Genomic DNA, 55860 nt, shown 5'->3' on the forward strand with positions numbered 1-55860 from the left:
GCGCATCAGCGGCAGTTTTCGATCACGACAGTTGGGCGAGCAGTTTGATGAAGTTGCGCTTCGAGCGATACGTAGACCGTATCTCCTCCAGTTCACTGGCGAACTCTGCACGTTCGTCCAGCCGCGCCCGCAGTATGCCGATAGCGCGCACGATTTCGAACGCTTCGTTATATCGGGCGTTGCGCGTACCGCGCTCGGCAGCAACTGGCAGCAGACGGTGATACAGGGCGATGGCGTCGTGCGGATGAGTCTTGCCACGGATAGACGCCATTTCAGGCCATAGTTGCGTGGTAACCGGCCCACCGGTAAACGTTTCCCATGCAACTTCGTTTTCCTTGCTGGCGATAAAAATCCTGACCAGCTCGGTGCGTGTGCCCCTTTGCCAGACGGCACGCTTGGTCTTCGAGGCTCTTTCCTCTTCACTGACCCGTGCCCAGAGATGTTTGAGTGCACGCTCCCGGGTTTCTGTGTTTGTGCCGGTGACAGTGGCGATCCCCAACAAAGCAAGAAATGCTTCAGCCGTCGGACGCATCTCGAAACGTCGCCACGCGTATGCGTCAGCCTTGTCGAATTCTCTGCGGCGTAGATACGCATCGATGCAGAAATCGAGCAGACGCTGGTCGTAGCTGTGGCCTGACTGTTTGATGCCGCGCTCGGCCCATTCGAGTCCGTCGTCCAGACGATTGTGTGACAGACACAGCTCCGCGACCAGCAGAAATCGGTACGGGCTGGACAGGTCCTTAGAGCGGATGCGGATGAGCGCGTCAACGTCTACATCGAGTTCGGCTAGTGCCACCATCGCATGTTCGAGCCGCATCCGCGGCGAGTCGTATGAGCGCTGGTTATCCTTGCCCGGGGCGAGTATGGGCATCGACTCCCATGCTTCGTTGACGAGTTCTCGATAGCGACGCAATCCGCTCTTGCCCAGTGGCTCCGCGTACGCTGGCAGGACATTGTAGAAGGTGTCCCACCTTCCTTCGGTCTGAAAGTGGAAGAGCCGCTCCGCAAGTCGCACCGAGTCGGGGCCAGTTATCCTGCAGGCATCGAGATGTACGGAGGCCAGCTCGAGGATCGCCGGCATCACATCGCCACTGGAGTCGTCAATCTGCTCAAGGCTCTTTTCAGCACCGGCAATCGCCAGCTCGGACAGCTCGACCACCTGCGGGGCGTTAGGTCCGGAAAGCCTTTGGCGCAGCATGTCGGCCAGAGACATCAAGCCGTCGCCGTATGCGGCTGACTCGCGCCAGTCCAGCGGGCGCAAAATGCGTGTCGCCTGCTTGACCGCGGCCTTCATGCCGGGCAGGTCGGAGGCCCCTGCCGCTCGCGCAGCAAATAGCAGCGTGTCGCGCAGCGTGCGGTCACGTTCGACTGCGTCCATCAACAACTCCTGAAGCGCGTCCTTGCCCAACGTCGCCACATATTCCCGAATGATTTCCTCGTAGGTCTTCCGTTTCTTGCGCGGCTTACCTGACACCGGTTCATCGGCATGAAACACCTCCTCGCCGGAGTTTTCTAGCCAGCTGAGTGCAACGGCAACTGCATGCTTGCAGAATGAGCCTTCGTCGCCTACGGGGCAGTTGCAGTTGTAGTCGAGTTCGCCATTGTTGCAGGTGAGTTCGACCCGGTAACGGTGCGTTCCGCGTACGTTCGCACGAACTGCTTCGCCACGTTCCTCCAAGCGAGATACGACGCCATCGTGGAAATAGGCCTTGCCGCGCGCAAACGTCTTCGTGCCAGCTAGCGATTGGACTTGCGAAAGTGTGAGAACCTCTGAAAGCTTTGCAGACTTTGACATCGGGGGATGATGAATGATAGGAAATGCCATGACGGGCGGCGCACAGGCACGATGATACGTCGTCGTTGGACAGGCGGACACTGGTTCTTAGCCGAACAACAACTTTCTGCGCTCGATCACCGCAACTTGGCGTCATCGGCATATCCGTGGCGCGATCCCTCATAAGATGCCCCGCCCACAAAATACCGGATGGGCTCAGGGCTAACCGGCGGAAGCGGCCAAAAGAGTAAGTTCCCTATATCGAGCCAGATATCGAACAGGAGCATCACCGAGAAGAAGCTTAAACGTGGCAGAGAAAGCGCTCGTACTGCTGTATCCGAGGTCGGCGGATACGTCTTTGACGCTCGCTCCCTGGCTAAGCCGCGATAAGGCCTCCAGAACACAGACCTGCTGCCTCCAAACCACAAAGCTAACGCCAGTTGCTTCGCGGAATTGTCGCGTGAAGGTTCTACGGCTCATATTTGCCATATCCGCCATTTCGTCGATCGCCATCGCCTGCGTCGGCGCATCGAGCATATGTCTGCACGCTTTTGCAAGACGCGGGTCTTGCGGAAGCGGCACACTCAATGGTAGCCGCGGCATACCGCTCAGTTCATCGAGCAACGTGGACGCAAGGCGTGAGCGTCGCGGACCAGCGCCGCCAGGCAATGCCAGCATTGCTTCAAACAAATGTCGAAGTAAGGCGGAAACGCCGTAAACCTGGCAGTAGGGCGGGAGCGCTGCACGTGCGGCCGATCTGGGCTCAATAAAAGTATTCAACATAGTAACAGCGCCGTGCATGTGCATTTCGTGACCGATGTTGGCGGGTACCCAGATAGCTCGCTGAGCTGGAACGATCCAATTTCCCTTGTCCGTGAACATTGAGATGCCACCGCTTACGGCATAGGCAAACTGTCCTTCTTCGTGCGTATGCCTGGCAAAGACTTCACCTGGCTTGAAGGTACTTGCTCTTACGACGACACCAATCGAATCCACATTCATGTCTTCTTTCCATCATTCGTCTGCTATTTGGCATAACTCTGAGTCAAATCGGGAGTTGCGCAAACCGTATCTAGGCCTCGATCATGCTCAATGAATAAGGTTGCTGGAAGCCAGTTAGGACTGGCACAGCGGTCCAATTGCAGGCCTCACGAGATGATCACGATCTTTTGTTACAAGTGGCCCAATATTGACATAAGAGTGCCCGATTTTGCAACTTAGCCAAGGCGAATGCAGGCTAGTATCGTGCCTCGATAAACAAACGGGGGAAGTAATAAATGGTTAGCTCTTTCATTAAGTTATCTCGACAAAAAAACGTTTTGTTGATCGGCCTGGATCGGCCGGAAAAACGCAACGCGATGCCCAGAGAAATGATGCGGGATTTGCGAGAAATATTTTCAAATATTCCGGAAGATGTCGGTGCTGCTGTGCTTTACAGCACTAGTCAACACTTTTGCTCTGGGCTTGATCTTACGGAAGTCAAAGGCCAATCCGTCATAGATTGTTTTAATTTTTTTAGACAATGGCATGAGGTCTTTAATCTTATTCAATTCGGCAAAGTTCCGGTCGTTGCTGCAATCTCCGGTGCGGCTATTGGCGCCGGTCTCGAGATGGCAAGCGCATGTCATATTCGCGTGATAGACGAAACGGCATACTTCTCACTGCCGGAGGCCGCACGTGGATTATATGTCGGACTCGGCGCATCGGTTCGGTTTCCTCGGCTTGCAGGTACTGCATTGATGATGGACATGATGCTTACCGGGCGTCCGCTAGCAGCCGAGGAAAGTATGACGCGGGGTGTCGCGCAATACGTCGTGCCAAAGGGTGCAGCCTTGGACAAGGCCGTCGAGCTGGCTGCAATCGCTGCTTCGAACCTTCCCATGACGAACCATGCGATTATTCACGCGCTGCCTCGCATCGTCGAACAGAACCCAGATGAAGGTTTATACACTGAAGCGTTGATCGCGTCGGTCGTTCAGTCCACACCTGAAACCGCTGCCCGAATGGATGCATTCCTTCATCGCAGGAAGCCTGCCTCTGAGTGAAGGTTAGTGGGTATATCGTTAACCAGGTCGGCTGGCTGCAACGCATGCTAGCTAAGGCTGTGTACATAGAAAGTCTCGTCGAGGCTGAGAGATTCAAGCGGAAGAGTAGCTACCGAACGTAGAAAATGTACTCGCCGACCACTGTGTTTGACTTTGATTTAAGCAGTACTTTTGTTTTTTTAATTAAATATATTATTTCGGATTACTAATATGTGTGGCTATGTCGCAATTTTTTCTAAACAACCGCGAGATTTCCAGTCGGACCAACTGGACGCGGCTATGGCTGCAATCCATCATCGTGGCCCCGACAGTCAGTCCACATGGTTCGATCCTGAGGGGCGAGTCGCTTTTGGCTACGTGCGCCTTGGACTTGTTGGCCTGAGCAATGGCACTCAGCCGATCGTGGCCGACGAAGGCGATCTCGTCATGATGGTCAATGGAGAGTTTTACGACTACGCACGCATTCGGAGCGAGCTCGAGGCGCAAGGGTGCCGGTTTAAGACCTCATCGGACAGTGAGATCGCAATGCACCTGTATCGGCGCCATGGCGTCCGGGGCCTCAAGCAACTGCGGGGCGAATTTGCGATTCTGATCTACGATCGCCAACGCGAAACGTTGTTCGCTGTTCGGGATCGAATTGGCGTAAAGCCACTTTACTACGCTGAACATGACGGAGCGTTTTATTTCGGTTCGGAAGTGAAGGCGATGGTGGCGGCAGGCCTTCCTGCACAATGGGACTTGGAATCGTACGCAAACCGCGCCTTCATTCTGCGGGATGGAACGTTATTCAACAACATTCGGAGCGTCAAGCCGGGCACATTCTTGCTCGCCGATGGTGGCGGCTTGCAGGAAAAAACGTACTGGGATTGGCAGTTTGTGGCCCGTAATCACGTCGATCACGAGCAAACCGAAGCATCGATGATTGAGCGCGTGCGCGATGCTGTCAAAGGCTCTGTTCAACTACGGTTGCACGCTGACGTGCCCGTCGGTGTTTCGCTCAGCGGTGGTCTCGATTCGTCAGCTATGCTCGGTTTGGCAACTGAACTCGTGGGCAAACCGTTGCAGGCGTTCCACCTGTCGTTTGAGGGCGCTGACGGTTACGACGAGCGACGCTATGCTGAAATCGCCGCGAAGCACAACAACGCTGAGCTTCACGTGCTGTCGGTCAAACATGACGATCTTGCAGACCACTTCGAGGACGCGCTATGGCATACGGAAGTGCCGTTTTCGAACGCACATAGCATCGCGAAGTACATGCTTTGCAAGTTCATTCAGAAAAAGGGCATGCGGGCTGTTTTGACGGGAGAAGGGGCAGACGAGGTGTTTGCCGGCTACCCTCATTATCGGCGCGATATGGTCCAGTTTAACAACGATCACCAGGATAGCGAGGAGATTCGCCGTCTCGCTGAACGAATCAACTCGCAGGGAGATCGTTTCCTCGAAGAGCCCACGGAGGACGTACAGTGGGTTACCAGCAACCTTGGGCACGGCATCTCCTGGATGGAGACACAGTCGGCGCTGTTTCGGCCTTTGGCAGGATTGTTCAGGGACGGATATCGCGATCGCTTCGCAGGTGCCGCCCCTTATCGGCAATTCTATGAGCGCCTCGGAGGTCCGGGCTTCGATGAATGGGATCCCGTTAACAAATCACTTTACGCTGTGGCCAAGTCCAGCTTGCCGAACCTCGTGTTGACCACGTTGGGCGATCGGCTGGAGATGGCAGGAAGCCTTGAAGGACGCCCTCCGCTTCTGGACCACCACGTGGTAGAGGTGGCCGCATCGCTGCCGGTGTGGATGAAGATCCGAGGTAGTGTTGAGAAATATGCGTTGCGTGAGGCTATGCGTCCGTACCTTCCCGCAGAGATCTACGATCGTAAGAAACAATACTTCCGCGCCCCGCCATCCCTCTTGGATCCGCAATCCAAGATGTTCCAACTGATCGCGGACACTCTGTCCAGTCCGTTGTTGACGTCGCTGCCATTCTTCGAACCTTCTCGCGTGCGCGACTTTCTGGGTATCGCGCGCAAGCTGCCGGAAGGACAACGAGCGGCGGCTGACCATGTCCTGATGGAAATCACTGGGCTCTGTTTGCTTCAAAAGCGGTTCTCGCTGCGCTAGTAGAACCTGACTCGTGCCGTCGTGTTGTATCGCGGGGCGAGTCTTAAAAAATCGGCTCTCCGGCGGACAAAGCGTGCCGCCGCCGAACATCTTTCATAGGAGAAACCATGGATAAGAAGCATCTCGCCCTTGCATTATTTGTCACATTCGTTTGGGGCATCAACTTCCCGATCACGAAGCTCGGACTGGACTCAATCGATCCGTTTGTACTGACTGGAATCCGCTTCACGTTGGCAGCTCTCCCGCTTGTGTTTTTCATCCGCAGGCCCTCCGTCCATTTTGGATATGTCGCTGCATATGGCCTGATTTTCGGCGTTGGCATGTGGGGTGCGATCAATTACGGGATCGCAGCTGGCGTCGCTCCGGGAATTGCCTCGTTGATCATCCAGCTCAGCGCATTCTTCACCATGTTCTGGGGCGCATTGCTGTTCCGAGAAACATTGCGCCCGGCACAATGGATTGGCGCGGTTGTGGTTCTCGTCGGCTTGTGCGGGATCTTCTTCGCCCAAAATGGCGCACATCAAGTGCTCGGAATCGCGCTAATCGTTCTGAGCGCGATTGCATGGAGCGTCGGAAACGTGATCATCAAGAAGTCACGAGTAAAAGAAATTTTCTCGTTTATGGTTTGGGCCAGCTTGTTTCCACCTATTCCTTTGCTGCTCGGAACGTGGTTTATGGAAGGATCGCATCCGTTCCTGATGAGCTGGCGGAACATGGATAGCATCGCAATCTTCTCATTGTTATTCCAGGTCTATCTCGCTACGCACTTCTCTTACTGGGGCTGGAACTCACTCATGAAGCTGTACCCGGTTTCGACCGTTGCCCCGCTTTCGCTCATGATCCCGGTGTTTGGGATCGGCACCTCCATTCTTCTGGTTGGGGAGCAGGTACATCCCATTGAGCTGGTGTCGATCGTCGTGATTATCGTTGGCCTCGCAATCGGGATCTACAGGCGAACGAATGCGCCCCTTTCTCGATCAACGACGACTACTGCCTCTAAGGCATGACGCGGAGATAAATCTATTCGCGCTCCGGGAACAATAGGAGCCAGACCTTCTGGCTTAGTCGGAGCGCGTCCCGATGCGTACACCGCCTTGTCATTTGCAAGTTCATAACACTAGCTGGCGCTATGGCGTACAGCAGGAAAACACCTTTCGCAGAGTAGCCACATGCATACGGATGACATCGTCGAATCTAGTCATGTAAAAGAGACCCTAAGGAAACTCTCCTCGCTCTGGCAGGACCGAGCCATGGTCAATAAGGGGCTAATAGATCACACTTCCATCGCTTTCAATCCAGAAAAGCCAGATTACGCGGAATCTCTACTCCCATTCAGTTCCCATCCGCGGTGGCTCGACGCCGATACCGAGCTGAAGAACATCGCTTTGTCGTATGCCTGGGCGATTTACAACCTCAAGACAGTCTACATCGAGTGTGACGTCGTGACACCGGCATGCGAGGATTTGATCAAATCTCCAGTCGGAAACGCAAGCGCGCGGTATGAGTTGCAGCAGGTGATGACCGAGGCGTTGCTGGACGAAGCCTTGCACACGAAAATGTCGGTGAGCGCGTGCAATTACATTTATTTACATCGAGGTCTCCGGCCGATCGACTACGCGAATTTTAATCTCGTCACATGGCGCTCTCGGTTGCTCGCAAAGTGCACCTCTGAATCTGAGCGCCGTCTGACAAGGTTTGCGATCGCATGTGCGAGCGAGACTCTCATCACAGATTATCTGAAGACGCTCTCTGATGATGCGTTCGTGCAGCCACTGTGCCGAGAGGTAACGCGCGCTCACGCAATGGATGAGTGGGGGCATTCTAGCGTGTTCAGTGTTGCGGCGGACCATATTGTCGGCTCGCTGTCGCCATCTGAGCGCTTGTACTTCGCCAGTGTTATTCCGCAAACGGTCGAAATGTTTGCCGATAACGAGATGGGTGCTTGGGCGGCCGTATTCGCGAAGATTGGCTTTCCTCACCGTGAGGAAATCGTCCGAGATGTGCAGAAAATTGGTCAGGTAAAGGTATACCAAGAATCGGTCATGACGCTGCTTGACAAGCTCGGCTTGCCGGTGCAATCGGACTGGTCTGCCTAAGCGTTTGCCGACCGAACTCGGTACGGAAAAATACAATTCATTACAAAAACAGATGAGCGGACCTCTTCATTTCAGATGTGAAAACGTCGTTCGTATGTCGAAAACAGTGAATGCCTATTGGCTGCGCTTACTGGATTCAGACCGCTACGACGAATGCGACTACGGGAAACATCTCCTGCTTAAATATCCAGATGCTGAGAATAGGCTGCAGCGCCGAAGTTACTCAATTGCAGGCAGACCGGATAGAGGTCTGATTGAAATTGCAGTCAAGCGTCAGCCCGGCCACGGCGTATCGGCTTCAATTCACCAATCCTTGACGGCCAACTCTATGTTGATCGTTGATGAAGTGTCAGGCGCGCTGACCGGGAAGTCATTGTTGTGTTATCGCAGCGTGTTGATGGTGTGCGGCGGGGTGGGTATAACATTGCCCCTCGGGCTCGCCCGAGGCTTGGCAGCGTTAGCAGAGCAGGGGACAGAGGTGCCAAATGTGCACCTGATTGTTTGTGTCCCGCAGCTGAGCGACCTGATTTACTTTACCGAGTTACTGGCGCTACAGGCTCGATTTCAATGGTTGACTGTTGCGACGTTCGTCACACAAGAGCGAGTGCGTACAGGCATATCGTATCTGGCGTCGGGTCGTCCGGATCCTGACGGCCTCGCCAACAGCATTGCCCCACCGGAGGCCATTGTGATCTGCGGAAGCGGTTCTTTCGTCGTCGATTGGGAACGAAAACTCCTGCGATCGTTCCCCTACGCGGTAATTCTAGATCAGCATCGTGCGGCGCCCGAAGACGCTGGAGTCGGCAAGGCGAGTCCAAGCCCCAAGGACCGACTTTGCACGTTCAACCTTGCGCATAGCAATCGCTTGGTAACTGGATCCCAGGACGATACGCTGCTTGAAACGCTCGAGGCGAATGGCGTCTTAGTTCCAAATCAATGCCGGATGGGCGTTTGTGGGCGTTGCAGCGTTCGATTGATTGATGGCGATGTCGAATCCTCGTCGGACATTGGACTGACGAACCGCGAACGTGAAAGAGGTGGCCGTCTCGCGTGCTGCAGCCGCCCCGTTGGCAAGACTATCACGTTGGCCCTCTAGGTTATTTATCGAAATCCTAGGGTGGGCGATTGCCGTTTCTCCAGCTTCGGTGAGGAGACTCATTGGATGACTGGAAGCGCGACAAGCCGCGTTGTTCGCAGCGGGGAGCATAACGTGGACCGCCTGACCGTCCTTGACAAAGTGTCAGCCTGGTTGATGCGCTTAGTGTTTTAGCGGCAGGGCATGTCGCGATTGCCTGTGGAAGGATGGCGCAGGCAGGTCGCTCGTCGAGGCGGAACCCACTGAGGCGATTCGTTACGCCTGAAAACATGTCAGACGCGGCAGGAATCGCCGTCCTTCGCGCCTTCTGACGGGGGCTGAAGGTTGAGGGCAGAGAGGATGCAATTACGACCATTTGATGGGATTGGCCGACCGCGTGTCGGTCAATTATTCGTTTAGTCCCCGACGATTCACCACCAGGAAGATGCTAGAGCGACGCACGTGGTCTGGCTAGGGCAAATACCGCCGTTATCGTTTCTTTGAACGGTCAAATACTCTCATGGACGTAAAATCTGCGGCCCGCGTGCTCGACGTCATCAATCTCTTCTCCGAAACGCGACGACCAATGTTTTATAGCGAAATCGCTCGTAGAACCGGGATTCCATTCTCAAGTTGCTACGCCCTATTGAAGACGATGGTCAACAAAGGATATTTGTATGCGCCCGATTGTAACGGTACATATTATCCAACACGCCGACTGTTGCATGTCTCTCTCGATATCTGCAGGGAGGATCCACTGGCGCTTTTTATGCGCCCACTGTTAGTTACGTTACGTGATAAAACTAACGAAACTGCCGCGCTTGCAACACTGGCTGGAAATCGTGTTGTTTATCTCGACGTGGTCGAATCGCGGCACAAGTACCGCTACAGCGATGAGCCTGGAGGTTTTTCGTCTCTGCATGCTAGCGCAGCGGGTAGGGCAATACTTGGCACTTTTAGCGCAGCCGCGCGTCGAAGATTTCTGGAGTCATACAATCCAATCGAGGTTTCCCACGGAGGTGCGATATTCAATCGTGCAACGTTAGAGTTGGAAATTGACGAGGGGGTTGCACGCGGGTGGCATCGCTCGACCGATGAGAGCATTGATGGCGCTGCGGGGCTTTCATGTGGCTTTGCAATTCGAGGTCTGCCATTCTCGTTCGGCATAATCGCGCCACGAGAAAGGATATTTGGTGAAGATAGAATGATTGTTGATTCGCTAATAAAAGTGCTTTCGCAAATTTCTCAATCATTCAAAATTTAACAGAGCGTGGATGATGTGGCCTGGCGAAGAATGGCTCTGTCAAGTCGAGAAGTATCGAGTATTTGTGTAGCATAGGAAGTATTGAAAAGCGAGCGATCGGGCAATAATTTTAATTGCTAAATTTCGATCTTTATCAACCTATTCGATTCGATAGGTATAGATATTGTAGTTGATGTTGTATATTGCGTTTTGATTGTGGGTTGTATTATTCGCATTAAATTCTTCGAGCATTTTTGTTTAATTTTTCCTAAATTAAATGTTGTTCAATCTTGCATCATCTAATAAGGAATAAAAAATGGAAGGCACTGTTGTCTATACGCGGGCAATCGTATCGGAATCCCCATCCTCCTTTGACGCGAGGTTCCAATACGATTCTGGCTGGAAGGATGCGACATTGGCAAACATCAACTTGGTGTTTGATCATGGGCTTGGCGTGACGCCTACGCACCTGTCAGTTTTCTTTTCACCCGATCATAAAACGTCGTACCCACTGCTTTGGCCGTGGGTCGCAGGCCAGTCCGGCAATCCCGTTTCCATTTGGGCCGACGCAGATTCGATCACGTTGTCCATCTATGCTGGAGCGCCGTTGCACGGTGCCTACAATGGGCAAACTGCCAGCTGGACATATTGGAATTCGGGATTCTTCCGCGTATTGGCTTCGCAGTAAGTAGTTGGTCTATGAACTCGCCCGCAATTAAGCGCCTTGCGACGCTGTGGTGGGGGCGGGTCACAGACTTTGGCGCGCTTGCGCGCCAGCGGTTTCGGTCTCGCCGCCACGCCCGTTCCAGGCGTGAGCGCATCGATCAGGACGAGCGACGCTGCGTTCTGTTCGCGTTGTGCCGTGTGTCCGCAGTGCGGGCACACGTGCACGCGTTACGCCAACGTCTTGGAAACAATCTCCCGGCACGCGGCGCCGCGCTGCGACGGCTTTAATTGGCGCGTGTTCGAAACGTGCAGTCGCGTACCAGCATCTACCGCTTTGCATGTGATGCGCTATGCTCAAGCCGGCTGACAGAATCCCGCGGTTCAGTCCGGCCTTTTGTTTGGCGCGACGACTGGGTTGCTCCAGCGTGCCCCTGGCAGAGCGGCTCATGGTCTGTGTGCTCAGTTATTCTGTTGCGATGACGGCGCACGACGCGACCAGCTGTGACGTTACCTTGTGCAGACGCTCACGCCGAAGATTGCCGATGCGCTCGTGTACCCTCGCGACCTGCTTTCCCAGCCGTTTGTGGCGAAAAGAGCCGCGCTTCTTGCGCGCCTGCTGACGCTGCAAGTGCACCATGCGCGGCAGCGCGTTGCGCGCGAATCGGGAATTGGCGATCGTCTTGCCATTGTCAAACGTGGCCCAGTCGCTGAGGCCGAAATCGACGCCCCGATGAGCATCGCCGGGGACGTGCGCGCGCATGCTTTTTCCGCTATCCGCAGCGTGATCGACGCCAACCACTCGCTGTCTTTGCGCGTGATCGGCAGATCGTTTGCCTTTGCACTTTCGCCGAAACGATGCCGGCCTCGGGCGCGGATCGACATGGCTTCCTTGCCGCTGTCGACGCCGATTTCTGACGCGGCGCTCGACCTTACGAGCTGTCATCGCAACACTGTTGACCCAACGCAATTTTCTTCGTCAACGTATCGATTGCCGTATGCCGAATCCGCGTGGTGGGCGCGTAAATGATGACGGCGTCCCCATTCTTGGCGTGAGCCAATTGGCCACCCAGTTGTTTGGCGACGTCGCGAATGGGACTGAGCACCATGACGTGAATTTCACCCATGGACTCTATGCCATCCAGATCGCTCAGTCTGTTTATGCCTTCACCGCTTCGAACTTCAACTGTAATTCCTGGGTTTTCCAGGATGCATGAAAAAACTTCCCCCGTCCTTCTGAGTCGTGCGCTGTCGAGGTTCATTACCTTCTCTCAGGTTTTGTTTTGCTCTAGCTCGGCTGCCAACTGTTTTGCTTCAATCACGGTAGCGCGAACTTTAGTGCCTTGCAACATCAGAAAATTGTTTTGCTCGCGACAAACGTTTGCATAGAAGTTTCGATCAACGAAAACCCAAATCGCATGGCACAACCACAAATGGAAGCAACGTCACGACACCTTTGTTTCGCCAATATGCTCATTCGAGAAGAGCCACAAAGCGCGTCTACAGTGGCTCCTCTGGTTACTCTGTGCGGCAGTTTTTCAGTCGAGGCGCTCCAGCAAAGAGGCATCGCTGCTTTTATGCGCATAAGCCGAAATACAGCCGTTCGATAGTGATATGTAGTCGCGTAAGTCCTGTGGACCGTCGATGCGTCATTACGCGAGGTTTTCGCGAAAGTTGCGCTTGTCAGCAGGGGTAAAGCCCGAATCACAAGTCTGGGCCTGTAAAGAACTCGGGGCAGGAACTGCCCCTCCGCGAGGTGGGCCAGCGTGCACTCTTATGCACGTTCAGGTGGGCACGCACTGGATGTCAGTGAGTTTGCGTCACAGTATTTCGTCCCCAGACGGGCAGCGCAAATGCTTGTCAGCATGCGCCATCCGTCGAACTTGTCAGGAGTGGAGGGGATCAGATCGACGAACTGCCCAGCCATTCGGTGAAATGATTCGCGCGCAGTGCGCGATTCGCCGGGCTTTCCTTCGACTTTGGCGTGCCGACGAACAGGAATCCGAGCAGTTTGTCTTCCGGTTCAAAGTTGAGAGCGAGCTTGAGGTTGTCGTCGTAGGCGTCGGGGCCAGTCGCCCAGAAGCCGCCGTAACCGAGCGCGTAGATGGCGTTCAGCATATTCATGGTGGCCGCGCCCGCGCTCAGAACCTGTTCGAGTTCTGGAACCTTGCTGTCGCGATTGATCGCGGCGCCTAGCGCAATAATCAGTGGGGCGGCGAAGGCCTTGTCGCGGCGATGTTCATGGGCGCTGCGCGGCGTGCCGGGTTCGCGCGCCGCTGCGACATCGACTAACGTCTCCCCGAGTTCCGCACGTGCTTCACCGCGAATGAAGGCGAATCGCCACGGGCGCAGGCGGCCGTGATCGGGCGCGCGCAACGCAGCATCGAAGATCAGTTCGAGCTCGGCGTCACCGGGACCGGGTTCGACCAGCGGCCACGCCGATTGGCGCGCGAGCAACGTGTCGAAAAACGCTTCGCGATCAGGCCTGTCTAGGTTCGTCGTGTGAGTTTCCGGTGTCGATGTAACAGGCATGTCCATGGCTCTATCCATTTGAATATTCGGTTTCTATGAGCCCCTATGATGATCGCAAATCATTCCATTTGCAAATGATTCTCATTCATTGATTTTACAATTAGCTTCTCTGATGCGTGGTATGCGCTACGAGCGCCGCTTGCGACATGGGGCGGGCCGTGACAGGTGATCTGCATGGCGCGATCGATGACGCGTGCGTCGAGGCGTCAACCGCTGCCGAGCGTACGCGGGCGCGATTGCAGCTCCCATTTGGCTTGCCCCATATAACCCAGATCATATGATTCTGGCACTCGTGCAGCCCGAGCGATACGGTTGCCGGCGCGGACGTGTACGTGTTGCCTCCCAGAAGTGTGCTAGCCACGACCTGAAAGGTGTCGTCCGACGGAATCTGCGGAACACAAAAATGGCCTACTGCGGCCGCCAGAAAGGCCTGTATCAATGTTCAAGTGGCTTTCCTGTCGTGGCTGAAAGCGCTGGCGATACGGTTTCGCACTTAATTAAGATCGTTTGATTTAACGGAAGCTACCGAGCTGTCTGGTGCATTGCGATCGACAGACAGACAATCGCTTGCCTTCTGGGTTATGACAAAATGTCCCGCCGGCTCGCTGTGATGCGAGACATTTTGCGCAACACATGAGGTTTGCTGAGTTTGCGTACGCTCTGGCTAGCCTTGGCTTAACCCAGATTACCTTCGCAGAGTACGCAGAATACGACCTGCGGACAGTCGGGCGTTGGATCAACGGCGAGTTGCCCATCCCATACTGCTAGAGAGAACTTCCGGAACCTGACATTACCATGCGGGCCGCTCCCGATCGTGGCGCCTTTACGGTGATCATTGACTGGCTCCATTACGCCGATCCTGAGGTGGCGCCAATATGCCGATCCCGGTTTGGCTCCATAGCGGCGATCATTGACAAATGTTCCGACTGAGCGGGAATGCCATGCTTTCGTTGCTTCGTTTGGGCAAGTGGGAGCGGCTCGCGCCAGAAGGGAACAGAGCGTATTGTGGATACATGTTCGATTGCTTGACGACCGATACTCTCAACCCTTTCGGCTGATGACTTGAGCATGACGTCATGTGAGTCCGTTTGAGCACTGCATTTGCCAATGGCAGCGAGCAGACTACCGCAAACAATGGTGTTTTTTGTGCATTTTTGCTGCAATCGTTTGCGAATCTATTTAGGTACTTTTTACGCCTTGCTTTATGTTTGATGAGAGATTAATTCAATTAGAATGTTTTTGGAATACTAAATATTTACAATTTCGTTAACGCCGGCCTATGCATTCCGCACGGTCCTCCCTGCTCGTTCTGATAGCTTGCTAATGATCTGTTGCGACATTATTTTTGATGGCAAATGAGAGGAAGGTCGCCCTTGATCGACGGCTGCGGCAATTGATGTGCTGGGACAAAGAAGAGCAGTCGTCGGCGCATTCGCGAGGCGAAACAAGCGCGTTGTGCCGATACACCGAAGCAAAAATCAACGAGCGAAATCTTCATCTGTGGTGATGCAGTCCATACAAAGAGGAGCGACATGAGCCGGCAGCAAGACGACCAGACTATCGTCTACGCAAAAATTCATCCGTCCGTGGGGATTGCACGGGTTGGCAATTCCACGGCCAGGGACGGGTTCTACATCGGCCCGCAGGTGGCCGATCCCGCGCCGAAGCCGCACGGGTTCTATCGCGATGAAACCGGGGCCTTGAAGCGCGAAGTGGCGGAGTTTCGCGTCTACGGCTATAACGCGCAGGGCAAGGCGGTGCGCGAACTGCACATGGGTGACGGCGTGGAAATCGCCTGGACCGTGGAACTCGCGAATCACAAGGCCAGCTGGTACAACTTCGAGATCGCTCTGGATATTCCCGAGGCTGCCACCGCGGCTGATTCGACGCGTCGCAACGCCAAAGTAGACGATCGTCGCACGCTGTCGATCCAGCCGGGGCCGCGCACCATCAAGACACCCGACGCGCAGGGCGCGAGCTACCGTTTCGACGGCGGAACGTGCTTCGGTATCGAGGTGCCGCTGGGCGAGCTGCGCACCGATGCCAGTGGTCGTCTGCGGGTCTTCGGCGGACAAGGCAAGTCGGCATCCGCTGATGGTTCGGCTCCGACCACTTTCGCCAACAACGATGGCTGGTATGACGACACTAGCGATGGCCCGGTAACCGCACAGGTGCGCCTTGACGGCCGCGAGCTGGACGTGGCGCCGGCCTGGGTGGTGGTCGCGCCTCCCAACTACGGCCCGCAGCAGAAGTCGGTGCGCACCATGTACGCGCTGATGACTGACCTGGCGGTCCAGGCCGGGCAGTTTCCCGCGCCCCAGATGCCGTCGTTTCGCGCAGACATCCTGCCGATTTTCAAGGCCATGTGCGACCTGCAATGGATGAACGCTGGTTTTGCCGCAGGATTTGGCTACGGCATGCCGCAGCATTTCCTCGCACCGGATTATTTGAGCAAGCTGTCGCATCCGGGCCCGACCTACGCCGAGCTGCGCAGAACCGTGGCCAACAGCTTCCGTAATCCGGCTTACGGCGACGTGTCCATGAAGCCGTGGCCCTGGGTCTATGGCGACGACATGGACATTCCCATGCCGGAAACCCCCAACGCCATGAACGCATTGACGCCGACCCAGTTGTCCATCCTGGACCTGTGGGCGAAGGGCGATTTCGTCAGCGACTACGATGCGGCCTGGCAACCGCCGCGCAGCCTCGATGAAGTGCCTCTCGAAGCACAACCGGCGATGCTCGACCGGGCCGCATTGGAGTTCTGCCTGGCCGACGCCTTCCATCCTGGTTGCGAAATGACCTGGCCGGTCCGGCACACGACCATGTACATGGAGCCGTACCGTTGGCGTCATCGTCCGGCGGGCTATCAGGAGCCGGACTACGGCAAGGTGCTGCGAGTTCGCGACGCCTTGTCCTACGACGGGCCGTTGTTCGCGCAGTTCCCGGGCTCGATCACGCGCTGGATGGCGATCCCCTGGCAGACCGATACCGCCAGTTGCAAATCCGGATACGACGCACGCTACGACCCGTATCTGCCTACCTTCTGGCCTGCCCGCGTGCCGAATCAGGTGCTGAGCGAGAAGAACTATCGCACGGTGATGAATAACGAGCTGGGCCGCGAAGCCCGACTGGAAGCGTTCAACGCGCGTTCGGACTGGAACCGCACCTTGGGGCCGGGCGCGGATCATCAGTTGCAGGCGATGGTGGATCACTTCGATCGGCAAGGCATCGTGGAAGTGCGCCCCGGCATTCCCAACGACCCGGATTTTCCGCCCGTGATGCAGGTGGAAGACCGTGGCGGCGATGACTTGAGCCACGAAGAACGACGTCTGACCGACAGCGGCATGCGCGAGCTGCTGATCGTCGGGACACCGAAGGCGTGACGGCCGTTACGCACGCCCCGCGCAATCATTGGGACGTCATCGTGTTCGGCGCCGGGCCCGCGGGCTCGGCGCTGGCGCGCAGGCTGGCGGGGCAGCATCGTGTGCTGTTGATCGATCGCGAAGCCGCGCGGGAGACGGCGCGAGGCCGGGCTCGGCCGGTCGAGTGGCGCATCGGCGAGTCGCTGCCTGGTGCGGCTGCGGTTCTCCTCAGACGCCAGGGGCTGTTTGAACAGTTTCTCGCCGATGGCCACGCCGAGCGCTGCGCCAGCGTCTCGGTCTGGGACGACGATGCGCCCGTGTGGTTCGACGCCATGCGTGACCCCAATGGACCAGGCTGGCATCTGGATCGCGTGCGGTTCGACGCGATGCTGCGCAAAGGCGCGCTGGACGCCGGCGTGAAGTTTGCGACGGGAATCGGTTCAGGAGCCGGGCGGATTTCGCTACAACGCACGGGCAATACATGGCAGATAGCGCACGGCGACGCGCGACAGGCGTACACCGCCGAGGTGATCGTCGACGCCACTGGCAGGAGCGCTGCGTTATGCCGCAGCCTTGGCATGCGCCGGAAGTCGGCGGACCGTCTGGTCTGTCTTCACGCGCTGTTTCCCGCGCTGCCGGGCGACGTGGATCGCAGCACGCGCACCTGCGCGGACAAAGACGGCTGGTGGTACAGCGTGCGGGTGCCGTCGGGCCGGCGCGTGTTGGCCTACCATCTTGACGCCGACGATCCCGCGCTTCGCGAAAGGCGTGACATCGGCGTCATGATCGAGCAGGCGCGGCAACAGCCGTTGTTGTCCCCGGTTTTGCCGAAGGACGTCCCGCACGTGAAAACCCATGTCAGACCGTCTGGCAGCGCGTCGCTGGACCTCGCTGACTGTGCGAATCGGCCGGGCGTGTACGCGGTTGGCGATGCCATGCTCGCTTTCGATCCACTGTCGTCGCAGGGCTTGTTTCATGCACTCGCGTCAGCCGAGAGCGCTGCGGCTGCCATCGCGCGTCAACTCGCGGGCGACTCCGATGCGAGCCGCTGTTACTTCGACGAAATGTGGCAAGTGCAAGCGCGGTATGACACGCATCTGGCCACGACCTACGCCGGCCCGCATCGCTACGCCGAGCGTCAATTCTGGGTCCGGCGCAGCAGTTAATGCGCGGGCGTGAAATGCACCCGCGCATTTCACGCTCGTTCACTCCTCGTATTCCTGAGCGATGTCCTGGGCGTAAGTCAATGACGGCGGATAGGCGGTCGAATAGCTCAACCAACCCGCGCGTGCTTCCTGAGCGGTCGCTGCATCGGCGATGCTATCGATCCATGCCTTCAGATTCACGTTGAGCGCGTGCAGATAGCCACGGCCCACTTCGGCGATATGGGTAATCACTGCAAGCGCCAGTAAATGCGCTGGCAGATTGTCCAGACTCAGATTGTTACCCTGATACCAATCGCGAAAATCGCGTGCGGCCTGTCTGCCGCCGTCTTGCTGACCGCTTGCCCAGACGGCGACATCGGCATAGCGATGGCATCTGCCGCCGACGCGAATCACCGGATCGTAAGGCTGCCATCCCCGACTCAATCTTACGGGAAGCTGCAGCGCCGCAAACTGCCCGTTGACATGCGTAATCAGATTGTCCCTATCCACGTTGCTGGCGCCGATCCATACCTTGGCGAGCCAGTATCGTCCCCATGTGATCATCGTTTCGGCTTCTGCGGTCGACATTTTTATTCCTATCTTGAATAGCGGGTGTCAGGGAATCAAAACGGAGGTCTGAGCGGGCTGGACGACCGTAATGATCCCTGCCCACATGCGGACAAGCGTGGCGTTCATATCGAGCGCGAGCATCGAGCCGATCAACACGGTGGGCGCACCGCCCGGAATCCACTGCGGGGTGGTGAAGGGGCACGCACGGCATTGGCGTAAATACGCCAAGTGCTGCTGCGGTCGCCGCAATCACAGCGGGATTTGATGGACTCTGACACATCGCAAACGGCGCAATGTTCAGAATGGGCGCATTGTTGACAAACTGGACGGGAGACGCTCGACAATCAAGTTGAGAATGTCGCGGCAGAAATGATGATGCCGATGTTGATTGACGCTGGCAAGCGTTTATTGTTTGACGCGCGGCGTTGGTTGACGCGGGCGAGTGGGTGTCGCGCGACAATCAAGCTGAAGCTACCAGTCGTTGAGGATTGCTGTGTAATGGTGACGCCGCAGGTATTCTGGCTGCGCGACAATCAGGATGAGAACAGCGGGTCATTCGCTGAGGTCGATGCCGTGCTGATCCTCCTGAGTCGGTGGCACGCCAACATTCTTTGGTGTCGCGCGACTGGCCGAGTGTCCCGGTCCCTGCTGCTTGCGCTGCAGGGCAGTACGGCGACGGTAGCTTTCGACGTTCAGCTCAAAGATGGTGGAGTGATGGACCAGCCGGTCGACGCCGGCCACCGTCATAGCCCGGTCGGGGAAAACCTTGTCCCATTCGCCAAACGGCTGGTTGGCTGTTATGCAGAGGGAACGGCGCTCATACCTGGCGCTGATGAGCTCGAACAGCACCGACATGCCAGACCTTATTGAGGATGCAAGCAATGATTTGCCGAGCTCGTTCCGCCTGCTGGTGCAACGTCTACTAGATCAGTTAAAAGAGTTCGATCGTCAGGTTCATGAGCTTGTCAGGTGAAATAATGGCGCACTGACGACTGACCTGTTGCTGCGCAAAATGACAATGATGCTTCGTTTGCTCAAACTGTGGATTCTTCTGTGCGTGCTCGTACTTTTCGGCTGGTTTTTTAGTCGTCCAGTAATCGTGCTGCATTACGCCCCCGACGCGCGCGAGCCGGTTGGTTACTTTTTCAACGAAAACAACGACATCACGCGCGGTGAGCTGACGCCCGGTCAGACTGAAAAATTTTATATGCCGATGTTTCCTTCGCCCGACGCGGTTGTCGATTTCAGTCTACCGTTTTCGAGTCGCGATGGCGTCAACATCAAGCCGCCGTATAGCCGCGTGGATGTGTATATCGACGCCGCGACGAAGATCGAACGCACGGACATCAAGCACGGTTTCCTCGACCGTTTCTGATTCGCTTCCTCGCGTGTTCCGTGGGCTTGCCAGAGCGCGCAAACGCCGCGGACGGCGGCATCAATGCCACTCGCGATGCACTGGCGGTATCGGACGATACGTTGCTCAATGATTCCATCAAGGCGACAGAAACGGGATTGTCCACGGGGGACGGCATGGCGCTACAACTCGTTATCCGCGCGCTGGTACCGAATATTCAGCTTGTGCTTACGCCGGATTACGAAACTGATAAGCTGGGATTCGTATCGAATGGCCCAGATCGCCTGAAACTCGAGGATTATCAAAAGCGCATGGACTGGATCCAGACCGCCGCTTTGAAATATGATGGACTGGTGAATGGACGGTACAGCGGCGACATGAGAACTTACCTTGAAACGATCAAGAGCTGGGGCGACGACCCCGACAAACGATGAAAAAATCGCTTTATCTTATGTTTATTTGTGGCGTACTCATTGCGAGTGTGTCGATCATCGCACAGTATCGAAATTCCTCTTCAACCCATAACGCTCATGCCGACATAAATTCGCCGTCTACTGTTCTTCGTCTTGGCGAACCACTTGCTTCTGACTTTGACGCCCCAGGGGCTTCCATTGACAAGCATCCCACCGGCGCTGAATTTTACCAGCACGAATGGGTGAGAGGTAACCTGGGAGTCGTGCAGATCACCGACGGAAAATTCGGCTTTCCGATCGACAATGTCCTTTCCGCCATCGGCATGGCTGACAAGGAGGTGCCGGGTGGAATCTATGAATGGAGTATCAACGTCGGCGTCAGCCCCGAACAGGCGGATACACCCCAAGCGGCGTTGAACCGTATGTTCAAGTTGCTCTCACTAATCCGTGGAAGGGGGTGGACGCGATATATCAGTGTTGACGATCCACGGCTGACCGGCAAGGAGGCTTGGGTCTACGCGAAGGACAATTCGGAGTATTCGCTGGATTCCACCTACACGCCGAATCTCGACGAATGGAAGTCCATGACAAAAGCGATGCCGCAGTGGGTTTTCCAGGCTGATGGAAACTACTTGAAGGTATCGATCTTCGAAAGCAATATGGGCGGTTTTGCCGACAAAGCAACCTATTTGATCACTGTGAGCCTCAAGAACGAGTATGCCTTTTATGGTTTAGGGTTCTTTCCGAGAGACGTAAAGAAAATTGACAACTGGAAAGTGTTGCTTCCTGCGGAATTGAATAAATATCACGCGGATCGTCTAAAGACAGAGGTTGCCTTGAAAGCGCATGATTACACGATTGACACGGCTTATCAGGATCCCGCGATCAAGGCATTGCAGCAATCAGCCGATAAACCCCATTGAGATTCGTCCATGACGCGTGCAACTGTAGGTAAAGCGCAGATCGTCATAGGCGATAAGACCAGTCACGGCGGAAAGGTGGTCTCGGGGAGCCCGTCGTCGACTTGGGGGCGGGCAGAGATACCCATAGCGCGTATGGGTGACAAGGTGACGTGCCCACAATGTTCTCACCCCATCTTTTTGAAATTGTCGAAGGATGCGAAGTCAGTCTGGACTTTGGGGTGCCGGTCGCGCTTGAAGGGCACAAAACGAGCTGTGGTGCGGTGTTGATTGCCGAAGCCGATACCTCCGACTAGACAACGTGCATTCCGTCGTGTCATCCGTTCCCCTCGCAGCAGATCTGCACGAAGATCCTGCCCCCTGCACAAGCCTCTGGGGCAATGGTTTGCGCAAGGTCGCGTCATCGGCATATCCGACTTCGGTTGCAATCGCGTCGATATCAAGGCCGCTGCCTTGCGGCAGCGATTGCGCGCGCTCGACGCGCAGATCATGAAAGTTCACCAGCAGCGATTTACCCTGCACATTGTGACAGCGCCGCTGCAACAAGCGAGGGGTCCGTTGCAAGCGCCGCCGCCGTGTCTTGCAATGAAAGCCCGTTGCGCAACTCCTTGCGCATCAATTGTTCGTAGCGCTCAATCGGCGGATTGTGCTGCGCCAAATGCGCATGCGGCATCAGATGCCCGAAGGTCGTTTCGTGAGCCGCAACACGCAGGCGAGAGATGCATGTCGCAGCCGTTCGTTGCTGCACGTGAGCAATGGCTGTTGGCGGAGTAGTGCAGTCGTTCCCGCGGGAGGTTCCTCCACTCGCCGAACGGCTGGTTGTAGCCGGTAAGCGCCTTCACTGCCTCTCCCATGGCGAACGACTGATTCTTTACGCCCAGAAGTACGGGACAATGCACGGTACCAGAGACAATAAAAAATGTTTGCTTTACCCTTGCCTTTATAAACATTAATGTTTATATTTTCTCCATCTTCAACGACACTGAGAGATGGTGGGGGCTATGTTGAGGTATCCGGCCCGGTTCGAACCGGCTGAAGAAGGCGGATTCGTCGTCACCTTCCGTGATGTACCTGAGGCGATCACGCAAGGAGATACGATCGAGGAAGCGCGTGCTATGGCCGCCGACGCGCTGTTCACGGCAATGGACTTTTACTTTGAGGACAAACGATCTGTCGCGGCACCGTCGAAGCTCCAGAAGGGCGAAGAATTCGTCGCTCTGCCTGCGAGCGTTTCGGCGAAGGTGTTACTGCTCAACGAGTTCCTGAGCCAGAAGGTCACGGCCGCTGAGTTAGCCCGTCGTATGGGCACGCGCCCGCAGGAAGCAAACCGAATCATTGACATCAATCATGCGACGAAGATCGACACAATTGAGGCTGCTTTGAGGGTTCTAGGGAAGCGACTGGTGATTGGCGTGGAGTGATGACGTAGCTATTCTGAGCGGCGGGGAGTATGCGCTTCACAAACAAGTTGGGGGGCGGAAATTTTCAAGCTAGATACTGTGTTCCCAGTCAAGCATTTTGCAGTTTGGGATCGAAGCACTTGCCTGACCTGATAACACCGAAAGCGACGTGAACGAACTTGCGCATCATCGCAACGATGATGAGTTTGGCAGGCTTGCCAGAAGCGGCCAGACGTTCGCGAAAGCGCTTTCCCCCGTGAGTTTTGTACTGGGTTGTCATGGCAGGCATATAAAGCGCTTTACGCAAAAAAGCGTGACCGACTTTTGACATGCGAGGCCTGCCTTTGACGCTGCTGCCGGATTCACCCCGTCGCGCTTCAGCCCCGACGCAGTGCGACTGTTGTGCCGGCTGACGCCGGCACTTTTTTTGACACGCGCGGCCGCGTTCCGCGTGGCTTTGCGGCAGAGTTAGCGACGGCGCGCCAATGTCAGGTCTTCCAACGATCATCAGGCGCATAGGGACTACTGCTGCACTTTCACGTCCTCGCGCTTGGCTTTCTCCATCGCCTCCGGTTCCAGCTCTTCCGCCGACCGGTTGAGGTGAACGAACATCCCCCATGCCGCCAGAAGGACGCCGGTGGAAACAATCAGCTCCGCCGCGTACCGAAGCTGTGTGGGATCCTGATGGAGCGCCTTGAACGTCGCGACGAGTCCTTCTATGGCGAGCGCAACCACCACAACGACCATGAATCGCGACAGGAAGCGTCGCACACGCGTCGGGCCGCTTACATCGGCCTCGCGAATGACCTCTTCTTCCACGATGGTCTCGGCGATCTGCATGGCGACTACAGCGCAGGCCAAAAGTCCCAGCGCCTCAATGATGGACTGCGCGCTCGCCGGATCCCACTGGCCAGCGAACGCCGTCCATCCTGCTCGCGCCGCGATGACAATCAGCATCAGGGCGGCGCAGGTGAAGAGGGCGGCCATCAAGCCGTGTACGATCGTAAAGCAGCGCCAAAGGAACTTCATGGTGTGGCTCCTTTGCATACTAGAGGGGGAGAAGGATGACGGCGTTTCTGTCGACGTACCTAGATTCTCACACTATCGAGCGCCGCCATGCACTCAGGTGCCGGATGACCGCGCGTGCATCGCCTTTGAGCTTCCCTATTAACGCCTCCAGATGCCGCATGGCTTCGCCGTGGTTCGGGTTGATCTGAAAGCACCGGATGTAGGCTTGTGCCGCGCCCTCAAATTCGCCGAATTTTTCGAGCATTGAGGCATGACCGAAGGCCGCATCCTCGCTATGAGGGTTCACCTCGAGGCAGCGCAGATAACCGCGCGCAGCCTCGCGCAACTGGTCAGCGTGTTCAAGCAGCACCGCGCGGTTGTAATGCAACAGCTCTGCATCGTCGAAATGCGTCAGCGCCTCCTCGAAGACCGTCAGCGTATCCGTGCAACGATCGTCACTGCTGGCGAGAAGCGCACCGAGATTAGCGTACGCGTGATAGTGCGGCTGCGGCGAAAGCGCGATGGCTTTTCGGTACGCGCGCTCGGCCTCACTGGGGTTGAGTTCTTGCAGCCTTTCTGCGCTCTCGTACCAGTTCGCCGCCTGTCGCGCGCGATCCTGAAGAACGGCCTGTGAGGTGTCCATCCGGCTGACGGGATTCTGGGTCTCGGGATTGCCTGAATCACCAAAATCCAGCAGCAGTTGCCCGGAGTTGACGTCCCACCGGGTTGCGCCAGTGCGCACGGCAACCGTGTCGCCGACCGCGCTAATCCGAAGGCCTGAAAGCGGTGTGCTGTCGGGTAGCTCGCTCTTCCGTCGCGCCAGGGCGCGTAATATCCGACGTCCCGGAATTCTCGCCGTCTTCAGTTGATAGGCTGTGCGAAGGAAGCCGACATCGCGGAAAGAAAAGAAGGCAATGGATCGAGCGGCGGCCATGGCTGCTTCCTCGAAGGGTGGAGCAGGCTCCAGACAGAATGAAGTGACGCGGCGGGCAACCGTGACCCGCCAGTTCAGGTTAGCAGGTTCGTGATCCTGCGCCATGACTGACGCACGAGCAGAAAACGTGCCGTTCCGTGGGCGCAGGCCCGTGCGAGAATTCCGCATTCATCTTTGCACTGAAGGCGCCGCGATGGCGATAGATCCGACGAAACTCGAAGCTGTCACGCTACAGGCCGAGCGCGACGCCCCGCTGGCCAGACCGCATCTGGTGGTCGGATCCGCGTGACCGGAGCATTCGCGCCGACGGCGGAGCAGGCGATCGCACTGGAAGCTGCCCGTCGTGGCGGCAACCTCAAGATCAAGGCGTACGCGGGGGCCGGCAAGACCTCGACCCTCGGGTTGATCGCAAAGGGGCTTGAGGGGCCGCGCGGCCTCTACCTCGCATTTAATCGTGCCATCGCAGACGCCGCGGCGCGCCGATTTCCGGCGCACGTAGCCTCGCGCACAATGCACGCCCATGCCTGGGCGGCAGTTAGCGGATCGCTCAGAAGCCGGGGCGGTCTGGAACCCGAGCCGCCTCATATACTGGCGGCGCGTTTCGGCATTGGGCCGATCGAGGCGCGCACGGTGACCGGACGGCGGGCCGAACTCCTGCCGTTCGAGACGGGTCGTCTGATTGCTGACGCGCTCGGGCGCTTCTGCCGTTCGGCCGACGTGGAGCCGGGGGTGCACCACGTGGTGGTCGATGAGAAGCTTGACGAGGCATTCAGCACTGAACTACGGGCCTGGTTGTTGCCTGCGGTTCGCCGGCTGTGGGAGGAGAGCGCGGCGCCTCACTCGCGCAGCGCCGTGTCGCCGGACGTTGTGCTCAAGCTGTGGGCGATGTCCGGGCCCCGTATCGAGGTCGACTACATCCTGTTCGACGAGGCACAGGATAGCGACGCCGTCATGTTGTCGGTGCTGGCGCAGCAGCGCCACGCACAGATCATTTATGTGGGCGACCCGTATCAGCAGATCTATGAGTGGCGGGGTGCCGTCAACGCGATGTCGCAGATTACGGCCCCAGAATGCGCGCTCACCGAATCGTTCCGGTTTGGCGCAACCATCGCGGCACTGGCGAGCCGGCTGCTTGCGCGCTTGGGCGAGTCGGTGCCGCTTCGCGGGCAGGACGCCATCGGCTCAATGCTGGTCGAGGATCCTTCGCTCGCGCCGCCGGTCGACGCGGTGCTGTGCCGCAAGAATGTGACGGCGATCTGGCAACTGGCAGCGGGGCTTGAAGCTGGCCACCGGCCGGCCATTCGCATGAGCGCGCTGGAAATTGCCGCTTTCGCCGATGGCGCGGATCTTCTACTCTCCGGGCAGCGCACATTCAAGCCCGCGGCGTTTTCCCTGTTTGAGAACTGGGCCGATGCCCAGGCGTTCTCGCGCACGCCATTCGGGCAGGATCTGCTGCCGCTGGTGCAGATCGTCGACGAGCTCGGAACCGGCTATCTGCGCTCGCTCGCCCAGCACATTGCTTCCGGCCAGCCGGCAGACTACGTGATTTCCACAGTGCATCGGGCAAAGGGGCTGGAGTGGAAGCGGGTCAGGGTGGCGAACGACTTTCGCTTTCGCGGTGCCGATGGCAGTCCCGTGCCGGACGATGATGAAATCCGGCTGCTCTATGTAGCGCTGACCCGCGCGCAGCACGTGCTGGATATTTCGGAGATGCGAGACGAACTGGTGCGTCTCGTTGCGCGTCGTTGAGGATCGGGTTGGCTGCCGGGCAGTCGCGCCGCGGAAAACTTGCTCCGGAAAAGAAAAAGCCCACCAACTTGGGCCGGTAGTCTGATTGGACGGAGGGCGGGCGTCTTTACATCAGGCAGGCGGTGGACGGCTACCTCTGAACCATTTGTTCTAGAATCGCGCCCAGGTCGGTTGTTCGTATTCATCCCGCGTATCAGGCCAAATGAGAGGACTCATGCTCAAGGCTATTACAGGCATTGTGATTGGAGTGGTTTTTCTTATCATCGCGGCATTGACAGCATGGTCGACGCGGGATTTTTTGCATACCGCGATCGCGGTTCCGGGCGAGGTTGTCAGTTTGAATGCGGGTGGCAGCCACCCACAGATTGAATTTGTCACGAAAGCCGGTGAACGTATCTCGTACCCGCAGGGCGGGATGATTTATGGAACAAAGGTCGGCGACAAGGTGACCGTGTTGTACCGGCCGGATGACCCGAAGCAAGCGCCTACGATCGATCGCTTTGGTACAGTGTGGAACTGGACGCTGATGGCATTGATTTTTGGTGTCGGTTTTATCCTGTTCGCATCGCTGAACTTGCCATCAAGGAAATAACTGTATCTGGGCAGGTATGAGGAAAATTGGTCTACCCGACTCGCAGGAATGCACGCCCGTCAATGGGAGCAAGAAAACCGTCAAACTTATCTCCAACCAGTTCTTCCAGCGCGTATTCACGCGGCGTAAGCGCAACGGAAATCCTGAGAAAGTGGGTACCGCCCCACACCAGTATGTCGTGCGCGAGAGTGGGGAGTCTTCAACCATGACCAGCATGTATGACGGGACAGTCAACGTGCCAGTGTCAAGGTCGGCACCACCAGAAATATCAATGCGCCAGCACTGGCCTCAGCCTTCGCGCCAGCCATGAAAGACGACACTATCGCCGGCACGGGCGGCAAAAAGCTATGGGGATACAGCGACATATCAGCCAACAAGCAATCTACCGACGAGCTTGAAGCGTCTATTGCAGTTGCGGCGAGCGACCTGGAGACACTCCCACCGCAAACGATGGCGTGGCCGCCGTACACACCGAATGTTTCTGCATTGCCGCAGGCGTCGGAGGTACAGGCTTCACTCAACGATGGGAAAGACGAACTGGATCAGACTCAGGTCTTGAATGTCTTCAGTGCCTAGCCGCCAACTGCCGGCCAGATAGAGATCATTTGGAAAGAAACTCCCAACGAGGCCAAGCTTCACTTCATGAACGAAAAGGCCGACGGAAGTTCATATCATTCCGCAGTGATGAGTGGCGAATTGAATCATCGGTGTGCGACCGCCTTTGACGTATCGCTCGGTCAGGCAAGAGCGATCGATGATGCCAACCGCGCTTTTGCGTTGCGTGGAATCGCGGATTGGCGCATTTCCGTCAAGCAGGTACAGCAGATGAGCAAGGGTGCTTATGATGCGCTGGACCCGATAACCAAACAGTATGCAGAGGCAACGACCGATTACAAACAGAAGGGAGATTTTCCGAGCGAGACACTCGTTCCCGAGGAGCCACCAGACGGTATCGGGGTGGTCAGTGAACGGCGTTCCGAGCGAAACAAGGCGCTCACCGATGCGCTGGCTAAGGACCCTATGAACTCCGTTCCACTACCCTGACAGCAACATGGCTACGACATTGACACGCCCCTCTGGCCCGCGCCTGTTCGCCTTGGTCGCAATCATCGCCGCGCTTTGGCTGCTGATCATCAAGGTGATGGCTTCGCAGAACTTTTTCACATTGGACGGCCTCTCCATGCCGCAACGTCTGCTCCTGTTTTTTGCCCCGGTCTTGCTGGTTGCAGCAGGTGTACTTGCCTTCACCGGCTTTGCGCGTAGCGGTACCGCCGCGGAAACCAGTATGGGTAAAGGCGCACCCGCAGCTGCCTCTGGTTTGTCTGCTGCGGCGGTTTCTTCTGCCGGGAACCCTCAGTTCACGCTGGAAATTCGACGGGTCGGGGTGACGGTAGACCGGTTCCGCCAACGTGCTTTGCTTATGCGGCTTGATGAAGCCGGGCCAAAGGGAGCCGTGCTCTTGACTGACCCCAAAGACTACGAATGGTCGGCGGCCACGCGTATGGACCAATACGGCAGGCGTGCTAACAACATCGTGAGTTATACGATCCTCGACTGGGTTGAATGCTGGCCCATTCCAACGGTACTCGTCGGGCCGCCTACTGATTCTTCCAAAAAAGATGCAACGCAGCTGGGCGCCTTTCTTGGCGATGCTGACAACGGCTCCGGTGTGGGCAACAGTTTCTACATTCGCGTGAGCGACTTGAACACCGCTGACGGTTCGGAAGTAGTGGGAAAGCTTTTCAAGCTTTTCGATGAGCATCCTGATCTACCGGCTGTGTTTGTAATGGTTCAGGATGGTGCCGCCACGCGTGGGTATTCCGCGACCCCCGGTAGTCCGTTGCCCGAATTCATTCAGGATGGGAATTTCGTTCCGAAGCAACCTGACGCTCTTGTGGGCTTGATCGTTACACGCAAGGACCGCGTCGATCAGATGATCCGTCCCTACGTGACGGACACTGAGCGCTTTATCGACAAGAGCAAAACCAAGTATGACGTTGTCAAACTTTCGAATTTTTATTGGAAAGAACAGCGAGCCTATACTAAGCCAGGGTTAGGAGTGAGCGACCCGACAAATGATTACTGGCAGTCAAAGCTGCCGGAGTTTTATAAGACCGAAGCCCTCAACTTCCCGAAGGGCTTCAAGCCCAATCCGTGGGTGCCGGTTCCCTGGACGACGTGGCAGCTGAAGGAATACGACCAGTGGCCGGTGCTTGGATACCTGCACCGGCCTGTAGCAGTCGATCTTTCGGATGGGCACGGCGCTCCAGCGAAAAAGGCCGACAAGATCGAGAAGCTGCGCAATGGCTGGGAGCAGGCTCTCGCGACGCTGCCGCAAGGCACGCAACCGGAGCGGATGTTCTACGACACAGGTGCATTGACCGCGAACCTTGCTTTGCTCGTGCAGTCTCTACACGACAACAAGCAGAAGATCGATCTTGATGATCCCGCCGATGCGTTCGACATGCAGCATCGCATTGGAGCCGACACTGGCGTTAGCTCGACTTTTGTGCAGATTGCGCTCGCAACCATGATTGGTTACGGCGACGGCAAGACGAATGCACTTGTGAACCTGCGCGACGCACGACATGCAACGATCACGATGTTGACGCCGCCGGACGAGGCATCACGAAAGGCCAATCCGCAAACATTCAGCTGGAGCGTTCCGCAATAACAGGACACAGATATGGCCGGGAAAAAATACATCGTTGTCGGAGATGCATACAGTCACGGTGGGCAGGTCATCTGCGGCGCACCCAGCTCGCGAATTGATGGCAAGGCGATCGCGCGTTTGGGCGACGCCGCGGTGTGCGCCATACACGGCCCGACGGTCATCGCTGACGCGTCGGGAATCGCGGCATACGATGGAAAGGCAGCCACAGTCGACGGCGATCTACTCGTGTGCGGTGCACGACTTATCGCCCGCCAGTCCACGACTGGCGGTTGAGACAGCCCGATCGTCACAACGGCATCGCTAGACAGTAAGTCAGGAAGGGTGGGAGCGTGGATGTCTGATCTGAAAAGTAGTTACGAACGCAAGCTTCTGCTTTTGCGGCGGGGACTGTCTGAATTCAGCACCCGTAACGGACGTGTCGCTGGCAGGCTGTTGATGCAGGGCGAGTACTCCGAGGACATGCACGTGGAACGGTTGATTCAGGCGGCAGCGCTGTTCAACGCGCGCGTTCGCGAGCGACTTGAGGATGACGTCCCGGACTTTACAATGCCGTTGCTCGAAGTGCTGTATCCGGAGTTTCTTCGCCCCTTGCCAGCTCTGAAATCGCTGTCCAGCTTGGTGTGAAATACGCACGCCGGACTTCAAGACGATTGCCGAGTTCAGACGCAACAACGGTGTTGGCATTCGCAATGTATGCCGGTGCTTCGTGGTGATATGCCGCGACCTGACGCTCTCCACGGAAGCGGCCGTCGCTATCGACGGCAGCAAGTTCAAGGCCGTCAACAGCCGCGATAACAACTTCTAGAGAGCGTCAGGCAGCATGGCCGGTCAAGTTAATTGTCGCCGCCCAGCATAAGCGTAAATGTGATGGATAATGGCGGGGTGATAAGACCGAACAGGATAGATAAGTGATATGAGTGATTTAAATAATATACGAGTAAGTTACAAATCTATTAAGGCGGATGTATTGGATTTGTATTTCACGCTATGCCGTGATCGTGCCATCGAGGATGGCTGGTCCCATCGGGAAGTGTTGGGGAGTATCGATTGCGAATTTGATGGTGTTTTTGATCTCCGTGTTGAAAATATTATGCTTTCCGTTATACGGTTGATTTTATCGGGTGGATGGAGCTCAGATTCAAAAGAAAATCTATCGAGATATATTTCAGAGCAAATTGCTATGGAGGGTTTGGAAAATATTTTGCGAGGAATTCCATCGGAAGAGGCAGAGTTGTTCAAGCACGATTTGAAAATTTTGAAATTCATCTGAGAATCCGCCGTCGTTGCTCAACAGCGACTACGGCGCGGATCGCCGTCCATGCAGTGGGTGGATATGTCGAGACGTAGTATGCCGATATCGCGTTCGATACCACATTAGATGGTGTCCATCGACCGGCACGCAGATCCATATCCCTGCGGTAAAGGTGGTGAAGCTCGGCGCCGGAAAGGCGCTCAAGGCAGCGGTGAACGCATCATGACGCAGCCCGTAATCTTGCCTAGCGAGTACGCATGGGCTCCATGATGACGTAGTCAGTGTGGTCGAGTCCGCGCGACGCGCCGCGGCGCGCAATGTCAATGCGGTGATGACCGCAGCCTATTGGGAGATAGGGCGACGAATTGTCCGCAGCGAGCAGGGCGGGCAGTCGCGCGCCGGTTACGGACAGGCACTCATCGCGCATCTAGCGGAAGACTTGACGCGCCAGTTTGGGCGCGGATTTGGACGTACCAATTTGGCCAACATGCGTGCGTTTTATCTCGCGTGGCCCGAGGGGGATATCTTCCAGACACCGTCTGGAAAATCGGGGACCTCTGAAAAAGTCCAGACATCGTCTGGAAAGTTGCTCCGGGGAGAGCGTACTGATGCCTTAAACGATATGTCCCCTGATTTCCTTTCGCTGGCGAACCGCTTCACGCTGCCGTGGTCTGCCTATGTGAGACTGCTTTCCGTGAAGACCTTGGTCGCTCGGGCCTTTTACGAGTCGGAAGCGTTGCGGCAGGGTTGGTCGGTACGTCAGATGGATCGTCAGATTAGCAGCCAGCTCTATGAGCGCCTGGCGCTCTCGCGCAACAAGGCGGCCTTGCTAGCAAGGCTGACGAAGCACAGCCGGGAGATATCCTCACCCCAGAAGAGGCGATACGTGATCCGTTCGTCCTGGAGTTCCTTGATATCCGTGACGAATATTCCATCAGCCGGTGAACAAAATTCCAGTCGTCCTCGTACTGCGTGCAGTAGGAGCGCGACGGCAGCGGTTGGGAGAGTGCGAACTGGAAGCGCCCCTGTGACTGGAAGTGCGCGTTGAAGACGTCGGTCAGTACCTGGTCTGCTGGCTTGTCCTGCCAAATACGCTGGTCGCGACGGAACCTGAGAAAATGCATCCAGGACGCGAAGCTGATCTGGTAACTCGTCAAACCGCCATTTGCGCCAAGCCGACGTGCCGTATACACATATCCATGATGCGGGAGATAGCTCCTGTCGGTCTGCTGGAGCCACAACGTGACGGGTTGGGCGATCAGTTCCTTGAGTTGGATATCATCCTTCGTCGAGACAAGATCTATCGTAAATTCGAAATCGCGTCCGATGCGCGAGCGGCCGTATACCCGTTGTGGCAACAGCACATTGCTGCCGATGGGCGTATCAAATTTTACCAGCCGGTCCTGCTGGATCAAACCGCCCTGTATCGCCCCCACGATATCCTGCGCACCCATCGCCATCCCCTCCCGCACAATGCGTTTTGGATTATTTGTATTTAAACGATATTCTCAACGAATGATTCTATAGGCTATAAAAATGTGAAATTTTAATCAAGTTGAAACAAGGGGTAATTTTTCCCCGAAAATTGGTGATGGAAAAGCTGGAAAGATGCGTCATGGATATAAAGTCAAGGTTGTCGGCTCAAATCGAGCTATCCAAGCGCTTCCCAAGCGGTCAGCCTGAGATTGGGCAGAGTTCCAGACTGACTTGATTGATTTTTTTTCTTCGAATGTACGGAATTTTCTGCGCATCGGTGTCGACGTAACCGCGATCGCGTAAATTATGGACCGTCGGGGAGAATATGCGGCGTGGAAAATGCCGACAGCTAAAGATACGCACAGTTAGACCGTGTTATGAACTCTCGGCCAGACCTGGTACCCTGGCAGGATGGAAAAACACAGATCGTACCCAACGGATGTATCGGATGAAGAGTGGTACTTCGCGGCTCCGTACCTGACACTGATGAATCAGGATGCACCCCAGCGTTGCTACGAATTGCGCGAGATGTTCAACTCGTTGCGCTGGATTGTCCGTGTAGGTGCGCCATGGCGCCTGCTGCCCAATGACTTTCCGCCGTGGGAAATGGTCTACCAGCAGACACAGCGCTGGATTCAGGCGGGTTGTTTCGAGCACAGGTCGGGGAACTGGCGCGACAGGTCCTGCAGGCCACGGGACAGACTGTGAGAATCGCGTTTGCTGACCAAGGCTACCCCGGCGAAGAGCCTGCAGAGGCCGTGCGCGATGAAGGCATCGAGTTCCAGGTGGTCAGGTTGCCGGAGGCGAAAAAGGGCTTTGTACTGTTGCCACGTCGCTGGGTGGTCGAGCGCAGCTTCGGCTGGCTCCACCGTTTCCGTCGGCTGGCCAGAGACTACGAGCGATTGCCTGAAACCTTTGCTGGTTTGCATTTCGTCGTGTTCTCCGTGCTTATGCTCGTCCACTTTTCAGCCCTTAACAAAAGTGCCCAACATTCTCTAGGTCGCCGTAGAAACAATGTTTATTGAAGGGTAAATCCAACCAATAAAACAATGCTGGAAGCATATTCGGTAAAATTTTCAGCCGTGCTCATATGCGGAAAGTGATGCAAAAGCTGCGGAAATTGCAATGACTTTTCATGTTTGGTCATACATAATCGAAGCTGTGGACTGGCAGACTAACCTATCGCACGAATCGGCCTGAGAGGAACACTAGAGCTGAATATATAAGGTGGCGTAATCTTATTAAAAATCATATAAGCCTTGGTTCGACAGTTGTACGGAATAAAACAAACAGAATGACGGTCTCGGTAATTCGGGGCGAACGCGAAATTCGTGTTCGTAAAATGATCGCTCATACGATCTCTTATTCGGATGCGTGAGCAGCATTCCCCGGGGCCGTTCCAGGCTCAAGGACAAATTGTGCTATCTCTGGAAGCGCTGCAACTCATCGATCTGATAACGCGGACCGGCAGCTTTTCTGCGGCCGCAAAGGCTTGCGACCGCGTACCCTCTGCTGTGAGCTATGCGGTGAAGAACGTTGAAGACGAATTGGGCATTCTGCTTTTCAAACGCAGCCACAAATCGATTGAATTGACAGAGGCTGGCGCGTACTTCGTCGTTGAGGGCCGGCGTGTTCTTGAGTGCATTGAGACGCTCAAGCGTGAGAGCCGACGGATTGCGAATGGCTGGTTGCCTAGACTCTCAGTGGTGGTGGACACGCTCGTTTCCTCGGAGCGGATCGTCGCCTTGGCAACCGATTTTCACGAGCGATTCGACAATGTTCAATTAAATGTACTGGCGAGTCGCGATGTCGGCGTCTGGAATGCGCTCATGGAGGGCAAGGCTGAAATCGCCATCGGCGCATCGACGCAAATCCCCGTCAACGACAAATTTTGCTGGCGGGAAATGGGCTCCATCGAATGGACGTTGGCGGTGGGGTGTTCCCATCCGCTTGCTGCACGTTCCGAGCCGCTCACCAACGAAGACTTAAGCAGATTCCGCACGATCTGCGTTGACGACGGCCATATAGACGTGGCTGCGCAAGTGAGCGATCTGTTGCCGGGCCAACACAAGCTGGTGGTCCCGGATTGGCGTCGGGCGGCACAATGTGTCGAGGAGGGACTTGGCATCGGCTACATGCCGTTGCATGTCGCGTCGCCGAAGATTCGTGCAGGCACGCTCATTGCAAAAAATGTGGCGGTACCGCGATTGCCGCGCATGTGTTGTGTTGCCTGGCGTGTGGATCGGCTATCGCCCGCCATGACGTGGCTGCTGGACTATCTTGGAGGTGAGGACAAGATGCGCCAGGAATGGCTGTGTTGAGAGATTTTCGGTGTCAGTTGTTGAGCGAGTGCGGTGTCGTATCAATTTTCGCTGGTGCAAACATGTCTTGCAGGTTGACCGTGATAGCTTGGAGCGGGGCGCTCGAAACGAGCATATCTATATGGCTCGCGCTCGCAATGATAGTAATGGGGACGTGGATTGGCGCTCGGCTGAATAAGGCCTCGTAGGCGTCTGGCACGATGCATTCATCGTTTTCGCCAGCGAGGATACGCATCGGTTGCTTGAGCTTTCGCACGTTTTCCCGATAGCTCGGCAATGCCCGAAAATTGGTCGCAAGGTTAAAAGAATACTGAGTAGTGAGGCCGCTGGTGTTCGCGTCGTCGATGGCAAAGCGCAGCACCGGTAGCCTGTTCAATGCTCGAATGCGCAACGTGTTGAGGATGGTGAGGCCCACGATTCTCGGCAGGCCGATTGTGACCCAGCCACCACTACGAGGACGGGAGCTAGGCGCATCGTGGCTGATGAACGGCGAAACGAGAAGATAGTTGTCGAACCGCGACTGTAGTCTTCCTCCCGCGATGCGCATTGCGAAGCCGCCACCCGATGAGAAGCCCACCAGCCCGCGCGGAATGTCCTCCGGAAGACACGTCAGAAAATCCTCAATGTCGTCCTCGAGCTGGCCGACGTAAGCGGTGACTCCTTTCTGACCCGATTCCCCATGACCGCGCATGTCGAGAGCATAAGCGGCAAACCCGGCATTGGCGATGGCCTTGGCTAGCACATGCAGACTGCGGCTATCCGCCGACGAGCCGTGAATGAGAACAATGGATCCATATGACGGCGAGTGGCCACTCGGTGGATAAGCGCGATAGGCGAGTGTGGTCTGATCGCGCGCACGAAATGATCGGATTTCAGGCAGATCCGAATAGTCTTGGGACGAAAATTTTTCGGTCATGCTTGTCATGGCGCGCGACTTGCGCGGGCCCCCGAATAGAATGCAGGCTGCGACGACAAGCGGGAAAATCAAGTAGTGCGACAGAAACGCGGCGAGTGCATAGGCCATCAGCATCCGTCTCCTCAAGCCAATGGAATGTGATCGGTTAGATTTTCAGTCGTGGAGTGTACACGAGTTATCGTCAGGCCATTAGTGCAAAAAATGTCAGCTAAAACCGAACATTCAGTTAAGGAATGTGCCATGGATAGTCTGACTGGACGATGCTGGTGGGGACAAAAGATTCGAAATGAATTTTTAACGTGTGGTGTCCCATAAAAGTCGGAGTTGTATGCGAGGTATGAGTGAATTAAATCGACGCAAGCTTTGAATTTTTACCGCTTTACGGACTGCAAGCATCCGGATAACCTTTCATCACGCTGTTCGAGATGCAGTACACCCCGAGAGGGTGGGCTTCGAGCAAGAAAACTTGAAATAGAACTAAACCATAGAGGAGCGGCGCCGCGCGGGTGAGTTCACTTCTCTACGTTGTTGATCGCAGAGGCGAATGGCAAACCTGAGCTGCTGCAGAACCAGGCTGAATGCCACATGAGCGAAATCAATTCGCCAAGATTGGCAGCATATGTCGTGCGGGGTAATCTTGATAAGGTCAATAGTAGCGGTTGTGCGCCCGCGCGAAGGGCGTCGTCTTATTTCCTATTCAAACCGCCATGGTGCGAGTTGGGCTTGTAGCGTACTGTTCTTTTGCGCGTTGTTCTCCGGTGCCGCACAAGCGGTCAGTGCCGATCCCGAAAAAATCCTTGCTGAGTCGGATCTTTCCCGCGGCGGTGGCTATGCCGGTCTGGCGTGGGACGTCAACGTGAATAGCATCGGCGCGAAGGATGTGGAGGACGAGCAAACGCTGCTGCATGTCATGGTTGCGGATCAGTCGAGCCTCGCGGAGATTTCCGAGCCTTTGCGCAATAAAGGTTTTCGCATTCTCCAGGTGGGCCGCAATATGTGGATCGGCAAACCGGGTATGCGCAAGCCTGTGGCCATCTCGCCGCGCCAGCGTTTGAGCGGGCAGGCCGCGCTTGGTGACATCGCCGCCACGGCCTACGCGCGCGACTACGCGGCAACGGCTCTTCGCGAAGAGAGCGTTGCTGGCGAGCCTTGCTTCGTGCTGGACCTGAGCGCCTCACGCCCGAATACGACCTATGACCGGATCACATACTGGGTATCGGAAAGGAGCGGGCTGGCAGTCAAGGCGCAGTTTTTATCGGTTTCCGGCAAGCCCCTTAAGAATGCCGAATTCACGTATGAGAACCGCGTCACGGTGAATGGGCGAAGCATTCCGTTTATCAGCAAAATGACCATCCGCGATGCGCTGACTGCCGACTCGACGACGTTGACGTTCTCCGGAATTCGCATTAAAGACATCCCTGTCTCAGTCTTTCAGATCAACAACCTCCAATGACGCCTTATGCGCTTAAGCGTGTCGCTACGCTTGCGGGTTTGGTGTGGTGCTTCGATGTGCGCGCCGAGTCATGGATGGATCGTTTTAGCACGCAGGAGGCGGGGGAAGTCTGGCTGTACGGGGCGGGATACGACTACGAAGGGGGGAGTCTGCTCAACCCGGCCGGCAAGCTATTTAATCAGCCGAACGGGCAGTACAGCGCCGAAACGCGGTTGCAGTGGTCGGCGCGTAGCGACGTGGTCGACGCGACGGTTCGTGGGCGTGCATTGGAGCAATATACAAACGGCACCAGCGAATCGGGAAGTTCGCACGACATCTACCTGAGCCAGGCATGGGTGCGGGCGAAATTGCCGGCTGACGTCAGTGCAACGGGTGGGCGCATGTTGCTGACCTGGGGGCCGGGAAACTTCCGCTCGCCGTCGAATCCGTACTATTTTGATGCGGGCAAGACCCAGCCGATGCGAGAGCTGTCCGGGATCGATGGGGTATCGGCGTCATGGTCGTCGCAGCGTGTGGTGGCAACGGTAGCGCATCTGTTTGGCAGCGGTCATGTGACAGGGACACAAGGCGAAAACTTCAACGGCGCTCAGACCGGGACGACGGATTTCGACGGCAACACCTTGCTCAAAATCGATCTGAGCAAGGCGGATCTGAGCGGAAGTGTCGTGTTGAGCCAGCAACCGGGTTTGGGGACGTACTGGGGCGGTTACGCGACGTGGACGCTCGACGACGCGTGGATGATTTATGGGGAGTGGGGAAATGGACGGCGCCCCTATGCGCTGTCGATCCCGAATACGCAGCCATCGGCATTCAGTGTCACGAGCCCTTCGTCACGGCAGAGCGATGCCCTGATCGGTGCAACGTACACACTGCTCAGTGGCCAGACGCTGAGCCTGGAATATTTGTATGACGGCCACGGACTAAGTGGTAGCGAAGAAGAAAAGTATTTCGCAGTGCTCGCAAATAGCAATGCTCTGATAGGACGTTACGGTGCGGGTCTCGCCATGCAGGCCGCAGGTCAGGCGCTCACCGGTTCTCCAGTACTGTTGGGAAGGCATTACGCATCGTTCACTGCCCAAAGTGGAATTGGCGACACGAAGACGTTGTGGAAGGCAACGTGGACGATGAACATGACCGATCACAGCACTCAGTTCATTGCATACGTGGAGCGCAATCTGGCGGCAAGGTGGTCCGTGTTTGCATCGGCCACGCTGAATACGGGTAGCAAGTCGACCGAGTTCCCCGCGCTCGGGCGTGGAAATCTGATGGCGGGGTTGAAGTTTTTTCTCTTTTGAGCAATGTCAGGCGCGGCCGCATTCGATTCGCGCAGAACATGCCGATTTATCCGCACGGAGTTTCATCATGGTATCAACCGTCTTGCGTGTAGCTTGCGCAATATTTGCTGGCGTTTGCGCAACGGCCCACGCGGGAGATCTTCGCGTGGAGGTACGCGGTATTGGGAGCACCGAGGGAAAGATTCTCGTAGCGCTCTATAACAAACCCGCCGACTTCCCCGGGAAAACCTATTTTCGGGCGCAGGCGTACGCAGCGCAGCCTTCAGGCGTCGAGGTCGTTTTCAAGGACCTGCCTCCTGGTGACTATGCGCTGGCCGCGTTTCAGGACAAGAACGGCAACGAGAAGCTCGACACGAACGGCATCGGCATTCCGATCGAGCCTTTCGGCTTTTCGAACGACGCACAGGGTGTGAACGGGCCGCCGCGTTTTGACGATGCGAAATTCCGTTTCGGTGGCGTGACGGCGAAGCAGACCATTGAACTGAGATGAGCAGACCGATCAGGCCGTCGCTCGATCCATTGATTCTATTGCGCGATATCGGCAAGCGCTATCGATTGGGCCAGATGTGGATCGATGCGCTCAAGGACGTCTCGCTTTCGATCGGCCGCTCCGAGCTGATCGGCGTGGCGGGGCCGTCGGGAAGCGGTAAATCGACCTTGCTGAACGTGATTGGCCTGATCGATCCACCGCAGTCGGGTGACGTCATTTTTGATGGAGGATCCGTGCGTGCAATGACAGACGATACGCTCGCCGACCTGCGAAACCAGCGCGTAGGCTTCGTGTTTCAAAGCTTCAATCTGGTTCCCGTGCTGTCCGCACTCGATAACGTGGCGTTGCCGCTGACGGTACGGGGCGTGCGTTCGGGCGAAGCACGCGAACGGGCGGCGGACTGGCTTGGGCGCGTTGGTCTTGCGTCGTTTGCGCAGCGCCGCCCCGACCTGTTGAGCGGCGGTCAGCGCCAGCGCGTGGCAATCGCACGCGCGCTCGTCACTTCGCCGGCGCTCGTGGTGGCCGATGAGCCGACCGCTAACCTCGATAGTGTCAACAGCGACAAGGTACTCGATTTGCTGATCGAAATGACCCATGAATCCGGTGCGACATGCGTGCTCTCGACGCACGACGAGCGTGTCTTGCGCAGGGTCCGGCGACGCATTGAACTGAGCGATGGCAAGGTGGAGCGCGACAGCGCGACCGACGCACTGCGCGTTTGCGTGGAGTGAGCCCAATGCGACCCCTTCAGCTCGTCGCGTTTGCGGCGCGAAATCTGCAACGGAACCGGCGCCGCACGCTTGTGGCGCTCCTGACGATCGCAGTGGGATTTTCCGCATTGGCGCTATTCGCCGGATATACGCAGAACGTGTACCTGGGGACGCGCAATCAGGCAATTCATGGGGAAATGCTGGGCCATCTCATCGTCACGCGTGCGGGGGCAGGCAGTGTCGTGCTCGATCCGGAAAAGCAACTGTGGAAACCCGACGAGAGTCGAAAGATCGATGAAGTCGTCGGGCATGCAATACCTGATGCTGTGGTAGTGCCGCGTCTGGCCTTGTCGGGGTTGGTATCGAACGGCACGATCAGCACGATTTTCGTTGCCGAGGGCGTCGATCCTCAGTTGATGCGGGCTTTGCGCGGACCGATGGCGCACGCGTCGGGCGCCTTGGATCCCGCTCAGCCGCGCGGTATTTCGCTCTCGCGAGGGCTCGCGAAATTGCTTGACGTGAAGGCCGGCGATGATGTCTCGCTGCTTGCAAGCACGGTGAGGGGGCAGGCCAACGCACTCGATGCTCAGGTTATCGATGTGTTCGACACAGGCAACGCGGCGACCAACGACAAGGTGCTGTTCATGCCAATCGAACTCGCTCGCGAACTGATGGATGCAGCAGGCCGGGCAGACCGCCTGACGATTGTTTTGCCGCATGACGGCGATGCCGTGCGCACGCGCGATTCGATAGCACAGATGCTTCGGCAACAGGGTATTGATGCGACGGTCAGGACATGGGAGGAGGCGGCTGCGACCTATCGCCAGGTCAAAGCCATGTTCGACGTCATTTTCGCGTTCATGTTCGGTATCGTACTGGTCATCTGCATGATGGCGCTCTTCAACGTTATCGCGATGAACGTGATCGAGCGCACGCGGGAAATCGGCTCCTTACGCGCCATTGGCATGACACGTGGCAGTGTGAATGCGTTATTCACAATCGAGGCGATGCTCGTGGTCGCGGCCGGCGGCGCGCTGGGTGTGCTCCTGACTGCTGCTGCCCGATTGGCGCTCAATAGTTCAGGGATAGCCTATACGCCCCCAAATGCGACGGATGCCGTGCCGCTCACAGTCGGACTCGCGTTGCCGTCGTTCGCCATCATTTTCGCCTCGATGTTCGCGGGGGCTGCCTGTGCGGCGGGGTGGGCAGCCTACCGCAGAAGCCGCATGCCCATAGTCGAGGCATTGATACACGTATAAGCCGCCGACTGACAGCACATGGTGTGTAGTCAATTTGAAAAGAATTTTAATTTCGGAGTGCAGAATGAACGATACACTGAATCAACTGTCGGAAGGCATCAAGGAGATGCTGGCAATCGATGAAGTCGATTGCGATACGCCGCTCTCGCAAATCGGAATCGATTCGCTGAACGTGGTTGAGATGATCATCGTGTGCCAGCGGGTGTACACGAACGTTGTGAATTACGACGACGTTGCGATCGACGAAATGACCACGCTGCGTGAGATCGACGATCAGATGCAAAGCCTTTCGCAGGCCTGATGCGTGTCGCGAGCACGAAAACTCATAGCCTTGACCCATGAACATGGTCGCTGACGCGCGTATTCAACCGGCGTCGCCTCGCGCGGGCGGCATAGCGGCGACGGAGTTGCGTCTCGCCATGTCGGATGGCGTCGAACTCTCGGTTAGCGAGATTGCCGGCCACAACACGACTAAAGGAACGATCGTGCTGGTGCATGGCACGGGAATGCACGGAGCGCACTACACATCGTTTGCACGGCTTCTTGCGCAGATGGGTGCGCGCGTCATGCTCGTCGATATGCGTGGACATGGCCGCTCGGGCGGGGTTCGTGGCCACTCCGCACATCGCAACCAGTATGCCGACGATCTTGTGCGCTGCTTCAACTGGTTCGCGGCCGAGCGATCCGGCCCATTGGTGCTGTTGGCGCATTCCGGCGGGGCCGTGACGCTGCTGCGCGCGCTTGCGCGATCCGGCATCGCGCCAGCCGGCGTGGCGTTGATCGCGCCGACGCTGGCGAACGACACGGTGTTCGTGCGCCGCGACATTGGCGGTCGGCGGCATCGCGAGGCGAGGCGTTTGCCCGTTCGCACCGCGCCGGCGCGCGAGGTGCGCGACGACGGGCGGGCAGCGATGCGCTTTTCGCCGAGAGGATTCTTCGATGGCATCACGCGGCTGAACCGCTTCGCCGCTGCGATGACGTGCGCGCCCTCGATGCCCGGCGAAGCGCCCTTCGCCTATACCGCCAATGGTCTCATGGCGTCGATGCTGAAGGAAACCGAAGTGTGGTTCGAATCGATCGCATGTCCGGTATTGCTCGTCACGGGAGAAAGCGACGTCTTCGTGAACGATGCATCCATTCATACGATTCTGCCGTGGGCATTCGCGGCGGAGGTGGCGTTGACGTCGTGCTCGATTCCGGGCGCGGATCACTACACGGTTCTGCTCCATGCACTGAGGCCATTCAGGAGTTGGCTCGACGGGATAACGAGCGGGGGCGGGACACAATGAATGACCATCGCATCGCGCTGGGCCTGCGCTCCACACAGCCCATGACCGTCCGGTTCACGCGCCTGGGCGCGCGGCTGGAAGCGTTCGATATATCGGCATTCGCACGCACGGCGCCATCAATGGACGTGCTGAGCGATCTCGCGCGCTTTGGCGTCGTCGGCGCATTGGCGGAGCTAGCGCCGGGGCGTTATCTGTGGCCGCGCGCAACACCTGCCGGAGGCAAGCTCGCGTTTCCCGCAGACGATGCGGACAGTGTCCGGGCGTCGCCGCGGGAGCGGATTTACGTGGGCAGGCACCTCGAGAAGAAGGACGATCGCTGGCGCTACAGCGTGCTCACGCGCGCCCGGGAAATGCGCGTGGTAACAGGGTTGCCGATGACAAACCTGCCGCTGCTCTCGCTGTTGCAGCATGTTTGCACGCAGCTGCCGCACCAGGCCGTCGCCGCGCTGCCGCCTGCTGATCATGAGGGTTTTATTGCGCAACTCGCGCCGGGCGTGCCGATGCGCGTTGCCCGGCACGCCGGCGTGCTTCAGGAGCGGCGGCGCATCGCGCTGGGTCTCGGGCAAGGCATACCGCCGCGCGAGCTCGAAGCCCAGATTCGACGGTGCCTGATCGCGCCGATGGCGCAACAGCAATTGAATGACCTGCTACCCGATACCACGCGCTGCATCCGCGTTATCGCGACCGACGACGTCGCGGCACAGGCGGAACCGATCCCGATGGATTGCTTTTCGCCAGGCGATCCAATGGGAGAAAACCTCTATGCGCTTGCTCAGCGGCGTATTGCAAGAATGCACGCGAAACGGATTCCGGTGCCGGCGTTATGGAAGCCGCTGTCGCGGATCGTCGCCTCGCTCGCGGGGAGCACAGAGGAAACCGAGGGCGCGGCGCAGTCCATGCTCGCTTTGATTCAGATGGGGTACTGAAATGGATGCAACCGAGAACGAGATGACGATCCCAGGCGGGCTCCCGGATCTGGGATTCCCCGGCAATCTGCCACCGGACGCGGACCCACGGATCTGGGCACAAACCCTCCAGCATCTGGTGTGGCATGCCGTGGCGCGCGATGGCCGCCTGCGGATTGCGGATGCGAACGGCGGCGCCGTCACGCGCAATGCTGTGTTCGGCTACGTCAGCGCGCTACGCGCCGCGGGCGTTCAGCCGGGCGATGTGGTTGTCGTGAAGGCGGACAATGACGCGCGCGGCGCCGCAATGATGCTCGCGACCTGGCTCAACGGCTGCGCGTTGTGCCCCGTCGATCCCTCTGCGCCGGCCGATGTGCACGCGCTCATCACCGAGCAGTCGGGTGCACGCGCCGTGTTCGAGGCGCACGGGGCTTGCACGCGTGTCGAGCACGCGGCGCCGCACGACACGCGCCTGCCAATCCGACGCGCAACGGGCGTCGATCTCGCGCTGATCATTTTCACCTCGGGGAGTTCGGGGCGGCCCAAGGGCGTCCTTCTGACGCATGCGAACGTGATGTCCGCGCTGCGTGCGATTGCCACCTACCTTGGCATGCACGCACAGGACCGCGTGTTGTGCGTACCGCCGATGTTTCTCGATTACGGCTTGTATCAGGTCCTGTTCACGCTGTTCGTGGGCAATGAACTGGTGCTGGCGACCCAGCGTACGAATCCCCTCAAGGTTCTGGGCCTGATCGATACGCATCGCCCGACGATCCTGCCCGTCGTTCCGGCGCTGGCGTCGGGTCTTTCGACGGTGCTGAACACTTTTGGGCAGACGCTGCCCTCCGTCCGGCTCGTCTGCAATACGGGAGGGCATTTGGCGGCGGCGACTGTCGACGGCATTCGCCGCTCGTTTCCGAACGCAGAAATCTACCCGATGTATGGGCTCACGGAATCCAAGCGAGCTTTGTACTTGCCGCCGGAGCGGGTGGCCATCAAGCCTGATTCGGTCGGCGGCCCGATGCCTGGGCTCGACGCGCGCGTGGTGGTCCTCGATGAGGCCGGACAGCGCGTCGAAGCGCAGCCGGGTGAAGTCGGAGAGCTTTATCTGCGCGGCAGCTCGGTCATGCAGGGCTATCACAGCGGCGAATCGACCGCCGGCGCGAAGCTGGTGGGGGGGCGCTATCGCGACGACGTATGGCTAGCAACGGGCGACCTCTTCATGCGCGACGAAGACGACTGCCTTTTCTTCGTCGGACGCTCGAAGTCGCTCATCAAGCAGCGCGGCTACTGCATCTATCCGCGCGATCTGGAGGCGGCTGCGGAGTCGATCGCCGATGTGGGCTCGGCGATTGCCATCGGCCGGCGCGAGGACGACGGCGACGAGAGCGCCGTGCTGTTTGTCGTGTTGAACCGCCCTGGCGATACGGACGCGGAAGAACGCGTGCGCGCGTGCCTGCGAAGCACGCTGCATCGCTCGCTGCAAGCGCGGTTCGTGCGCTTCCTGCCCGAGTGGCCAGCGCTTGCGGTCGGCAAGATCGATCTCGGCGCGCTCGCGCGCATGGCAAAGGAGATGTGACGCTATGTTGTTGCCCGTCAAGAATGCGGCCTGGTGGGAAGAACTGGAGTTCTACGCGCTCACTTCGCCAGCTTACGTCTATAGCGCGCAGGCGCTCGCTGGGCGCATAACGCAGATCAAGCACGCACTCGGCACAGACATTGTCATCTCCTGCAAGGCCTGCCCGAACGCCGATCTCATTGCACGTTTGCCGCCGGACTGTCTGGATGGCCTGGAACTGGCGTCGCGAGGCGAGCTGCATACGTTCGCCGGGTTCAAGCCGAGACATCTCTACATCAACACGCCCGCGCTCACGACGACGCTGGCAAAAGCCGGGATCAACGCGCGTGCCAGCTTCATCGTCGATACGCCCGCGCAAGTGGATCTGTTGCACGGCGTGCGCGGCACGCGCGAAGTGAAGCCGATCATGCTTCGGCTGACGAACCGGTTGATCGAGACGTTCAATCCCGCCGCGCCACGGCTTCGGTTCGATCAGTTCGGCATGGATCTTGACGAAGCGTTCGTGGCGATTGATCGCGCGAAGGCGCTGGGCATTCCTGTGGAGGGTGTTCATCTGTACGGCGGCCCGCATACCTTCGGCCGCACCGGGCAGTTTGTCGTCGAGGCGCTTGCGCAAATCATTCCGCTCATCGAATCGCGCCTCGGCGCGCCCCTCGCGGTGGTCAACGCCGGCGGAGGGCTTGAGGAGAACTGGCCGGAGCGCGGCCACGACTTTTCTGCCTATCGCGAGGCGCTGCGCAGCCTGCCGCCGCATGTCAAGGTCGTTCACGAATTCGGCCGTGCCCTGTTCGCGTCAGCCGGCGTCTTTGTCGCGCGTGTGATTGCGCTCAAGCGCGTCGGCGGGCAGCGCTACGCGATCTGCGACGGCGGAATGGCGCAGGCCTTCCTGCTCGCGCAGACCGAAAACATGATGCGCAAGTATCGTGAGCCGCGGATCATCGGGCGCGACAGCGAGCGAGAACAGACGGGCGAATCGACGACGCTCGTGGGATCGACGTGCAGCCGCGACGACGTCATTGGCGTGGTGAGCTGCGACGTGCGCGAGGGCGACACGGTGGTGTTTGACCAATGCGGCGCGTACGTCCAGACCTATTCGATGAATCAGTTCCTGACGCTTGGAGGCGCAACGGCCTATGTCGTCTGATCTTGGCACCGTGTTCAGCGAAAGCGCACTCGCGGCGATCGCGCGTCACACAAACATCCCAGCGGCGGTCTCCGGACTGCTCGCGCAATCGGCCACGCGGCTCATGGACTCCGCCATGATCATCGCGGACCCGCACACGCGTTTTCGGCAGGCTGAGACGTCGAACGTAAAAACCGCGCTTCCCGCGATGCCGATGTCGCCCGTGCTCGAACAGGCGATCGAGGCAACGCGGCACGGCGGGTTCGGTCCGCAGGCGGTGCGCTTCTTTGGGCTGCTCGGCTCGCTGATGCTCACGCTTTCCGGTTCGCAGGCGCAGACTGAGAGTGTGGCGCAGTGGGTCGCGGCGGACATGACCGGCGCGTTCTGCATGACCGACGCGGGTGGACCGCTGGCTTCTCATTGGTACTCGACGGCGCCGCTGAAGGCACCGGGCGAATTGGTCGTGGACAAGATCTGGGCGATGAACGCGACTCGCGCGGACTTTGCCATCGTCGTGGTGCGGCGCGGACAGTCGATGATACTTTCACCGATCCTGATCGCGCCGGATGTCTATCGCACCGCGAAGCGCGCAAATACCGGCGCACCGTTCCTCGACGGTGCACTGCCGCTTGGCAACGTTGCCTTGCGCGCACCGTTCGATGCCGACAGTGCAATGTCGAAGGGCGGACCGATATCGGCCAAGATTTTTCTGGCGTGTGCGCGGCCGTGGTTGATTCGCGCACTCTGCGCGCACGTGCGCTGGCTTGCCGCCAATGGGCGGGTGGTGCTCGACGAAGCGGCGATCGAACGAATCGGCTTTCTGGAGAAAGCGAGCCTGATGCAGACGGCGTGCGGCCATTTCGACCGCTTCTCTGAAGACCAGGCAATGGCGCTCAAGTGGATCGCCAACGAAACGTGGGTCGAACTGCTGATGCGCGGCAGCGTTACGCGCGCGACGGACCAGCGCGACCTGCTGGCGTTCACGAAGATGGAGGGGAGTTCGTACCGTTGCTTCCTGGAGATCTACGAGCGCAACCGGAGAGCGCGTCATGCTCACGCTTGAAGCCGCGCAATATCAGCGTGTATCAGGCGTGCCTGAGGCAGCGAGGCGCTCGGGCACGCAGGCCGCCCTGTGGCTCGGTGCGCTGCTAGGCGAACAGATCGACCGCACGACACGGTGCTTCGAGCGCTCGGAAGTGACGTTCAACGTGTGCGTGTCGACCATGATGGATATGCCGTTTACGACGGGCTGGCTCGACTGGCGCGCCGTTCGCGCGGCGGCGCGGCGCCACACGTGCTTCGCACCCGAGAATTTCACGCCGGCCTATGAATGCGCCGGGTGGGGATTCATGCTCGCGTATGCGCGGCGGCGTTGCGCACCTGGAAGCGTGGCCATCATCTCGGTAGTGGACATCAACCTGCTCGATCTGAGTTTCTGGCGTGAAAACGAGGCGTGGGGGAAATCGGGCTTCGGCGTGGCGACGATTGCCATCCGCATGCCTGCGGCGGGCGCGTTACGTCTGGAAACGGGTCTTTCACGCTCCGCCTGGCCGATGGGCGAATTCTGCGTGCGTCTGCGGGAATGGCTGGACCAGTCGAGTTCCCGGCTTGCCAACACCCCGTTTCTGCCGGCCGGCATGGATTCGATTTACCCGCGCTTCCTGGACACGCGGCGACTCATGCCGAACCTGCACGCCGAGTACGGTCATGCTTTCGGCTCCGATACCTGGATCGCGTTCATTGCGGCTTTAGGGCAAGGTGCGCGCGACGAGAACGATGTTTTCACCGCGACATCGGCATCGCTGCGCGGATGCTGGGCCATGGCCGATTTGCGCATCGCGCGGGACGCGACGCTGGCCTTCGCGCATGAGGCCGAAGCGGCGAAGTGCGAGGTGCGCGCATGACGATGTTCTTTCAGGGAATTTTTGAAGGCCTTACCGGCGCGGCGCGCGTGGCCGTGTCGGATGCTCGCGTCATGCCCTTTCATGATGACGCGGATTTTGCCTGCTATGCGATGTTGAGTGCCTGCCGCCCACGCGGTACGCGAGCCTTGCTGACGTATGAAAGCAAGTATGCGTTACTCGCGGCGCTGATCGACGAAGTGCGCACGACGCTCGACCCGCGTCCCGCAGAGGTCATCGTGAATGTGCGCATGCCCGGCATCGCGCGCATGCCGGCCGGGATGTTCGGCGACGATATCGTGGTGGTCGATGACGTTAGCGCCGAAGTCCGCCGCCTGCGCCGCGAAGGCGCACGCTTTGTCGCGATACGGGAGAGTTTGATCCGCTATCCGCTTGAGGCGGGGAATAACACACTGCAACTGGCGTGGTTCGGCGCACCCGAAGGCGACCGTGAGTCCTTTCTCGCACTCGTGAACTGGCTGGTCACGCGCGGCTTCAGGCAACGGCGGTTGCGGGATTGTCCAGGCGGGGCGTCATGAACGTTCGCGCCGCCTATATCGAAGAAGTGGTTTTCCTCCCGGACGACGAATGCAGCGTGCCGGCGGGCTTCGACACGGAACTGTGTCTTGTCACCAGTTCCGCCGAGGTCGGCATTCTCGGCGTCGAACAGGCGTTGGCCTTGCTGCGCAGGTTTTATCCGTCCGCTGCCGATGCACGGAGCGCCTTCGTGTCGATCGGCTGCGCGGGTTTTTTCGGCTGCGTGCTGGAATTTCTCGCCTCCGATGCGGAATCGGCGACGCTCGTGCTGCTCGAAACGCCTTCATGGTTCGTGCAGGAAACGCTCGATGGTGCGGGCGTGGGATACGGCGGCGACGGCTTCATCGCGAAGGACAGCGCGTGCGTCGTGCGACTGGGCCGGACGCCGCGCGCGAACGCTTTGCGCATCGACTTTTGCACGATCCTCGCCAAGCCCGCGCGGCTTCTCGGCACCGTGAGCCTTGCGCGCGAAATTGTGGGTTGTCTTGCAGCGCTTTACCGCTCGCATCCCGCGCTTCAGGTGGTGACTTTCGCGAACGTCTCCGCCTGGTCGCAGCGTCTGGTTCAACTCGTGGACATGCACTGCCCGGAAATTGGGCTGAGCGGCAGCATGTCATGGATGCCCAGTGTCGAATCCGATGCGACGCATTACATGAGCGTGCGGCCGCTGCTGGATCTGCGCGCCCATGAAGCGCAGGCAAGGGAGCGGCCGCTGCTGCTGACCTGCCTGGGCGCGGGGGGGCGGCTGGGGATGCTGCTGGTCGCGCCGCCTGATGCGCCTCATGTACCGCATCCCAGCCGTGCGGCCCCGCTGCCGATTCATTCCGTGCCTGCGCCTCACCGGCAAACCGCGCGCAGCGCGAGCCGCGATGTGCTGTATGCGAAGCCCGAATATTTTGGCCAGCGCGACTTCTATTTCAAATGGAATTTCGATCATGCAGATTCGCTCCCATAAACTCACTTATCGCGCGCCGTTGCGGGATTTCGCCTTCCTGCTCTGGGAGCAGTTCAGGGTGCACTCGAATCCGCACCTGTCCGCGGGCGTCACCCGCGAGGGCGTGACGGCGCTGCTGCGGCAGATTGCCGATTACACCGAACGCGAAATGGCCCCGAGCTATCGCGAGAGCGATGAACAGGAGGCCCATCTCGACAGCCAGGGCACGGTATGCACGCCCGAGAGTTTTCCGGCGCTGCTCGAAGGGTATCGGCGGCTCGCGAATCAACTCGGCTTCATGTCGGACGACGAAACGCGCGGCACGCTGGAGATCGTGCAGCACATGGTCGTGGAGATGATGGTCGGCGCCAATCCCTCCTTCGTCACCTATGTCGGGTTTAATCGACCGGCGCTCACGTTGCTTGAGACGTTTGGAAGCAAGACGCTCAAGGCGCAATTCGCGCCGGCGCTCCGTTCGCTCGATTCCAGCGCCTGTCTTTGCATCACCGAAAAAAGCGCAGGCTCCGACCTCAATCTGCTACAGGCGTGCGCCACGCTTCAGGACGACGGTACCTATCGGCTCGAGGGCCATAAGTGGCTCATTTCCGCAGGCATGCACGAACTCACGGACAACATCTGCTATTTCGTTCTCGCGCGGACCTCCGGAAAAGCATCGGGAATGATGGGGCTTTCCTGCTTCCTCGTGCCGCGCTTCAGACTCGACACAGCGGGGCGTCCTACCATCGACAACGGCGTGCGCTGCCGCGAAGTCGTACGCAAGATGGGGCTCAAGGGCTGCGCGAATACGCACCTCACGTTCAGCGAAGAGGTGCCGACCGTTGCATGGCTGCTTGGCGAGACGCAGGGACATGGCCTGCAGCAACTCATGACGATGATGACGCCCGCGCGCATCAGCACGGGCATTTACGCGCTGGGTTTGGCCTCAGCCGCGTGTGAAGCGGCGCACGACTATGCTTCGCAGCGGGTGCAGGGCAAGCGGTTCGATCAGTCGATGAGTGGCAATGCACCGAGTCTGCCCATCGAGGCACACCCCGACGTGCGCCGCATGCGTCTCGACATGCTGGCGGTCACGAGCGGCTGCCGTGCGCTGATTGCGCGCCTGGGACTGTGCCAGGCCGAATTGCGCAGCGCGACGGGCGACCCCGCCGCGCGCTCGGTCGCACAGAATCTGCTCGACGTGTTGCTGCCCATCGTGAAGGCCTATACCTCGGATCAGGCCTGGCGCGTGACCGAAACTGCGATCCAGACATTCGGCGGCGTGGGGTACCTGCGGGACTACCCGGTCGAGCAGCAGGCACGCGACTGCAAGATCCTGTCGATCTGGGAAGGTACGAATCACATGCAGTCGCTATTTCTTGTGCGCGACAAGCTTGGACTCTGCCTGCGTCCCCACAAGTTGCAGACGGTGGTCGATCAGGTGCAGCAGACGCTTGCATTCGTACGGTCGCTGGAGATAGCCGACGTGGAAGCTCAACTCGTGAACGAGGCCGGTGATGCGTTAATGGTCTGCGCCAGCGCCATCGGCACGGCCGTACGCGCGGGGAACATGAACCGCGTGCCCGCCGTGTCGTGTGCATTTCAGGCGGCACTGGGCGACTACCTGATCGCGTGGCATCTGCTGGAAGCTGCGGGCATCAGCGCATGCGCGCTGCGCGATGGCGGGGTGGCGCAGGACGACCGGACGTTCTATGGCGACAAGATCGATGCCGCCAGACACTTCGTGCGGCATCGCCTTGCGCTTGCGAACGCGGCGTTTCACACCATTGCGCGCGATCTCGCCGAGCCGTGGGAGCCGGCCGCGAGCGTGCACGCCCATCACGAACACGCGGGCGCATGAGAGATGATTGGCCGCCACGCGTAACTCTTTCTATCCGTTTCCAGACTGGACCTGCCGATGAATATCGCACACGTGCCGTTTGCGCTGCTCGCCTCCATGATGGCCGACTACAGCCTCATGAACGCGATCCACTACCTTGCCTTTGTTATTCCAGCCTTTGCGCTGCTCGCGTGGGTCAGTCGCAAGCCGATACGCTTCGGTCGCGGCACGCCGCCGCGGCCGGGGGCTGCTCAACTGTGGCGTGAGGCCTGGCTGAGTACCTCGACCATCGTGCTCGGCGCGGCCATGGGACCGCTCATCATGCTCGCCGGAATGGGCCCGAAGCTCAATTTCTATTCGGGTATCGACACCTACGGCTGGGGCTATTTCTTCTTCAGCATTGTCCTGATGATGGTCGTTCGCGACACGATGTTCTATTGGGAGCATCGGCTGCTGCATCATCGTTCGCTCTTCCGCTTCACGCACCGCGCGCATCATCTTTCGATCCAGCCGAATCCGTTGACGGCGTTCGCCGTGCATCCGCTGGAGGCGATCATCGGCGCGGTGATTCCCTATCTCATCATTTTGTTCTTCGTGCCGAAGCACCAGCTGGCCTATATGACGTTTCTCTGGATCGATGCCGCCGTTGGGGTGGTGACGCATCTTGGCGTCGAATTTCTGCCGCGCGGCTTTAGTCGCAGCCGGATCGGCCGCTGGATCGGCACCACCACCGCGCACCAGATGCACCATGAATTCAGCCGCTGCAACTATGGCCTTTATTTCCTGTTTTGGGACCGGGTGATGGGCACGCTGCATAAGCGATACGACGACGTATTCGATTCCTCATCGCCGTCGCGGCGCGGCCGCGAGCGCTCGGCTCAGCCTGCTCCTGCCCGTCAAGCCGGTTAACTACATCTTCGAATGGATGGGAGAGCAAGCATGGCGACGAACCAACCCCTCATCGTGCTCGGTGCGACCGAGAGTGATGCGCACGTCGTTTCACTCTACGTCATTGCCATGGCGCTTGTGGAGCGCGGCTACGATGTCATCAATCTCTCATGTTGCAACGAGACCTCGGCGTTCTTTCACGTTTGGCAAAACAAGGCGCCGCCGCTTGCAATCGTCATCGCGAATCAGAATGGCTGTGCGCTAGCGGATCTGCGTGACCTGGGCGAACTGAAGCGTCGCCACGCGCCTGGCATTCCGGTCGTGCTCGGCGGTCACTATTTCGTTGGCTGCACGCCTTCTGACGAGATCGACGCGCAACTCTATACGTTAGGTGTCACCTGCATCGCAAACAGTCCCGCGGCGCTGATGGCGTATCTGGCGACGCTGCCGCGCTCCGAACCGCAACAGGACACGCATGCCGACGCGTCTCGCGAGGCCTGCGTGCGATGACGCGAAGCGATTTTCCGTGCCTGCGGCTGGCGGAGCATCTGCCGCGCCCGGACGAACTGATCGACTACGTGCGTGGCCGCAGCAAGGTGACCGTGGCTCAGCGCCTGGCGCAGGCCGACGCAAACGGCGACGTGCTGATGCAACCGCGTTGTGGCGTCGGCTCTCAGGAGCGCATGCAGCACCTGCTTCAGACGCTCGAGTGTCATGCGAACCCCGATGTGCTGACGTTGACGATCGACTCCCATACGCGCCTTGGACATTTCGACAAGGCGCGTGCGGTGCTCGAAGCCGATCCGGACCAGCTCAACGGCTACCCGCTTGTGGCGCACGGATACGCGCGCGCGCGCCTGCTCGACAATGCAGTGGAAGTCCCTTTGCAGGTGCGGCACGGCTCGCCGGATGGCCGACGGCTCTTTGCGGAGAGCGTGGCCGCAGGGCTCACGAGCTTCGAAGGCGGCGGCATCGGCTACAACTTGCCGTACTGCAAGAACGTGCCGCTCGCGCATTCCCTGTCGTGCTGGCAGGAGATCGACGAAGCTGTCGGACTGCTAGCAGCGGAAAACGTGATCGTCGAGCGAGAAATGTTCGGATCGCTAACGGGTGTGATCGTGCCGCCGTCGATTGCGATCGTCTGTGTGCTAATCGAGGCGATATTGGCGACCCGCGCGGGGTGCAGGAGTATATCGCTGTCGCTGCCGCAGGGCGGCAACATCGTGCAGGACGTCGCCGCGATGCATTGCGCGCGCTCGCTGGCGGCGAAGTATCTGCCGCCGGACGTGGCCGTGCACATCGTTTTGCATCAGTTCATGGGTATCTTTCCTGTGGACCGGCAGCGCGCGGATGCGCTCATCTACGCGGGCGGGTTGGCGGCCCGGCTCGGACGCGCAACGAAAGTCATCACCAAGACGTATCAGGAAGCGGTGGGGAGGCCCGATGCCGAAGCGAACATCGCGAGTCTCGTGATGACGCGCTGCGCGGTGGAGAACAGGATCGGCTTGCCGCTGCTGACGAGCGACATGCTGGCCGAGGAGTCGAATCAGATCGAAGCAGAAGTCGATCTCATGCTCGCGCCGCTGCTCGCGCACGCCGATCTGCCAGGCGCAACCGTGGCGGCCTTCGAAAAGGGCTGGCTCGACATTCCGTTCCCGGCCAACATCTGCGCACGCGGCGATGTCATTCCCGTGCGGGACGCTGCGGGTGCGATACGTTTTGCCAGCACCGGCAATCTGCCATTTTCACCGCGCGTCGCACAAGGGGCGCGTGGAAAGGACGCCGGTTCCTCGGACGGCAAACTGATTTCCGAGCGATTGCTAGAAAGTCTCTATTACTTTTCCGCTTGAGTGCGAATAACCATCATGACCACGACAAGACACGACATCGATTCCGACGACGCGGAAAATCCCTGTATCAACGTGGCGGGACTGCACGTGAAACTGCCAGGAACGTTCGCATTGACCATTCCGGACTTCCGTCTCTATCGGGGCGAACGGGTCGCGATTATCGGCCCGAACGGCAGCGGCAAGTCCACCTTTATCGAGTGTCTGCTGGGTGCTCGCATCGTGCCGGACGCGCAGATCTCGCTGTTCGGTTCGCGCCGCCCGCGGCTCGACGAATCGTTGCGCGCACGCCTTGGCGTGCAGATGCAGAACGCGGGCTTCAATGATCTCTACCGCGTGAAGGATCTTTACCGGCTGCACAAGCGTATGTATGCGGTGTCGTCCGATGAGGTGTTCGAGGCATTTGGCGTTCCGCAGTTATTCGGCAAGCGTTTCGGCGTGCTGTCTTCGGGCGAGCGGCAGCGCGTGCAACTGGCGCTGGCGATGGCGCATGTGCCCGAGCTGATGATTTTCGACGAGCCTACGTCAAACCTGGATCCGCACTACGAGGCGGTGTTTCGCGCGAATGTGCGCGACGCCGCGCGCGCGAATCCGGATATGGCCTGTCTCTTCATCACGCATACGGCGGCGGTGATGGCGGAGAGTACCGGCGTGCTGCGGCTCGTCGGTGGCCGAGTCGACAGAGCAGGCTCGCTCGAGACGGTCATCGAGGCCGACTTTGGTGCATTCGCGTGTCTGTTTTCCGGCGACGAAGACGCGTTGCGCGAGGCGGATGCCGTACTGGCGGAGCACCCGTCGCTGGTGCGGCGCGCCACGCGCGAACAGTCGATCGCCTATTTCGGGGGCATCGCATTACGCGACGCAGCTGCAAAGCTCGCGGCGATGGCTCGCTTCACCAACGTCAGGATGTGGCAGCCGGCGGCTGCCGATTTGCTGGAGGGCAGCTCGCATGCTTAGTCATACCTTGAAACTGTCGGGCGCGATGGCGCAGTTTTCGCGCATGGAGATGAAAACGTATCTCGTGCATCCGCTCGCGATGTTCTGGACCTTCGCCTATCCGGTGATTCTGTTTCTGCTCATGAACACCATCTTCGGTGGCCAGTATCGTGCGGGCAGCATTCGCTACGCTGACTATCTCATCACGGGCCTCCCGGTCCTGACAATCTTCACGAGTGCGCTGTTCAGCTTCGTATTGCCGCTGATCGAGCTGCGCGCGTCGAACAAACTGCGGATGTTGGGCCTTTTCCCCGTTCCGGGTGGGGTCTTCTTCGCGGGCTTCGCGCTTTCGAGAACGCTGATTCTCGCGGTGTTCACATTGCTTTTCGTGATGCTGATGTCGCATCTCGCGCCCGGCGCGACGCCGGTGCGGCCGCGCACGCTCGCATGGCTGATGATGCTGGCCGTATCGGGCTCACTGGCAATGATCGGCGTGGGCATCATCCTCGCGTCGATCGTGAAACGCACCGCGACGGCCACCGCGCTCGCCAACATTCTCAACGTGCCGGTGATTTTTCTTTCCGATCTATTTCTGCCGGTGGCCATCTTTCCCGGCTGGCTCCAGGCCGTTGCCCATCGCTCGCCGCTGTATCAGTTCGTCACGCTGCTCCGCGCGGTCTACGCAGACAACTTCGATCCCGCCGTGGCAGTTGCCTGGTCGGCCGGAATGATCGTGTGCGGCATCGTGATGATCGGTTTTGGCGCACGCCGCTTCAACTGGGTGACGAGTGACGGACGCTGACCTCACTCGTGTTTGACTGTCTCCGTTCATGGATATTCCAATGTCTCAAACTGAAAGCCAGGCCCTTACGGCATTCGCCGAAGAGATGAAAAGACTGCTCGGCGTGCGGCAGATCGATCTCGACACGCCCATGTCGCAACTCGGCGTCGATTCGCTGAATATCGTGGAAATGGTGGTGATCTGTCAGCAGATCTACGTCGATGTCAAGAACTACGAAGAGATTCAGATCGACGAGCACACGACGATTCGCGAGCTCGATGCGCAACTGTCGAGGTTGTCGGATTGATGAGTCCTGCTCACGACAATCGATCGATGCTGCGGGACTTTGCCGCCGCCTGCGCCGTGCGGCCGCCCGCGCCACCCGACCGGCGTGTGCGTGTGCTCGCGGACGACGGCACCGATCTCATCGCCGGCGTGCTCGAACCCAGGGGCGGCCCCGT

At 58.3% G+C, this 55860-nt stretch carries 59 protein-coding genes and 6 pseudogenes (1 of these 65 only partly in view); 51 read left to right on the top strand and 14 right to left on the bottom strand.

The window, feature by feature from the left end; translation table 11 throughout:
* Nucleotides 1-22: 22 nt before the first annotated feature.
* Both U5A67_RS36885 and U5A67_RS36890 read right to left on the bottom strand, forming a co-directional pair.
* The gene (locus U5A67_RS36885; protein WP_321818327.1) at nt 23-1795 is read right to left on the bottom strand and encodes an SWIM zinc finger family protein; all 1773 of its coding nucleotides are present in this window, start codon (nt 1793-1795) and stop codon (nt 23-25) included.
* 201 nt (nt 1796-1996) lie between these two features.
* Nucleotides 1997-2776 carry a helix-turn-helix transcriptional regulator gene (locus tag U5A67_RS36890; RefSeq protein WP_321818320.1) on the bottom strand — a complete coding sequence of 260 codons (780 nt, stop codon included), beginning with the start codon at nt 2774-2776 and terminating at the stop codon, nt 1997-1999.
* Between the two features lie 275 nt (nt 2777-3051).
* Between U5A67_RS36890 and U5A67_RS36895 the strand changes: the two genes are divergently transcribed.
* The 7 genes from U5A67_RS36895 (at nt 3052) to U5A67_RS36925 (ending at nt 11039) form a co-directional block, all read left to right on the top strand.
* Nucleotides 3052-3819, top strand: coding sequence for a crotonase/enoyl-CoA hydratase family protein (locus U5A67_RS36895; RefSeq protein ID WP_321818319.1), 768 nt, complete (start codon nt 3052-3054; stop codon nt 3817-3819).
* A 210-nt stretch (nt 3820-4029) separates the two neighbouring features.
* The gene (gene asnB, locus U5A67_RS36900) at nt 4030-5937 is read left to right on the top strand and encodes an asparagine synthase (glutamine-hydrolyzing) (RefSeq protein WP_321818318.1); all 1908 of its coding nucleotides are present in this window, start codon (nt 4030-4032) and stop codon (nt 5935-5937) included.
* Between the two features lie 107 nt (nt 5938-6044).
* Nucleotides 6045-6944, top strand: a complete 900-nt coding sequence (locus U5A67_RS36905; protein WP_321818317.1) for an EamA family transporter — start codon at nt 6045-6047, stop codon at nt 6942-6944.
* Nucleotides 6945-7106: 162 nt separating this feature from the next.
* Nucleotides 7107-8033, top strand: a complete 927-nt coding sequence (locus U5A67_RS36910) for a diiron oxygenase (RefSeq protein ID WP_321818316.1) — start codon at nt 7107-7109, stop codon at nt 8031-8033.
* A gap of 4 nt (nt 8034-8037) precedes the next feature.
* The gene (locus U5A67_RS36915; protein WP_321818315.1) at nt 8038-9129 is read left to right on the top strand and encodes a 2Fe-2S iron-sulfur cluster-binding protein; all 1092 of its coding nucleotides are present in this window, start codon (nt 8038-8040) and stop codon (nt 9127-9129) included.
* A 499-nt stretch (nt 9130-9628) separates the two neighbouring features.
* Nucleotides 9629-10372, top strand: coding sequence for an IclR family transcriptional regulator (locus U5A67_RS36920; protein WP_321818314.1), 744 nt, complete (start codon nt 9629-9631; stop codon nt 10370-10372).
* 295 nt (nt 10373-10667) lie between these two features.
* Complete coding sequence (locus U5A67_RS36925; RefSeq protein ID WP_321818313.1) at nt 10668-11039, top strand: hypothetical protein; 372 nt, start codon at nt 10668-10670, stop codon at nt 11037-11039.
* Nucleotides 11040-11480: 441 nt separating this feature from the next.
* Here the strand turns inward: U5A67_RS36925 and U5A67_RS36930 are convergent, their stop codons facing one another.
* From U5A67_RS36930 to U5A67_RS36940, 3 genes are all read right to left on the bottom strand, one after another.
* Complete coding sequence (locus U5A67_RS36930; protein WP_321959801.1) at nt 11481-11960, bottom strand: transposase; 480 nt, start codon at nt 11958-11960, stop codon at nt 11481-11483.
* Complete coding sequence (locus U5A67_RS36935) at nt 11947-12276, bottom strand: hypothetical protein (protein WP_321818311.1); 330 nt, start codon at nt 12274-12276, stop codon at nt 11947-11949. The genes U5A67_RS36930 and U5A67_RS36935 overlap by 14 nt, the downstream gene beginning before the upstream one ends.
* Nucleotides 12277-12916: 640 nt before the next feature.
* On the bottom strand, nt 12917-13546 hold the full coding sequence (locus U5A67_RS36940; protein ID WP_415768201.1) for a nitroreductase: 630 nt from the start codon (nt 13544-13546) through the stop codon (nt 12917-12919).
* A gap of 1532 nt (nt 13547-15078) precedes the next feature.
* Here U5A67_RS36940 and U5A67_RS36945 point away from each other — a divergent pair.
* Entirely contained in the window at nt 15079-16932 is a 1854-nt protein-coding gene (locus U5A67_RS36945; protein WP_321818309.1) for a LodA/GoxA family CTQ-dependent oxidase, read from the top strand.
* Nucleotides 16929-18077, top strand: coding sequence for an NAD(P)/FAD-dependent oxidoreductase (locus tag U5A67_RS36950; RefSeq protein WP_321818308.1), 1149 nt, complete (start codon nt 16929-16931; stop codon nt 18075-18077). Before U5A67_RS36945 ends, U5A67_RS36950 begins: the two co-directional genes overlap by 4 nt.
* Nucleotides 18078-18116: 39 nt before the next feature.
* Here the strand turns inward: U5A67_RS36950 and U5A67_RS36955 are convergent, their stop codons facing one another.
* The 3 genes and pseudogenes from U5A67_RS36955 to U5A67_RS36965 form a co-directional block, all read right to left on the bottom strand.
* Complete coding sequence (locus U5A67_RS36955) at nt 18117-18644, bottom strand: hypothetical protein (protein WP_321818307.1); 528 nt, start codon at nt 18642-18644, stop codon at nt 18117-18119.
* A 27-nt stretch (nt 18645-18671) separates the two neighbouring features.
* A complete protein-coding gene (locus tag U5A67_RS36960; protein ID WP_321818306.1) occupies nt 18672-18854 on the bottom strand; it encodes a hypothetical protein in 183 nt (60 codons plus the stop codon).
* 324 nt (nt 18855-19178) lie between these two features.
* A pseudogene (locus tag U5A67_RS36965) lies at nt 19179-19478 on the bottom strand (ATP-binding protein); the annotation flags it as partial.
* A 166-nt stretch (nt 19479-19644) separates the two neighbouring features.
* On the opposite strand from U5A67_RS36965, the gene U5A67_RS36975 reads away from it, so the two are divergent.
* The 5 genes and pseudogenes from U5A67_RS36975 (at nt 19645) to U5A67_RS40795 (ending at nt 21609) form a co-directional block, all read left to right on the top strand.
* Nucleotides 19645-20001: a hypothetical protein gene (locus U5A67_RS36975; protein WP_321818305.1), complete on the top strand. Its 357-nt coding sequence runs from the start codon at nt 19645-19647 to the stop codon at nt 19999-20001.
* Between the two features lie 20 nt (nt 20002-20021).
* A complete protein-coding gene (locus U5A67_RS36980; protein WP_321818304.1) occupies nt 20022-20414 on the top strand; it encodes a hypothetical protein in 393 nt (130 codons plus the stop codon).
* A complete protein-coding gene (locus U5A67_RS36985; RefSeq protein ID WP_321818303.1) occupies nt 20411-21316 on the top strand; it encodes a hypothetical protein in 906 nt (301 codons plus the stop codon). The genes U5A67_RS36980 and U5A67_RS36985 overlap by 4 nt, the downstream gene beginning before the upstream one ends.
* A 9-nt stretch (nt 21317-21325) precedes the next feature.
* Nucleotides 21326-21424, top strand: a pseudogene (locus tag U5A67_RS40790) (PAAR domain-containing protein); the annotation flags it as partial.
* 50 nt (nt 21425-21474) lie between these two features.
* A complete protein-coding gene (locus tag U5A67_RS40795) occupies nt 21475-21609 on the top strand; it encodes a PAAR domain-containing protein (RefSeq protein WP_415768181.1) in 135 nt (44 codons plus the stop codon).
* Between the two features lie 215 nt (nt 21610-21824).
* On the opposite strand, the gene U5A67_RS36995 is transcribed toward U5A67_RS40795, so the two are convergent.
* Nucleotides 21825-22061 (bottom strand): hypothetical protein, encoded by a 237-nt coding sequence (locus tag U5A67_RS36995; RefSeq protein ID WP_321818302.1) that lies wholly within the window; start codon nt 22059-22061, stop codon nt 21825-21827.
* Between the two features lie 253 nt (nt 22062-22314).
* Between U5A67_RS36995 and U5A67_RS37000 the strand changes: the two genes are divergently transcribed.
* Complete coding sequence (locus U5A67_RS37000; protein WP_321818326.1) at nt 22315-22734, top strand: type II toxin-antitoxin system HicB family antitoxin; 420 nt, start codon at nt 22315-22317, stop codon at nt 22732-22734.
* 88 nt (nt 22735-22822) lie between these two features.
* On the opposite strand, the gene U5A67_RS37005 is transcribed toward U5A67_RS37000, so the two are convergent.
* From U5A67_RS37005 to U5A67_RS37015, 3 genes are all read right to left on the bottom strand, one after another.
* Nucleotides 22823-23230: a transposase gene (locus U5A67_RS37005; protein ID WP_415768183.1), complete on the bottom strand. Its 408-nt coding sequence runs from the start codon at nt 23228-23230 to the stop codon at nt 22823-22825.
* A gap of 5 nt (nt 23231-23235) precedes the next feature.
* Nucleotides 23236-23742, bottom strand: coding sequence for a hypothetical protein (locus U5A67_RS37010; protein WP_321818301.1), 507 nt, complete (start codon nt 23740-23742; stop codon nt 23236-23238).
* A 67-nt stretch (nt 23743-23809) separates the two neighbouring features.
* Nucleotides 23810-24760, bottom strand: coding sequence for a hypothetical protein (locus U5A67_RS37015; protein ID WP_321818300.1), 951 nt, complete (start codon nt 24758-24760; stop codon nt 23810-23812).
* A 180-nt stretch (nt 24761-24940) separates the two neighbouring features.
* Here U5A67_RS37015 and U5A67_RS37020 point away from each other — a divergent pair, with 180 nt between their 5' ends.
* The 11 genes and pseudogenes from U5A67_RS37020 to U5A67_RS37065 all read left to right on the top strand — a co-directional run.
* Nucleotides 24941-26404, top strand: a complete 1464-nt coding sequence (locus U5A67_RS37020) for a UvrD-helicase domain-containing protein (protein ID WP_321818299.1) — start codon at nt 24941-24943, stop codon at nt 26402-26404.
* 214 nt (nt 26405-26618) lie between these two features.
* Entirely contained in the window at nt 26619-26996 is a 378-nt protein-coding gene (locus U5A67_RS37025) for a DUF3592 domain-containing protein (protein WP_321818298.1), read from the top strand.
* 16 nt (nt 26997-27012) lie between these two features.
* On the top strand, nt 27013-27306 hold the full coding sequence (locus tag U5A67_RS40800) for a DUF3274 domain-containing protein (protein ID WP_415768186.1): 294 nt from the start codon (nt 27013-27015) through the stop codon (nt 27304-27306).
* Nucleotides 27303-27572, top strand: coding sequence for a hypothetical protein (locus U5A67_RS37030; RefSeq protein WP_321818297.1), 270 nt, complete (start codon nt 27303-27305; stop codon nt 27570-27572). Before U5A67_RS40800 ends, U5A67_RS37030 begins: the two co-directional genes overlap by 4 nt.
* Nucleotides 27573-27599: 27 nt before the next feature.
* Nucleotides 27600-28040 (top strand): effector protein Tle3 domain-containing protein, encoded by a 441-nt coding sequence (locus U5A67_RS37035; RefSeq protein WP_321959805.1) that lies wholly within the window; start codon nt 27600-27602, stop codon nt 28038-28040.
* Nucleotides 28041-28047: 7 nt separating this feature from the next.
* Nucleotides 28048-29670: a type VI lipase adapter Tla3 domain-containing protein gene (locus tag U5A67_RS37040; protein WP_321818296.1), complete on the top strand. Its 1623-nt coding sequence runs from the start codon at nt 28048-28050 to the stop codon at nt 29668-29670.
* A 12-nt stretch (nt 29671-29682) separates the two neighbouring features.
* Nucleotides 29683-29943 carry a PAAR domain-containing protein gene (locus U5A67_RS37045; RefSeq protein WP_321818295.1) on the top strand — a complete coding sequence of 87 codons (261 nt, stop codon included), beginning with the start codon at nt 29683-29685 and terminating at the stop codon, nt 29941-29943.
* A gap of 60 nt (nt 29944-30003) precedes the next feature.
* The gene (locus U5A67_RS37050; protein WP_321818294.1) at nt 30004-30294 is read left to right on the top strand and encodes a type VI secretion system baseplate subunit TssF; all 291 of its coding nucleotides are present in this window, start codon (nt 30004-30006) and stop codon (nt 30292-30294) included.
* A 10-nt stretch (nt 30295-30304) separates the two neighbouring features.
* A pseudogene (locus tag U5A67_RS37055) lies at nt 30305-30472 on the top strand (IS5/IS1182 family transposase); the annotation flags it as partial.
* A gap of 111 nt (nt 30473-30583) precedes the next feature.
* Nucleotides 30584-30940 (top strand): hypothetical protein, encoded by a 357-nt coding sequence (locus tag U5A67_RS37060; RefSeq protein WP_321818293.1) that lies wholly within the window; start codon nt 30584-30586, stop codon nt 30938-30940.
* A gap of 313 nt (nt 30941-31253) precedes the next feature.
* Nucleotides 31254-31861, top strand: a pseudogene (locus tag U5A67_RS37065) (DUF1016 N-terminal domain-containing protein); the annotation flags it as partial.
* Here U5A67_RS37065 and U5A67_RS37070 read toward each other — a convergent pair.
* Nucleotides 31852-32376, bottom strand: a pseudogene (locus U5A67_RS37070) (contractile injection system protein, VgrG/Pvc8 family); the annotation flags it as partial. The pseudogenes U5A67_RS37065 and U5A67_RS37070 overlap by 10 nt on opposite strands.
* Before the next feature lie 508 nt (nt 32377-32884).
* On the opposite strand from U5A67_RS37070, the gene U5A67_RS40805 reads away from it, so the two are divergent.
* From U5A67_RS40805 to punR, 3 genes and pseudogenes are all read left to right on the top strand, one after another.
* Nucleotides 32885-33106: a transposase gene (locus U5A67_RS40805; RefSeq protein WP_415768189.1), complete on the top strand. Its 222-nt coding sequence runs from the start codon at nt 32885-32887 to the stop codon at nt 33104-33106.
* A pseudogene (locus tag U5A67_RS40810) lies at nt 33103-33312 on the top strand (transposase); the annotation flags it as partial. The gene U5A67_RS40805 and the pseudogene U5A67_RS40810, both read left to right, overlap by 4 nt.
* Before the next feature lie 504 nt (nt 33313-33816).
* Nucleotides 33817-34719 carry a DNA-binding transcriptional activator PunR gene (gene punR, locus U5A67_RS37080; protein WP_321959802.1) on the top strand — a complete coding sequence of 301 codons (903 nt, stop codon included), beginning with the start codon at nt 33817-33819 and terminating at the stop codon, nt 34717-34719.
* 13 nt (nt 34720-34732) lie between these two features.
* Here punR and U5A67_RS37085 read toward each other — a convergent pair whose 3' ends face one another.
* Entirely contained in the window at nt 34733-35743 is a 1011-nt protein-coding gene (locus U5A67_RS37085; protein ID WP_321818291.1) for an alpha/beta hydrolase, read from the bottom strand.
* A 640-nt stretch (nt 35744-36383) separates the two neighbouring features.
* Here U5A67_RS37085 and U5A67_RS37090 point away from each other — a divergent pair.
* From U5A67_RS37090 to U5A67_RS37195, 22 genes are all read left to right on the top strand, one after another.
* Nucleotides 36384-37088, top strand: coding sequence for an outer membrane lipoprotein-sorting protein (locus U5A67_RS37090; RefSeq protein WP_321959803.1), 705 nt, complete (start codon nt 36384-36386; stop codon nt 37086-37088).
* Between the two features lie 74 nt (nt 37089-37162).
* Entirely contained in the window at nt 37163-38383 is a 1221-nt protein-coding gene (locus tag U5A67_RS37095; RefSeq protein ID WP_321818289.1) for a hypothetical protein, read from the top strand.
* Between the two features lie 67 nt (nt 38384-38450).
* Nucleotides 38451-38873 (top strand): DUF2141 domain-containing protein, encoded by a 423-nt coding sequence (locus tag U5A67_RS37100; protein ID WP_321959804.1) that lies wholly within the window; start codon nt 38451-38453, stop codon nt 38871-38873.
* Nucleotides 38870-39604, top strand: coding sequence for an ABC transporter ATP-binding protein (locus tag U5A67_RS37105; protein WP_321818287.1), 735 nt, complete (start codon nt 38870-38872; stop codon nt 39602-39604). Before U5A67_RS37100 ends, U5A67_RS37105 begins: the two co-directional genes overlap by 4 nt.
* Nucleotides 39605-39609: 5 nt before the next feature.
* Nucleotides 39610-40842, top strand: a complete 1233-nt coding sequence (locus U5A67_RS37110) for an ABC transporter permease (RefSeq protein ID WP_321818286.1) — start codon at nt 39610-39612, stop codon at nt 40840-40842.
* Nucleotides 40843-40906: 64 nt separating this feature from the next.
* On the top strand, nt 40907-41143 hold the full coding sequence (locus tag U5A67_RS37115; RefSeq protein ID WP_321818285.1) for a phosphopantetheine-binding protein: 237 nt from the start codon (nt 40907-40909) through the stop codon (nt 41141-41143).
* Between the two features lie 118 nt (nt 41144-41261).
* Nucleotides 41262-42131: an alpha/beta fold hydrolase gene (locus U5A67_RS37120; protein ID WP_321959806.1), complete on the top strand. Its 870-nt coding sequence runs from the start codon at nt 41262-41264 to the stop codon at nt 42129-42131.
* Entirely contained in the window at nt 42128-43057 is a 930-nt protein-coding gene (locus U5A67_RS37125) for a hypothetical protein (RefSeq protein WP_321818283.1), read from the top strand. The genes U5A67_RS37120 and U5A67_RS37125 overlap by 4 nt, the downstream gene beginning before the upstream one ends.
* Nucleotides 43058-43079: 22 nt before the next feature.
* A complete protein-coding gene (locus U5A67_RS37130; protein ID WP_321818282.1) occupies nt 43080-44615 on the top strand; it encodes a class I adenylate-forming enzyme family protein in 1536 nt (511 codons plus the stop codon).
* 4 nt (nt 44616-44619) lie between these two features.
* Nucleotides 44620-45759, top strand: coding sequence for a hypothetical protein (locus U5A67_RS37135; RefSeq protein WP_321818281.1), 1140 nt, complete (start codon nt 44620-44622; stop codon nt 45757-45759).
* The gene (locus U5A67_RS37140; protein WP_321818280.1) at nt 45749-46801 is read left to right on the top strand and encodes a hypothetical protein; all 1053 of its coding nucleotides are present in this window, start codon (nt 45749-45751) and stop codon (nt 46799-46801) included. Before U5A67_RS37135 ends, U5A67_RS37140 begins: the two co-directional genes overlap by 11 nt.
* Nucleotides 46788-47642 (top strand): hypothetical protein, encoded by an 855-nt coding sequence (locus U5A67_RS37145; protein WP_321818279.1) that lies wholly within the window; start codon nt 46788-46790, stop codon nt 47640-47642. The genes U5A67_RS37140 and U5A67_RS37145 overlap by 14 nt, the downstream gene beginning before the upstream one ends.
* A 71-nt stretch (nt 47643-47713) precedes the next feature.
* Nucleotides 47714-48178, top strand: a complete 465-nt coding sequence (locus tag U5A67_RS37150; protein WP_321818278.1) for a hypothetical protein — start codon at nt 47714-47716, stop codon at nt 48176-48178.
* The gene (locus U5A67_RS37155) at nt 48175-49131 is read left to right on the top strand and encodes a hypothetical protein (RefSeq protein WP_321818277.1); all 957 of its coding nucleotides are present in this window, start codon (nt 48175-48177) and stop codon (nt 49129-49131) included. Before U5A67_RS37150 ends, U5A67_RS37155 begins: the two co-directional genes overlap by 4 nt.
* Nucleotides 49112-50968, top strand: a complete 1857-nt coding sequence (locus tag U5A67_RS37160) for an acyl-CoA dehydrogenase (protein ID WP_321818276.1) — start codon at nt 49112-49114, stop codon at nt 50966-50968. Before U5A67_RS37155 ends, U5A67_RS37160 begins: the two co-directional genes overlap by 20 nt.
* Nucleotides 50969-51025: 57 nt before the next feature.
* Complete coding sequence (locus U5A67_RS37165) at nt 51026-51856, top strand: sterol desaturase family protein (RefSeq protein WP_321818275.1); 831 nt, start codon at nt 51026-51028, stop codon at nt 51854-51856.
* A 30-nt stretch (nt 51857-51886) separates the two neighbouring features.
* Nucleotides 51887-52345: a cobalamin-dependent protein gene (locus U5A67_RS37170; RefSeq protein ID WP_321818274.1), complete on the top strand. Its 459-nt coding sequence runs from the start codon at nt 51887-51889 to the stop codon at nt 52343-52345.
* On the top strand, nt 52342-53685 hold the full coding sequence (locus U5A67_RS37175) for a hypothetical protein (protein ID WP_321818273.1): 1344 nt from the start codon (nt 52342-52344) through the stop codon (nt 53683-53685). Before U5A67_RS37170 ends, U5A67_RS37175 begins: the two co-directional genes overlap by 4 nt.
* Nucleotides 53686-53700: 15 nt before the next feature.
* Nucleotides 53701-54639 carry an ABC transporter ATP-binding protein gene (locus tag U5A67_RS37180; protein ID WP_321818272.1) on the top strand — a complete coding sequence of 313 codons (939 nt, stop codon included), beginning with the start codon at nt 53701-53703 and terminating at the stop codon, nt 54637-54639.
* On the top strand, nt 54632-55420 hold the full coding sequence (locus U5A67_RS37185; RefSeq protein WP_321818271.1) for an ABC transporter permease: 789 nt from the start codon (nt 54632-54634) through the stop codon (nt 55418-55420). The genes U5A67_RS37180 and U5A67_RS37185 overlap by 8 nt, the downstream gene beginning before the upstream one ends.
* A 40-nt stretch (nt 55421-55460) precedes the next feature.
* Nucleotides 55461-55706, top strand: coding sequence for an acyl carrier protein (locus U5A67_RS37190; protein ID WP_321818270.1), 246 nt, complete (start codon nt 55461-55463; stop codon nt 55704-55706).
* A 26-nt stretch (nt 55707-55732) separates the two neighbouring features.
* A protein-coding gene (locus tag U5A67_RS37195; protein ID WP_321818269.1) for an alpha/beta hydrolase crosses the window boundary here: on the top strand, nt 55733-55860 show its beginning. 760 nt of this gene lie beyond the right edge of the window; only the first 128 of its 888 coding nucleotides appear in the window; its start codon is at nt 55733-55735; its stop codon lies off the right edge, out of view.

This window comes from Paraburkholderia sp. J69-1 (assembly GCF_905220255.1).
Classification (GTDB): domain Bacteria; phylum Pseudomonadota; class Gammaproteobacteria; order Burkholderiales; family Burkholderiaceae; genus Paraburkholderia.

Coding starts and splice junctions, on each gene's coding strand:
- U5A67_RS36885 (WP_321818327.1), bottom strand. CDS start 1,795: ATGTCAAAGTCTGCAAAGCTTTCAGAGGTTCTCACACTTTCGCAAGTC.
- U5A67_RS36890 (WP_321818320.1), bottom strand. CDS start 2,776: ATGAATGTGGATTCGATTGGTGTCGTCGTAAGAGCAAGTACCTTCAAG.
- U5A67_RS36895 (WP_321818319.1), top strand. CDS start 3,052: ATGGTTAGCTCTTTCATTAAGTTATCTCGACAAAAAAACGTTTTGTTG.
- asnB (WP_321818318.1), top strand. CDS start 4,030: ATGTGTGGCTATGTCGCAATTTTTTCTAAACAACCGCGAGATTTCCAG.
- U5A67_RS36905 (WP_321818317.1), top strand. CDS start 6,045: ATGGATAAGAAGCATCTCGCCCTTGCATTATTTGTCACATTCGTTTGG.
- U5A67_RS36910 (WP_321818316.1), top strand. CDS start 7,107: ATGCATACGGATGACATCGTCGAATCTAGTCATGTAAAAGAGACCCTA.
- U5A67_RS36920 (WP_321818314.1), top strand. CDS start 9,629: ATGGACGTAAAATCTGCGGCCCGCGTGCTCGACGTCATCAATCTCTTC.
- U5A67_RS36925 (WP_321818313.1), top strand. CDS start 10,668: ATGGAAGGCACTGTTGTCTATACGCGGGCAATCGTATCGGAATCCCCA.
- U5A67_RS36930 (WP_321959801.1), bottom strand. CDS start 11,960: ATGACAGCTCGTAAGGTCGAGCGCCGCGTCAGAAATCGGCGTCGACAG.
- U5A67_RS36935 (WP_321818311.1), bottom strand. CDS start 12,276: ATGAACCTCGACAGCGCACGACTCAGAAGGACGGGGGAAGTTTTTTCA.
- U5A67_RS36940 (WP_415768201.1), bottom strand. CDS start 13,546: ATGCCTGTTACATCGACACCGGAAACTCACACGACGAACCTAGACAGG.
- U5A67_RS36945 (WP_321818309.1), top strand. CDS start 15,079: ATGAGCCGGCAGCAAGACGACCAGACTATCGTCTACGCAAAAATTCAT.
- U5A67_RS36955 (WP_321818307.1), bottom strand. CDS start 18,644: ATGTCGACCGCAGAAGCCGAAACGATGATCACATGGGGACGATACTGG.
- U5A67_RS36975 (WP_321818305.1), top strand. CDS start 19,645: ATGATGCTTCGTTTGCTCAAACTGTGGATTCTTCTGTGCGTGCTCGTA.
- U5A67_RS36985 (WP_321818303.1), top strand. CDS start 20,411: ATGAAAAAATCGCTTTATCTTATGTTTATTTGTGGCGTACTCATTGCG.
- U5A67_RS40795 (WP_415768181.1), top strand. CDS start 21,475: ATGTTCTCACCCCATCTTTTTGAAATTGTCGAAGGATGCGAAGTCAGT.
- U5A67_RS37000 (WP_321818326.1), top strand. CDS start 22,315: ATGTTGAGGTATCCGGCCCGGTTCGAACCGGCTGAAGAAGGCGGATTC.
- U5A67_RS37005 (WP_415768183.1), bottom strand. CDS start 23,230: ATGCGCCTGATGATCGTTGGAAGACCTGACATTGGCGCGCCGTCGCTA.
- U5A67_RS37010 (WP_321818301.1), bottom strand. CDS start 23,742: ATGAAGTTCCTTTGGCGCTGCTTTACGATCGTACACGGCTTGATGGCC.
- U5A67_RS37015 (WP_321818300.1), bottom strand. CDS start 24,760: ATGGCGCAGGATCACGAACCTGCTAACCTGAACTGGCGGGTCACGGTT.
- U5A67_RS37025 (WP_321818298.1), top strand. CDS start 26,619: ATGCTCAAGGCTATTACAGGCATTGTGATTGGAGTGGTTTTTCTTATC.
- U5A67_RS40800 (WP_415768186.1), top strand. CDS start 27,013: ATGAGGAAAATTGGTCTACCCGACTCGCAGGAATGCACGCCCGTCAAT.
- U5A67_RS37030 (WP_321818297.1), top strand. CDS start 27,303: ATGAAAGACGACACTATCGCCGGCACGGGCGGCAAAAAGCTATGGGGA.
- U5A67_RS37040 (WP_321818296.1), top strand. CDS start 28,048: ATGGCTACGACATTGACACGCCCCTCTGGCCCGCGCCTGTTCGCCTTG.
- U5A67_RS37045 (WP_321818295.1), top strand. CDS start 29,683: ATGGCCGGGAAAAAATACATCGTTGTCGGAGATGCATACAGTCACGGT.
- U5A67_RS37050 (WP_321818294.1), top strand. CDS start 30,004: ATGTCTGATCTGAAAAGTAGTTACGAACGCAAGCTTCTGCTTTTGCGG.
- U5A67_RS37060 (WP_321818293.1), top strand. CDS start 30,584: ATGAGTGATTTAAATAATATACGAGTAAGTTACAAATCTATTAAGGCG.
- U5A67_RS40805 (WP_415768189.1), top strand. CDS start 32,885: ATGAATCAGGATGCACCCCAGCGTTGCTACGAATTGCGCGAGATGTTC.
- U5A67_RS37085 (WP_321818291.1), bottom strand. CDS start 35,743: ATGGCCTATGCACTCGCCGCGTTTCTGTCGCACTACTTGATTTTCCCG.
- U5A67_RS37095 (WP_321818289.1), top strand. CDS start 37,163: ATGGATCGTTTTAGCACGCAGGAGGCGGGGGAAGTCTGGCTGTACGGG.
- U5A67_RS37100 (WP_321959804.1), top strand. CDS start 38,451: ATGGTATCAACCGTCTTGCGTGTAGCTTGCGCAATATTTGCTGGCGTT.
- U5A67_RS37105 (WP_321818287.1), top strand. CDS start 38,870: ATGAGCAGACCGATCAGGCCGTCGCTCGATCCATTGATTCTATTGCGC.
- U5A67_RS37110 (WP_321818286.1), top strand. CDS start 39,610: ATGCGACCCCTTCAGCTCGTCGCGTTTGCGGCGCGAAATCTGCAACGG.
- U5A67_RS37115 (WP_321818285.1), top strand. CDS start 40,907: ATGAACGATACACTGAATCAACTGTCGGAAGGCATCAAGGAGATGCTG.
- U5A67_RS37120 (WP_321959806.1), top strand. CDS start 41,262: ATGTCGGATGGCGTCGAACTCTCGGTTAGCGAGATTGCCGGCCACAAC.
- U5A67_RS37125 (WP_321818283.1), top strand. CDS start 42,128: ATGAATGACCATCGCATCGCGCTGGGCCTGCGCTCCACACAGCCCATG.
- U5A67_RS37130 (WP_321818282.1), top strand. CDS start 43,080: ATGACGATCCCAGGCGGGCTCCCGGATCTGGGATTCCCCGGCAATCTG.
- U5A67_RS37135 (WP_321818281.1), top strand. CDS start 44,620: ATGTTGTTGCCCGTCAAGAATGCGGCCTGGTGGGAAGAACTGGAGTTC.
- U5A67_RS37140 (WP_321818280.1), top strand. CDS start 45,749: ATGTCGTCTGATCTTGGCACCGTGTTCAGCGAAAGCGCACTCGCGGCG.
- U5A67_RS37145 (WP_321818279.1), top strand. CDS start 46,788: ATGCTCACGCTTGAAGCCGCGCAATATCAGCGTGTATCAGGCGTGCCT.
- U5A67_RS37150 (WP_321818278.1), top strand. CDS start 47,714: ATGCCCTTTCATGATGACGCGGATTTTGCCTGCTATGCGATGTTGAGT.
- U5A67_RS37155 (WP_321818277.1), top strand. CDS start 48,175: ATGAACGTTCGCGCCGCCTATATCGAAGAAGTGGTTTTCCTCCCGGAC.
- U5A67_RS37160 (WP_321818276.1), top strand. CDS start 49,112: ATGCAGATTCGCTCCCATAAACTCACTTATCGCGCGCCGTTGCGGGAT.
- U5A67_RS37165 (WP_321818275.1), top strand. CDS start 51,026: ATGAATATCGCACACGTGCCGTTTGCGCTGCTCGCCTCCATGATGGCC.
- U5A67_RS37170 (WP_321818274.1), top strand. CDS start 51,887: ATGGCGACGAACCAACCCCTCATCGTGCTCGGTGCGACCGAGAGTGAT.
- U5A67_RS37175 (WP_321818273.1), top strand. CDS start 52,342: ATGACGCGAAGCGATTTTCCGTGCCTGCGGCTGGCGGAGCATCTGCCG.
- U5A67_RS37180 (WP_321818272.1), top strand. CDS start 53,701: ATGACCACGACAAGACACGACATCGATTCCGACGACGCGGAAAATCCC.
- U5A67_RS37185 (WP_321818271.1), top strand. CDS start 54,632: ATGCTTAGTCATACCTTGAAACTGTCGGGCGCGATGGCGCAGTTTTCG.
- U5A67_RS37190 (WP_321818270.1), top strand. CDS start 55,461: ATGTCTCAAACTGAAAGCCAGGCCCTTACGGCATTCGCCGAAGAGATG.